The sequence below is a fragment of the Cloacibacillus sp. An23 genome, from assembly GCF_002159945.1.
GTDB lineage: Bacteria > Synergistota > Synergistia > Synergistales > Synergistaceae > Caccocola.
This window is the reverse complement of sequence record NZ_NFJQ01000007.1, coordinates 115,343-171,015: the sequence shown is the minus strand read 5'-3', so window position 1 is coordinate 171,015 and position 55,673 is coordinate 115,343. Positions and strand designations below refer to the sequence as shown.

The window sequence follows — 55,673 nt, the reverse complement described above, 5'->3', positions numbered from 1 at the left end:
GGGTCGAAACTTTTATTCTTTCACTTATTACGATAGGGTTGGTCGTCGCAATATCCGTGGAAGTGTTTTGCAGATACTTTCTTTTTATCTCAGCCGCGTGGGCTGAGGAACTTACACGTTATCTCTTTATATGGCTCACATATATAGGTTCGGCGTACGCAATATGGGAGGGCAGCCATACTGAAATAGACGTGCTGAAACAAGTGGTAGGCAACACAAAAGAGCCTTTCCGCAGCAAAGGGCTGAGAACGCTTGAGCTTTTTGCGATCATTTCAACATTCATTTTTCTCGTCGTGTTCGGCAAAATGTTTTTCGACTATATGATGCGGATCTGGAACACGACCCAGACTTCTCCCACGATGCACATACCTATGGGCCTTGTGTACCTGCCTGTGTTTATTGGCATAGTATTATGTGCTTTCCATGAAATATACCTGCTTGCCGAATGGATGGAAAGACACCGCAAGCATAATACCGACGCAGCCGTAGAACAATAAAGAGGTGAAATGATATGGCGTTAATTGCGTTGCTTGTGTTTTTAGTATCTTTTGCTGCCGTAACGGTGCTTTTCCGTATGCCCGTATCTTTCGGGCTGGGTACGGCTTCTCTGCTGGTTCTAGGTTACGCCGGATTCAACACGGTGACTGTGCCGCAGTTCGCTTTCTCAGGCCTAGACAGTTTCGCTCTGCTTGCGATACCGTTCTATATCTTCGCCGGAGTAATTATGGAATACAGCGGGATTTCCAAAATGCTGATCGACTGGGTAAAAGCTTTCGTCGGCAGAGTGCGCGGCGCGACGGGCATCATTACGATATGCGCATGTATGGCTTTCGGCGTTCTTACCGGGTCGGCGATGGCGACTATCAGCGCAATCGGTAAGATGATGGTGCCCGAATTAAAGAAGGATGGATACCCCAACGGATATTCCTCCGCGCTGCTCGCCGCCACCTGCTTTCTGGGGATACTGATACCGCCAAGCGTACCTGGAATAATGTACGCCTTAGCCTCGGGGGCTAAAATCACCCCTGTTTGGATGTCTACGATAGGTCCTGCCTTCGTGTTCGCGATTGGATATTTTATAATCAACTATTGGCGTATAGGACGGCATATGCCGAAACCCGCCAAGGTAGTACGCCACCCTGTCGAGAGGATAAAGGACATCAGCAAATCTACAGTATATGCCACACCGGCGCTTTTGATGCCGATAATCATTTACGGCAGTATCTACGGCGGGCTGTGCACCGTAACGGAAGCCGGCGCCATCAGCTGCGTGTATGGGATACTTTATTTCGCCGCGCTGAAAATAATAGATAAAAACAGAATAAAGATGACGTTCTGGAAATGCTGCGCCATCGCGGGAGCGTCTACAGCAGTCATCGGTCTTCTCAACGCATTCTCGGCTGTGGCGGGAAAGGTCATGACTCTGGCCGGGATCTCCAATTTCCTGTCTGGCGTCATTACCGAGAATATTACTACGACGGCGGGTTTCCTGATTATGATCAACATCATATTCCTTTTCATGGGGACGTTCATGGATATCAACGCCACGATTTTGATAATGACGCCGCTGCTCCTTCCCGTGGCGCTTACGTACGGTATAGATCCGATACATTTCGGCGCGATTATGCTCGTAAATATGTGTGTCGGCTTCCTCACGCCGCCGTTCGCCGTCGGGATTTTCGTCAGCACTAAAATAGCCGATTCTACGTTCGGGGATACGGTGCGAGAAGCCGTGCCATTCATCGGAGTTGGTCTTATAGCTATCGTCATCACTACAGTATGTCCGAAATACATATTCTTCTTCGTTAATCTCTTCGGCGGATAACATCTTAGAAATAGAGGGATAGAAATGCTTGGAAAAGAAATTCGTTTAAAAAGGCTCATTCCGGGAGAGGACGGGAAATATTTCGGCCTGACCGTGGATCATGCCATCGCGCGCGGAGTAATGCCGGGGCTGGACAACATCGATGATACGCTGGAGAAAATGATAGCCGGAGGCCCTAACGCCATAACTATGCACAAAGGAATAGCCGAAAAGTGTTTCGCGCCGTACGCGGGCAAAGTCGCTCTCGTGCTGAAGCTGACGACGTTCGGCGTATATCATTTCGACGAGGACGTTCAGGTCGCCGATGTTGAGGAAGCCATACTCCTCGGAGCGGACGCCGTATCGGTCGGATGTATAGTCGGCGGAGACAATCAGAAGGAGCAGATATCCATGCTCGGGCGAATCAGCAAAGATGCGCAGCGGTACGGCATGCCGCTGGTCTCCCATATTTATCCACGCGGCAACCATATCGCCGGCACAGACCAGTACAAAGTCGAAAACGTCATCTACGCCGCGAGGGCGGCGGCGGAGCTCGGCGTAGACCTGATCAAGACGAATTACACAGGAAGCGCGGAAAGTTTTGCAAAGGTGGTCGCCGCCGTTCCGGCCCGCGTCGCCATAGCCGGCGGCTTCCACTGTAAATCCGCAGAGGAATATATCTCTATGACCAGAGACGTTATGGACGCGGGGGCGGCCGGCGTAACATACGGGCGTTTCGTTTTCAGCTACCGTGATATAACCGCTCTTGTAAAGACGTTGTCCCGCGTCATCCACGAGGGCATTTCAGTCAAAGAGGCATTGGAATATCTCGAGTATTTGGAGCACTCGCGCGGAGACGGCAGATGATACTATCATTAGATGGCGCCAAGCCGAACGACGTCGTAGCGATGGGCAGATCCACCGTAGATCTTTATGCCAACGAGATAGGCCCGCTGGAAGAGGCGTCTACATTCAGCAAATATGTCGGCGGCTCCCCAGCCAACACGGCGGTCGCTATGGCGAAGCTCGGAATGAAGGTCGGTTATATCGGCAAGGTCGCTGACGATCCTTTCGGCAGATATATCGTCAATTATCTTAACGGAGCCAAAGTTGACACCTCCCATATAAAGACGGCGCAGCCTGGGATACGCTGCGGCGTTACGATAGGAGAAATCCTGCCCGATAAATGCAACTATTTCGTATATCGGAAGGACTGCGCCGATCTTCATATCGAATGCTCGGAGCTTGACGAGGAATATATCGCTTCGCACAAAATAATCTTGATTTCCGGCACCTCCCTGTCACATTCACCGGCGAGAGAAGCCGTTTTCAAGGCTATCGCCCTGGCTAAACGTAATAACGTAAAGGTCGCGTTTGATTTGGATTATCGCGACTATACGTGGGACGACGCCGAAAAAGCAGGAACCTATTTAACGCTGGCAGCGGAGCAGGCAGATGTCGTCTTAGGCACACGGGACGAATTTGATATTATGGAGAGTTTGTATTACGGCGAAGTGCATGACGACAGCCTTACGGCCCAAAGGCTTATCGACCGAGGTGTAACCGTAGTAAGCATAAAAAAAGGAAAACAAGGGTCGCACGTTTATACAAAAAACAGTATGACGACCGGAGGCATATATCAGGCAAAGGTGTTGAAAACCTTCGGTGCCGGCGATTCATATTCGGGGGCCTTTATGTACGGTTTGGTGCACGATATGCAGCCGGAGGAAAGCCTTCGTTACGCGGCCGCCGCCTCGGCGATCACGATTTCCGGGCATAGCTGCTCGGGTTCCATGCCCACGCTTGGGCAGGTAGAGGAATATATGGCGCGGCACGAATATATTATGCCGTAACAAATAAAATCTTCTAAAACAGCAAGTTATATGACGATACGACCGTCCTGCCGGAACATACAAAGATACAGATCTATCCGGCGGGAGGGCCGTATTATTTTATTTTATGACCGAAAAGCGAAAGAACCGTTCCTGCCGCTTTTCTAGTATTTCCCGGTCTTCTGCAGATATTTTTCCAGCCTTTCGCGGCGCGCGGCGTTTTCGTGTTCCAGGCGGCGGTTTACGAGGAGTATCAGCTTTTCCATGTTTACGAGGAAGCCGACGTGCGAGTCAAGGTAGCCCGCGCCGCCGCTGCGGCTTAGGATGACCTTCGCGGCTCCGCGCGCGGCCGGGGCGGCGAAGCTGTCGGTCATGGCTATGACGGGGCATCCGGCGTCGCGCGCTATCTGAGCCGCGACGGCGGCGTCGCTTGAGTAGCGTGCGAAGGAGATTATGATGAGCGCGTCTTCGGACGATATGTCCACCAGTTCGTCTACGAACGGGCGGCCTTCGCCGGTCGTTATGACGCGCGGCCGCGCGCAGGCAAGCTGCACCGCCGCGGCTGCGGCGAAGCCAGCGCAGGCACGGAAGCCTGCGACGTATAGATTGCGCGCATTCGCGGCGAGTCCGGCGGCCTCGGCTATTTTCCTGTCGTTTTCGGGCGTGTTCTGCGCCGCTATGTTGGCGGCGACATTGCGCGAGTAGAGCGCAAGAGCCGCTCCGTCGTCCGGCTCGCCGCGGATCGGGAGGCCCGCGCGCGCGCCGCCGTCCTCCGCGCCGGTCAGCTCTCTCTGCAGCGCGCGGCGGAAGGCCGCAAAGCTCCCGTAGCCGAGTTTTTTCGAGAGGCGGACGACGGTGGAGGGGCTCGTGCCGATGCGGGCCGCTATTTCGTTGGAGGACATGAAGCAGGCGCTTTTTTTGTCCCCGATTATGAAGTCCAGAACTTTTCTGTCCTTTTCCGTCAACCCGGCAGCCGCCGCGCGTTCCTCGAGAATCATGTCCATCGTCCGACTCACTCCTTTTCGCTGTAATTATATATGATTGGCGCGAATCATACAAAATCACAAATGCTTGACAAGCGTCATCGCGCGGGATAATATGACGCTTGAAAAGCACAGAAGATTTTTTATGACGCGGAAAAATCACCGAAGGAGGGCTGACGTATGCGGGATATGAGCAGGGGAAGCGTCGCCGGCAATATTCTGGCGTTCGCTTTTCCTCTGATGCTCGCGAATATATTTCAGCAGCTTTACGGCGTCGCGAACTCCGTCGTCGTGGGACGGCAGATGGGCGCGGCGGCTCTGGCGGCTACCGGGACGGCCATCCCCATCGTCAACGTCATGGTTTTTCTGCTGCTCGGCGTGACGATGGGAAGTTCCGTGCTTATGGCGGAGTTTTTCGGCGCGGGGGACGAGCGTTCGCTGAAGGACGAGCTTTCTACCTCGGCTGCTGCGGGGGCCGTCTTCACTCTCGCGCTGTCGGCCGCCGGCGTCCTGTTCACGGAGCCGCTGCTGGCGGTGATACGCACGCCCTCGGAGCTCGCGCCTATGGCCTCGGCCTATCTGCGGATTATTTTTCTCGGCCTTATTTTCACTTTTTTCTATAATCTGCTTTCGTTCGCGATGCGCGCCGTCGGCGAGTCGGCGGCCCCTCTCGTCTTTCTGATAATATCCTCGCTGCTGAACGTCGCGCTGTCGGTGCTTTTCGTGCGCGATTTCGGTCTCGGCGTCGAGGGCGCGGCGGCGGCCTCGGTGCTTTCGCAGGCGGTCTCGGCGCTGCTTTCGTTTTTCTATATAAAGCTGCGTCTTCCTGTGCTTGTGCCCGAGTCGTGGACGAAGATCAGCGCGCCGCTGCTGCGGCGGACGCTGTGGTTCAGCTCCGTCTCGGGCGTGCAGCAGACGGTGCTGTATTTCGGCATACTCGTGCTGCAGGGGGCGGTGAACCCGCTCGGCATCACCAGCATCGCGGCCTTCAACGCCGTCTCGCGCATCGACGGCTTCGTCATGTCGCTGAGCGACAGCTTCGCCAGCTCCCTTATGATGTTCGCCTCGCAGAACAGGGGCGCGGGCGAGAGGGCCCGCGTTTTTCTCGGCCTTCGGCGCACGCTCGGCCTCTGCGCGGCCGTGACTTCGCTCTGCGCGGTTCTGCTGCTGCTTTTCCCGCGCGCGCTCGCCTCGGCATTCCTCGGCCCGGGCGAAGATGAGGCGCTCGCGCGCGCCGTCTCGTTCCTGCGGACGATGGCGCTCTTTTACCTGCTTTCCGTGCCGTGCAACACTTTTCAGGGATTTTTCCGCGGCGTCGGGCGCATGAAGGTCGTTCTATACGCGACCTACATCCAGATACCGGTGCGCGTCGCAGTCTCCTACGCGCTCGCGCGGAGCGCCGGCATAAACGCGGTGGCGGCCGGGATAAGCGCGGGATGGGTCTGCATGGCTTCGTACCAGTTGTTCGAATACCGAAGATTTGTAAAATATGAACGGGGCGGAAAGCCAACGGAAGGAATGAGACTAGAAAATGAAAACGGAAGAACTTGTGCCGGATAAAAAAGCGTGCTGCGGATGCGGCGCGTGCGAGGCGGCCTGCCCGACGGACGCGATTTCGATGCGCGCCGACGAAGAGGGATTTTTATATCCGTCCATAGACGCGGTCGCCTGCGTCGGATGCGGGCGCTGCGCCGCGGTCTGCCCGATGAGAGACGGCGCGCGCTGGAAGGCGGATAAAGAGCCGCGCTTCTTCGCCGCAAAGCACCGCTCTGAGGATGTGCTGAGACATTCCACCTCCGGCGGAGCTTTCACCGCGATTTCGGACGCCGTGCTCGCGCGCGGCGGCGCGGATTTCGACGAAAAGCTGCGCGTCGTCCACAAAATGACCGATACGGCGGAGGGGCGCGACCGCATGAGATTTTCAAAATACGTGCAGAGCGACATGCGCGCCATGTTCCGCGCGGTGGAGGACGAATGCGCGCGCCGGCCCGTGTTATTCACCGGGACGCCATGCCAGTGCGCGGCTCTGCTCTCATACCTCGGCGGAAGGCCGGAAAACCTCTTCGTCTGCGACCTGATATGCCACAGCATACCGAGCCCGCTCGTCTGGGAGAAATACAAGAGTCTGCTTGAAGAAGAACACGGCGCGAAGATAGCCGAAGCGCGCTTCCGCTCGAAAGAGCACCCGTGGGGGCGCGCGAACAGCAACAGAGGCTTCGCCTGCCGCTTCGAGGGCGGGGACGAATTCATCGAGGACGACAGATTTTACAGGCTCTTCATATACGAGCGGACCATCGCGCGCCCCTCGTGCTCGGCCTGCCCCTTCACGGACGTGCGCCGCGTCTCCGACATAACCATAGCCGACTGCTTCGGCATAGAAAAATACGCGCCGAATCTATACGACCCGCTCGGCGTGTCGCTGATGATGGTAAACACGGAAAAAGGCGGAGAAATGCTCGCTGCGATATCCGGCGCGATGGAGCTGCACGAGCGCCCGAAAGAGGAAAGCACCGCCGAACAGCGGCGTCTCTCGCGCCCCGGCAGAATGCCGGAAAGCCGCGCGGCCTTCTGGGAGGCCTTCCGCAAAGGCGGCCTCAAAGCCGCGATCGACTCACTTAAAAAATAAAAGCAAGCAAAGCGACACCCAAAAACTCCGCGGCGGGGGACGCACAGCCCGCCGGGGACGCGGAGGCGGCACGCACCGCCGCTTCCGCCGCGCCCGCATACCGCCGTCACCGCACACGCGAAAACGCCCGAGGCCGCCGTCAAAGAAATTTTTATAAAGGTCAGAAATTCGTCAGAAAAAGTATTGACAAATTTTGACCAAAGACTATAATACAACATGAAAAGAGAGAGGGGCGTTAGAGACGGAAGAAATGCAAAAAGCCTCGGACGCCTAAGATTTTAAGGAGACGATAAACCATGCTACCGAAAATTTTTAGAGAAAACGCAATCGACAACTTCTTTGACGACTTCGCCTTCGGCGCGCCGTTCGGACTCAGCCACAGGACGAACGGCAAGAACGAATGGAGCGGCCTGATGAAGATGGACATCAAGGACAAAGACGGGCAGTACACCGCCGACATCGAGCTGCCGGGCTGCAAGAAAGAGGACATCTCGATAGAGCTCAACAACGGCTACCTCACCGTGACCGCGAACAGGAACTACAACAACGACGAGAAGGGCGAAGACGGCAAGTTCATCCGCCGCGAACGCTTCTCCGGCCAGTGCTCGCGCAGCCTCTACATCGGCGAGCACGTGAAGCAGGAAGACGTGAAAGCCAAATTTGAAAACGGCGTGCTCTCGCTGAGCTTCCCAAAAGAGGGCGAAGAGACGAAAAAGAGCAGCACAATCGCCATCGAAGGATAACGCAAAACCAAATTCCGAAGAAACACAAAAGGGGGACGGCCTTAGGGCCGCCCCTTTTTTATATGCTATGCGCGGCTGAACGCCCGCGTTCCGGCTATCAGCGGAAGCCCGTCTCAAGCGTCATCCCGCCGTTCCTTCTCCGCCGCCGCGCCGGACGGCGCTGTTTTTCATCATAAACTCCATGAAAGCCTCCGCGGCCTGTGGCAGTTTGCGCGACTTTTTGCGGGCCACGTAGATTCCGCGCACGGTGCGCGCGTCGTCTATGCGGTAGAAGCAGAGGCCGCCGCCGTCGTACCTTATCAGCTCGGCGCGCACGAAGGCCGCGCCTATGCCCGCCGCCGCCATATGGTACGATGTCATGAGCTGGTCGAGCGTCATTATCACCTTCGGCGTCACGCGCGCCTGCTGAAAAATTTTCAGCGCGCGGTCGTGCATGTCGTTGCCTTTTTTCAGCAGCAGGAACGGAACGTCCGCGAACTCCGCCGCCGAGACGCGCGGCGCGCCGTCCCTCACGCGCAGGCCATCGAGGTCGCCGGCGGTCACGCTGAGCTCCGCGAGATGTCTGTTTACGGGAAAATCGCGCGGCACGGCCAACACTATCTCCTCTTCACCTATCTCCGCGCTTTTGTAGGCGTTCGGCGGCAGTTCCTCGACCGCGATGCATACGTCTATCGTCTCGGCCTGCAGGCAGTTGACGAGGTCGTCCACTCCGGCCTCAATTATGTTCACGCGGGCGCCGAGGTGTTCCGCGCTGAATTTTTTGACGAGCGCGGGAAGCACGTAGGTGCAGAAGAAGGCCGGGGCTCCGATGTTGAGCGTCATGCGCCGCTCCGCGAGGAAGCCGTCGAAGTATTCCTCGAGGGCCTTTTGCTCGCGCAGCATGTTCTCCACAGCCGCGACGTATCGCCGTCCCGCCTCCGTGAGCTCCACCGGCGCGCGGCCCCTGTCGAAGAAGGCACATCCCCACCGCGATTCCTCGCGCTGTATCGCCGCGCTGAGAGCGGGCTGAGACACATAGAGCTTCTGCGCCGCCTTGGAAAAGCTCTTCTCCTTATAGACTTCGTAGATGTATAACGCGCCGTTCTTGAGCATCGCGCCGCCTCCGCAAATTTACGCTCCGTCGTGAAATTTGCGCGCTAGCCGCGAAACGCAGCCGCGCGCATGGATCCGTGAAAAGTATATACGCGGCGGCGAACGGGCGGCAAGTACGGAAAACTGTGGTGCGCGGAGACTTTTTTCACATATCGTGCAAAGCGCCGCGAATTTACGCCGGCTCGGCGAACGTGCGGAAACGACTAAAATTTATGGATTTTGCCGTGTTCTGCGAGACGGGCGGACACGTGTGAAAATGCCGCCCGTTTTCGCTTCGGGCGGCATTTTCGCTTTGTTTCGCAAATTTGGGATTTTTACCCGGCCATGCAGACGAGCTGTATTTCGACGGGCGCTTCTCCGGGGAGGCCGGCTATCCCTATCGCGGCGCGCGCGGCGGTGCCCGGTTCGCCGAGCTCTTCGCAGAGGTATTCGCTCGCGAAGTCGGCGATTTTCGAGTGGGCCGAGAAGCCGTCAGCGGCGTTGACGTAGACGGTCATCGAGAGGACGCGCGCTATTTTTTCGCCCTCTTCGAGCCTGTTGCGCGCCGCGGTAAGAGCGTTGGCCGCGGCAAGACGCGCCGCTTCGCGGTATTTTTCAAGCGGCTCGCCGGGCTGCACCTTGCCGGAGAACTGGAGCACGCCGTCTTTGCGCGGCGTCATGCCGGCCGTGAATATCATGTTCCCGCAGCGCGTAGCAGGGACATATTTTCCCTGCGGGACGGGGTCTTTTTTCTTTCCGCTCATTTTCTGTAAAGCTCCATGAGCTTGAAGAGACGCTCCATCGCGGCGACGGCTTTGTCGTGGTCCTGCGAGAAGTTGATGCGGAAGCTGTGCAGGAACTGCGGGCCGAACTCGGTGCCGGGCGTTACGGTGACGCCGGCGTGCTCGCGCGCGATGCGGATGAACTGGTGGAGCGACACGTCGAGCTCCGGTATGCTGATGAAGAGGTAGCTTCCGCCGTCGGTCGGGCGCGCCGTCACGCCGGGGACTTTCTTTATCACCGCCATGATGTCGTCGCGTATGCGCCGGTGCTCCGCGACGCGCGCGGCGAGCCAGCCTTCCGGCTCGCTGAACCAGCAGCGGAATACGGCCTGGTTGTAGCCGCCGCAGCGCAGCGACATGATGGCCTGTAGCTTTTCCATGCGCTCGATTATCTCAGCCGTGCCGAAGGCCGCGCCGAGACGGTAGCCGCTGAGCGACTCGGTCTTTGACGGGCCGATTATCGTTACGAGGTTTTCCGGGATCTCCTTCTGCGCGCAAAGGTGCGTGTACTCGACGCCCGGATATACCTGGCGCGAGTAGAGCTCGTCGACGATGAGCGTCGCGCCGTATTTTTTCGCGAGTTCTGCGATTTTGAGTATTTCTTCGCGAGAGTAGACGCAGCCGGCGGGATTGTTGGGGTTCGAGAAGAGGAAGAGCTTCACACCGCCCTTGAAGGCCTCTTCGAGCGCGGCAAGGTCTATGCCCGAGCCTTTTTCTTTGTCCTCGTAGTGCATGAGTACCGGCACGAGTTCGCCGCCGAAGAACTCGGTCATCTTGCGGTTGCCGAAGTAGTCCGGCTCGACGATGGCGACTTTGTCTCCGGGCATGATGTTCGCGCCCATCGCGAGGAAGAGCGCGCCCTGCGTGCCGGGCGTGAGGATGAGGTTTTTCGCGGGGTCTATCGCGGCGCCCGAGAAGGCGGAGAGTTTCGCCGCCACGTCCTCGAGTATCTCTTTTCTGCCGCGGTAGGGCGTGTAGGCCTGCGACGCGCCCTCTTCGACGCCTTTGGCGAAGAATTCGAAGCTGCCGGGCGTCGGCTTGTGCGCGTCTACGTCGCCGTGGCTGAAGTCCACGGGCGCGCCTTCGAGCTTAGGCCCGCGAAGGTCGAGCGCTTCGTTTTTCTGCAAGCTTTCCTGTCCCGGCGCGTTGTCTACGCCGAGCGTGCTGAATTTTTCGACTATGTTCAATGAAAACGCCTCCTAAAGAGATGTCTGTAATTTGCTTTGCGTTTTTTATATCAAACGCGCGCGGGCGCGTCCAATATTAAAAAATTATAATGTTATAACACGGGCCCGGCGCGGCCCCGGAGCATTCGGCTGGCTGAATTTTTCGTTTTTATCCGGGTTTCCCTTAAATCGTAAGGCACGTGCCGCGGAGCGGATTCTCACATAAATCGCACACGACGGGCTTAAAATCTCCACATTTTCGTTGTATGCTTATGCCGGTGGAAAACTTGAAAAATACTCTTTTGCGGAGGTATAGCTATGGAGCACAGAAGATTGCTTTCGGGCGGAGTTCTCGCGGCGTGCGCCGTTTTCGCGGCGCTCGCGCTTTTCGCCGCGCCGGTGCTCGGCGGGAAGGGCGGCTTTTACGTCCGTTCCTTCTCGCCGCAGGGCGAGACCGGCGGCGCGGTCGAGATAACGGCGCGCTTCAGCGAGGCCGCAGTCGCGGACGACGCCGTCGGAAAGAAACTCGCGCCGTCCGAGTCGCCTTTCGTCTTTTCGCCGGAGATAGCGGGCGCGGGCGAGTGGCGCGACGGCTCGACCTTCGTCTTTACGCCGTCGGGCGGACGGCTCGCGCCCGCGACGCGCTACACGGCTACCGCTCGCGATTCGCTGGCGTCGGCGGGCGGCGAAGCGCTCTCCGGCGCGCGGAGCTTCACCTTCTCCACTCCGGCGCTCGCCTTCACCGGCGCGAAGCAGACGGATTTCGACCAGCAAAGCGGGCGCACGGAGTTCGAGCTCGAGTTCTCGCTGCCGGTCTCGCCTTCACGGCTGCGCGGCTACGCCGAGGTGAAGGACGAGAAGGGCGGGACGTACGACTACGCGCTGACGCAGACGGTCTCGAAAAAGATACGCCTCTCCGTCGGCGCGGCGCGCGCGGAAAGGCTTTTCCTTTCGATAGCGGCGGGGCTTCCCTCCGAGGCCGGGCCGCTCGGACTTGAGAAGGCCGTGAGCGTCGAGCTGAAGCGCTCGCTCGTGATGGAGCTGCGCGGCGCGCGCGCGGAGTCCGGCATGGACGGCGGGCGGATAATAATAGAGACGACCGCGCCCGTCGATCTCGCGAAGGCGGCCTCTTTCATAGAGATTTCGCCGAAGAAGGATTTCACGGTCGAGCCCTACGGCGGCGGCTTCGCGCTTGCGTCTAAGGGCTTCGGGCCGCAGGACAGGGTGAAGGTGACGATAAAGAAGGGATTCCCCGCGCTTTCGGGGCGCGCCCTCGCGGCTGAGTGGAGCCGCGCCTTCATATTCCCCGACGTCGAGCCGTCGGTGCGCTTCCCCGAGCCGGGCAGCGTCATATCTCCCGAGGATTCGATGCGCGTGCCGGTCGAGAGCGTAAATTTCGACAGGCTGCGCGTGATAATCTGGAAGCTCTACGACAACAACATCCCGCTCGCGGCGCGCGGCGGCTACGGCGAGTACAACTACCCGACGGACCTTTCGCGCTACGTCGTCGCGAAGGAATTTTCGGTTAAAGGCCGCCCGAACGAGACGGCGCGGCGCGCGCTCGACCTGCGCCCGCTGCTCGGCGGCGAGCGCGGCGTCTTCCTCGTCATAGCGCAGGGGCAGGGCCGAGCGTGGAGCGAGGCGCGGCGCATGATAAACGTCACGGACCTCGGGCTGACCGTATCGGTAGGCGAGAGCGGCGCGGTCGCGCGCGTGCTCTCCGTATCGACCGCGAAGCCCGTAGCGGGCGCGAAGGTCACGCTCTGGTCGCATTCCAACCAGCCGGTCGGAACGGGCGTCACTGGGGCCGACGGCACGGCGCGCATAGCGCTCACGCCGGACGACGAGCGCGGCAGGCCATACACGGCGGTCGCGGAGAAGGACGGCGACGCGTCGTACATCAACCTCTTCAGCGGGCTTTTCGGCGGCAACGACGAATTCGACACGGGCGGCCTGCCGTGGGTCGAGCGCGGATATTCCGCCTACTGCTGGACGCCGAGGGACATTTTCCGCCCAGGCGAGAAAATCCCGGTTTTCGCGATAGTCCGCGGCGCGGACGGCAAAGCGCCCGAGCCCTTCCCGATGAAGATGAAAGTCTGGTCGCCCGGCAAGCTCTGGACGACGCTCGACGCGAAGCTGACGGCGGAGGGAGTTTTCGCCTCGGAGCTCGAACTTCCCGCCGAAGCCCAGACCGGCTCGTGGGGCTTCGAACTGTCCGTCCCAGGCTCGGAGCGCGCGCTCTGCTACAAGAGCGTCTACGTCGAAGATTTCGCCTCGCCGCGCATGTTCGTAGAAGCGTCGGCGAAACCGGCCTCCGTCACCGGAAACGGCAAAACGGAGATAAACATATCCGCGCGTCACGCATTCGGAAGCCCGGCGTCCGGCATGGCGTGGGAGGCGGAGCTGCGGCTTATAGACAAAAATTTTGAACACGAGAAATGGAAGGGCTTCTCCTTCCGCGACGAAGAAAAGAAGTTCTCGCCCGAAAGCCGCCTCTTCGCCTCCGGCGAGCTCGACGCGGATGGCAAGGCTGTCGCCGCGCTCGAGTGCGGCGGATGGAGCGTCCCGTCGATGCTCGGCCTCTCCGTGCGCGCTGGCGTAATGGACGACGGCGGACGCTGGACCTACGAGACGGTCATCGTGCCGTGGTATCCGTCGGAGGTGATGGCGGGCATAGATATGCCGGACAACGCCGCCCCCGGACGCGCCGTGAATTTCCGCGCCGCGGCGGTAAAGACGGACGGCTCGCCCGCGCCTGTGAAGGAGATGAAATATTCCTTCTTCCTCGCGGTGCGCCGCGCGGTCGTCTTTGAGAGCGAAGGGCGCATGAGCCGCAGGGTCGAAGAAGAGCTGATTCCGCGCGGCGAAGGCGTGATAAAGCTGACGGACGGCGTGGGCAAAGGCGCGGTGACGCCGAAGGAACCGGGGCAGTACCTCCTTCGCGTGGAAACGGCGGACGGCTCGTCGCGCGCATCGTCGCGCCTCTACGTCTACGGCGCTGGCGGCGAGGGCGGCACGGAGCTGCCGGACGCCGTGACCGTGACGACCGACAAAAAGAGCTACAAGGTCGGGGAAACCGCGAAAATCAAGATAAAATCCCCGTTCGTGGGCTCGGTGCTGCTCTCCGTCGCGACCTCGTCGCCGCGCTGGGAGGAGTGCCGCGCGATAAGCGGAAAGACGGCGGAGTTCTCCGTTAAAGTAACGGAAGAGATGAAGCCGAACGCGTGGATCACGGCGCACGTCGTGCGCCCCGCCTCGAAGGACGGCAGGCCGCCGCGCGCTTTCGGAGCCGCGCCGCTGCTCGTGGACAACTCCGACAGCCGCCTGACCGTCGAGATTGCGCCCGTGCCCGAGATGAAGCCCGGCGAAAATAAAATATCGCTCTCCGTGAAGGACGCGGCGGGCAGGGGCGCGGCGGCGGACGTGACGCTGATGGTGACCGACGAGACGGTACTCGGCCTCACGGGCTACGAGACGCCCGCGCCGTGGGAGTTCTTCACGGGACGCAGGCAGCTCGGCGTCGAGACCTACGACCTCTACGGCTCGATGCTCACGCCCGAGAAGCCCGGCACGCCGCTGCTCACGGCGGGCGGCGGCATGGGGGCCGAGATGGACGCCGCTATGGCGTCGCGCATGATGAAGATGCAGAACAACCTCAGCCCGGTGCAGGCGCAGAGGTTCCGCACGCTCTGCCTGACGGCGCGCGCGAGGACGGACGAAAACGGAAAATGCTCCGTTACGCTCGACGTGCCGGAATTTTCGGGGACGGCGCGCGTCATGGCGATAGCCGCGACGCCCTCCGCCGAGGGCGCGGGCGAGACGGAGACGCGCATCGCGCGCGACGTCGTGACGGAGCCGTCGCTTCCGCGCTTCGCGGCGCCGGGCGACGTTTTTGAAGCGCCGTGCAGGCTCTTCAACATGACCGGTAAACCCATAGAAGTTATCTTAAAGGCGGAGAGCCTCGACGAATCAAAGCTCGCAAGCATGGATTTCTCATGCCGCGATTATAAGAAGCTTACGATAGAGCCGAACGGCTCCGTCACAGTTCCGCTGCGCTTCCAGGCGAAGGGCGCGGGCGTCGCGAAGGTGCGCTTCACGACCGAATGGCCCGGCGGCTCCGCGGTCTCCGAGACGGAGCTGCCGGTGCGCCCCGCCGCGCCGCGCGTGACGGAGAGCGGATTCAAGACGCTCGAGCCTGGCGGGAAATGGAGCTTTGCGCTCCCCGGCGCCGGCAGGGACGGCGCGGAAAACTTCGCGCAGGTGACGGCGGCGCTATCCGCTATGCCGCAGCTTTCGATTTCGTCCGTCGCGCGCATGCTCGCCTCGTACCCCTACGGATGTTTCGAGCAGACCGTCTCGGCGGCGTGGACGCGGATATTCGCGCCGGAGCTCGTAAAGGGGCTTGACCCCGCGCTCGCGGACGGCGGCGCCGCGGCCTCGGCGATACGCGCGATTGAGGCGCGCCAGAACTACGACGGCGGCTTCCCGCGACGCTCCGGCGAATCGTGGTCGCGTCCGTGGGAGAGCCTCTACGGGGCGCACTTCCTGCTCGAGGCGCGCCGCATGGGATACGAGGTCTCCGGCGACGTTCTGCGCTCCGCCGTCGAATACGCGCGCGCGCTGCTGCCCGCCGCGCCTAGCGACGAAAGCGACGAAGCGTGGCGCGACACTCTGACGAGGCGCGCATACGCCTCGTTCGTGCTCGCGCTCGCGGGCGAAGCGCCGCTCGGGTGGATGGAAAGCCTCAACGAGAACGCCGGGCAGATGGCCCCGTCGGGCCGTCTGCTGCTCGCCTCGGCCTACGCGGCGGCGGGCGACAAAAAGTCAGCCATGTCGCTGATAGGCAAGCCGTCAGCTGCACCGAAGAGCGCCGGAGGCGGCGACAACTTCGACTCAGCTCTGCGCGACGAGGCGCTCCGCCTGCTCGCTCGCACATACGCTGAGCCGGCGGGAGCGGAAACCGCGGCGGCGGCATCGGCGCTGATCGAGAAGATAAACTCCGGCGCGCGTCTCACGACGCAGGAAGGCGGCTTCGCGGTCGCCTCGCTCGGACGCTGGTTCGCCGCGAACCCGAGCCGCGGAACGCCGTCAGGCGCGCTCTCCTGCGCAGGCTTCGACGGAAAAGTGAACGCCAAAACCCCGTCCGTGACCTCCGACAAAGCCGGAGAATACACGGCGAGGAACACCGGTAAAGCGCGCCTTTACGCGGCGTGGTCGGTCTCCTACATCCCGACCGGCGGGATAAAACAGCGCGACGACGGCATAGAGCTGCGCCAGCGCATAGCGGAGCGCTCCGGCAAGGCCGTAGAAGGCTCGGTCGAACGCGGCGCGGCTCTCACCGCGACGGTCACGGTGACGCCGAAATCCGGCGCGCTGAAAGACGTGGCTGTGGTCCTTCCGCTCCCGGCCGGATTTGAGATAGAAGAGGCGCGCCTCGCCGCGGACGGCGAACAGACGCCTGCGGGCGTGACCGCCGACGAGCGCGACGACAGGCTCGTCCTCTACATAGACCGCCTCGAAAAGCCGCTCACGTGGCGCTACGCGATGCGCGCCGTGACCGAAGGCTACTTCGCAGTCCCGCAGATCTACGCCGAGTGCATGTACGACGCGGGAATATCGAGCGTCAGCGGCGGCGGCACGATAAAGGTAAATGCCGCGAAATAAAGAAACATCGGGGAGAGTTCCGGGCGTGCCCGGCGCTCTCCTTTCGCGTTTCAAAATGTCGGGGGCGGAGAAAAAAGCCGCCCTCGTCATACTTATATTCTTGTGCATATACGGCGCGGCGGCTCGCGCCCTTCCGATGGAGCGCGTACTGCGCCGCCCATCGTCGCTCGTCGTCACTGACATGCGCGGCGCGCCGCTGCGCGGCAGGCTTTCGTCCGAGGGTGAATGGCTGCTCCCCGTCCCGCTCTCCGAGATGGGGCGCTGGATGCCAGCCGCGGCGGTCGCGATAGAGGACAGGCGTTTTTACGCGCACCGCGGCGTGGACTGGCTCGCGCTCGCGCGCGCGGCGTACCAGAACGCGACCGTGGGGCGCGTCGTCTCCGGCGCTTCGACGATAACGAGCCAGGTCGTCCGCCTCGCGGTGCCGCGCGAGCGCACTCTGCCGAACAAGCTGCTCGAATTCACGCAGGCGGCGGCTCTCGAATTCATCCTCACAAAAGACGAAATACTCGAAATCTACCTGAACAGCGTCCCATTCGGCGGCAACACGCGCGGCGTGGAAGCCGCGGCGCGCGCGTGGTTCGGCAAATCCGCGAAGGAGCTGACCCTCGCCGAGGCCGCGCTGCTCACGGGAATACTGCGCGGCCCGGCCTACTACCGCCCAGACCGCCACCCGGAGCGGGCGCTCGAACTGCGCGACAGGCTCATAGACACGCTCGCCGAGCGCGGCGCCGCTGCCGCCGAGGAGGCGCGCCGCGCGAAGCGCGAGCCTCTGCCGAAGGCGCGGCGCGACATAGCCTCCGCTCGCATACAGGCGGCGGACATGGCCGCGAAAATGGGCGGCGCGCGCGAACATCTCGACAAATACGGGCGCTTCCGCTCGACGCTCGACTCCGGCAAACAGAACCTGCTGCTCGCAGAGCTGCGCGCCGCGCTCATAAACATGGACGAAGGCGTCACGGCCGCCGCCGTGCTAGTGGAGAACGAAACCGCGAAAGTGCGCGGCTACATCGGCAACGCGCGCGAAGGCACCGGCGCGCCCGCCGCGTGGGTGGACTGCGCAGCCTCGCCGCGTTCGCCCGGCTCCGCGCTGAAACCTTTCATATACGCGCTCGCCTTCGAACGCGGAGCCGCCGCCCCCGCGACTATGATAGCGGACGTTCCCGACGGCGACGGAGCGGCGGGCGTGCGCAACTTCGACCGGCTCTACCGCGGCCCCGTCTCCGCGCGCGCCGCGCTCGTAGACTCGCTCAACGTCCCGGCCGTGAAAATGTTCCGCGCCGCGGGCCCCGAGAACGTCCTCGGCCTGCTGCGCCGTCTCGGATTCACCTCGCTCAGCCACGACGCGGCGTGGTATGGAGAGAGCCTCGCGCTAGGCGGATGCGAGACCTCGCCACTCGAACTCGCGCGGGCCTACCGCGCGCTCGCAGCCGGAGGCCGGTATGCGCCGCTCGTCTGGTACGAAAACGCGCCCGCCCCAGAAGAGACGCCCGTGCTCTCCGAAGCCTCCGCCGCGCTCGTCCTCGACGCGCTCAAAGGCGCGCGCCGCAATCTCCCCGCCTACGCGGGGGCGGAAACCGACGGGAAAATCATAGCCTTCAAGACAGGCACGTCGTACGGCATGCGCGACGCGTGGGCCGCCGCAGTCACTCCCGAGTGGACGCTCGTAGTCTGGCTCGGCGATCCGGGCGGCAGGCCGCGCCCCAACCTCGCGGGCCTCACCGCCGCCGCCCCCGCCGCCGTGCGCGTCATGCTGCGCCTGACGCAGAAAAACGACCCGTGGTTCGCGCTCCCCACAGGCGTCGAAAAAACAGAACTCTGCGCGCTCTCGGGCGCGCCGCGCAATCCGTACTGCCCTCAGAAAACGACCGACTTGGTCATAAAAAACGTAACAAGCACGGAGCCCTGCCGCATCCACGTAATGCGCGGCGGCGAGCTGAAAACAGTCTGGCCCGACGAACTCGCGCGCTTCTTCGCCTCGCGCGGAAACGCCGGGACGGCGGCGCGCCTCAAAATAACCTCGCCGCGCGACGGCGCGGCCTACACGCTCGCCGAAAACGGAGGGCGGCTGATACTCACGGCGGCGGGCGGCGATGGCGCGCTCTACTGGTTCGCCGACGGAGAATACATAGGCTCGACGGAGGGCGGGCGTACAGTCGCGTGGCCCATGACGCCCGGCGGACATCTCATAACGGCGGCCGACTCAGGCGGCGCGGCGGCGAAAGCAAAAATCACCGTAAAAGACCCGAGCGCAGAGCTGCCGTACCTGCCTGAGCTTGAAGCGATAGAATGACCGCGGCGCCCCCGGACGACGGACGAACCGCCCCACAAACGCCTTCCAATCCATTAGCCGGAAACGGAGGCGGCGCACGGTTCTCGTATGGCTTACGCCGCGCAAACGACGCGCGTTGCTGCGCTTCCGCGCTTTCAGCAAAGGGGTGTCCGCGCAGGCGCACGTCACGAATTTCATCACCGCTTCGCCGCAGCCGAACTCGCGAAGCCGCTGAAACCCGCCGCGTAAAATTGCCCGGCGAGGCGCGGCGATAGTATAATTCAGACGTGGGGAAAATCAAAAAACTCTATCAGGAGGGAGAAACATGGGCATAAAATTCGTACTCATAATACAGTGCGACGTCGCGCGGCAGAGATGCAGCGGCTTCGCCTGCACCGACAGCTTCTACGAGCGCGCCGGATTCTTCAAAGACTGCGGCTACGCTCACGGCGTCCGCTACATCGCGCTCACCTGCGGCGGCTGCTGCGGAGCGAGCCTCGCCTCGAAACTCGAACACTTCTCGAAAAAACTCGCCCAAGCGACGGGAATCAAGAAAGACGAGGTCGCCGTCCACCTCTCGTCCTGCATGGTCACGGACAACTACCACCACGACCGCTGCCCGCACCTCGGCTACATCAAAGCGCTCGTCCTCAAAAAAGGCTTCAAGAACATCGTAGACGGCACGTTCAAAAGCGAAAACGCCACGAAAAAACGCGAAGCGGGAATATACAAAAGCTACGAAATGCAGAAACTCGACTGCGCGGAATAACAGCTCCGCGCCCGCCTTCCGTTTCCGGCGGCACGCCGGGACGGAGCGCATACGCGCAGCGAAGCGCGGCGTCGGAATCCCTTCCTGCGCCGCGCTTCACCGCCGCTTGTACGGCTGCTTATATGAGTCTTCTCACCCTGTCGAGAAACTCTTTTCTCTCCTTTTCGCCGCTTTTGCCGATCTCGTCGAAATTTTCCCAGCGCGCTCCGTTCAAGCCGACGGCCTTGAAAACCGCGCTTATCATAACGCCGCGCACGGGGTCGCCGAATTTGCTTACAAGGTCGCCCGTAGAGGCGGAAGAGGTCGTCACTATCAGCGTTTCTGCTATATCGCGCGCCGGCTTCAGCCCTTCGGCGGACGGCTGCGCGCGGCAGGGAAGGCAGGCGGAGAAATCACCGGCACGCTGCGCGTATCGATGCCGGAAACGATTCTGACATACAAAAGCCAGCCGTTTATACGGGCTTTCCGCGAGGCGGCCCCGCGCGTGAAACTTCTCGTGCAGACGCAGAACTGCTACGCGGCGCGCTGCAGGCTGCTGAACGGGGAAATCGACGTTGCAGTGCATTACAACGTGGGCGGCGCGTCCGGCTCCGTCGTGACCCACGAGCTCGCGGATTTCCGTCAGGCGCTCGTCGCGTCGCCTTCGCTCGCCGCCGAAGAAGGGGATTTCGTCTCATGCGGGCAGCACAAGAGCGTCACTCTGATCAGCAACGACAAGCACTGTATCTCCCAGGAAATATTCGACGGCTACCTGCGCGAACGCGACATATTTATCGAAAACGTGATAGAGCTGTGGAGCGTCGAGGCTATCAAACGCAGCGTAATGAGCGACCTCGGCGTCGCCTTCCTTCCGTATTTCGCCGTCAGCGGCGAACTTGAAAGCGGGCAGCTCGTAGAACTGGAAACCGAGCTCAAGGAAAACCGCATCACGGCTTTCTGCTCGTACCATAAAAATAAATGGAAAAGCCCCGCGATAGAGCTTTTCATAAATCTCGCGAAGGAATATTTTTCAGGCGGCAGCGTCTGAGAGAGGCGGCGCGTCCGGAAAACCATGACAGAGCCCCGCGTTTTCCACAAAAGTTTATCCGCAGTACAAGAAGAGGCCCCCGCACGGGGGCCTCGAATCATTTCTCTAAAGTTCGCAGACACTGGGACTGCGCCGGCAAGTCTCTACTCCCACGCATACTTTCCGTTCGCCGCGTCGTAGCGCCAGAAGTCGGCGTAGCTTAGCTCCGACAGGCGTTTGCCGGGGACGGCGGGGTTTATGCCGCGCTTTATTATTTCCTGCCAGAAGCCGGTGTTGCCGATGTCGCCCTGGATGGTGATGTGGACGAGTTTTCCGTCGCGAATGACGGCTTTCGCGTATCCGCCGCGGCTTTCGGCGGTCAGCACTTCGTCGCCTTCGTTCGCGTTGTTGGGGCCGAGCGAGAGGGTCGTGAGGCCGAAGAAGTTCATGGTGTTTTTCATCGCGTAGCGGTCGGTGTATTCGGCTTCGACTCCGCACATGTTTTTCGCGGCTATTTCGCCCTGGAGCGCGGCGTTGGGCCATATCCCGGAGAGGCCCGCCGCGTCGCCGGCGGCGTAAACGTCGGGGACGTTGGTGCGCATGCGCCCGTCGGTGACGATCCGGCGGTCGAGCTCTATTCCGCTGCCTTCGAGGAACTCTATGTTCGGGCGCACGCCGGCGCTGACTACGAGGAAGTCCGCGGGAAGGCGCGTGCCGTCGTCGAGCATGACGGCGGCGACGTTGCCGTCCGCGTCGAGCTCCGCGGCGCTGGCTTTTTTCGAAAGGTAGAATTCGCATCCCGCTTTCTCGAACAGCGCCTTGTAGGGCGCGGCTGCCGTTTCGTCGAGCTGCAAGGGGCAGAGCCTGTCTTCCATCTCGACTATGCGGCATTTCACGCCGCGTTCGGCGAGGGCGTAGGCGGCGTCGAGGCCGACGAGGCCGGAGCCGACTATGACGCATTCTTTCGCGTTTTTCGCCGCTTCGCTGATTTTGCGCGCGTCGTCCAAGTCGCGGAGGCCGTAGACGTTTTTACCGTCGCGGAAGCCCGGCACGGGCGGGATGAAGTATCTCGCGCCGGTGGTGATCAGCAGGCGGTCGTAGTGTATCTGGCCGCTTTTAGCGCCGAGGACGGCCTTTTCTTCGGGCAGCACTTTCGTGATTTCTTCGCCGGCGATGAATTCCACGCGGTTTTTGTCGAAGAAGTCCGCTCCGGCGAAGTTTATCTCTTCGGCGCTTTTGCGTCCGCCGATGAAGTGGTGGAGCATGCAGCGCGAGTGCGGCGCGGCGTCCTTCGCAACGACGGTTATTTCGTCGTCGGGGCGCAGGGCGCGTATTTTGCGCGCGGCGGCTATTCCTGCGGCGGAGCATCCGATTATGAGATGTTTCATGTCAGCGCACCTCCTCTACGTATATGGCCTCTTTCGGGCACGCTTTGACGCAGGCGGGGCCTTCTTCGCGCCCTTCGCAGAAGTCGCATTTTATGACTTTCTGGCGCGTGAGCGTGTCAGGCTTGGGCAGGCCGAAGGGGCAGTTCATAACGCACATGAAGCACGCTCCGCATTTGTTTTCGTCGTATGTGACGAGGCCGGTCTCCGGGTCTTTGCTCATAGCGCCGCTCATGCAGCTCGTGACGCACATCGGTTCGTCGCAGTGGCGGCAGAATATGGGCTTGTAGCTTTTTCCCGCGCCGAGGCGGATGAAGCAGCGGCTTTCGCTTTCAGCGCCGCCGAGGTCGAGCGTGTAGATGTCCTCTTCGCCGTCGTTACGGTGCGCGTTCATACAGGCGAGGGTGCAGTTCATGCAGCCGTCGCATTTGTCGGCGTCTATAAAAATACGCTTCATCGCAGCCGCCCTCCTTTCTTAGATGTTCAGGGCCGCGCGGCGGTCGAGGATTATCCGCTCCAGCGTATCGGCGGCGGTCGCCGCGTTCGGATCTATTATCACCTGTCCGCCCGTGAGGCTCTTCATCTGCTCCGTGAGCACGTCCACGACGACTTTGCTTCCCGTGATGAAGGGCGGCTCGCCGAGATGGAGCGGCAGTCCGAGCGCAAGGCCGAATGCTCCGTCGGCGAGCGCCTGCTCTTCGAGCCACTGAGGGGCGGAGAGTACGAGCGGCATCTGCGGCAGGTCTACGCCCAGCGCCGCGGCGAGCTCCGTAGCGACTATCTCAAGACGGCCTATCGCGAGGCACGGGCCGAAGTTGAGCACGGGCGGGATGCCGAGCTTTTCGCAGACGGCGCGGAGTTTCGGCCCTGCGAGCTCCGCCGCTTTCGGCTCCATGAGACCGCAGTTCTCAAGCCCGCCGGACGAGCATCCCGCGGAGAGGACTATAATGTCGCGTTTGATCAGCTCTTTCGTCAGTTCGACCGTGAGCACGTCGTGCCCGCCGAAGGTGAGGTTCGAGCAGCCGACCACGCCCGCGACGCCCTTTATTTCGCCCGCGGCGATGAGGTCGATTAGCGGCTTCCAGTTGCCTCCGAGGAACTTTTTAAGCGAAACTTCGGAAACTCCGGTGATGGTGTCCTTGTTGCCGTGTTCCGGCATGAGGCGAAGCTCGACCTTGCCGCGGCGGTTCTTGTATGATTCGAGCACCTTGTCGATGATTCTGTCGGCGTCGGCTTCGCGCGTCTCGAAGACGAAGGGCATGTACTCGGCGTTGGATTTCTTCGCCACGTCGTCGAGGCATATCTGCTTTATGCCGAGCGCGTCGCAGATCGGCTCGATGCCGGGCAGGGTGCAGTTGAACTCGGAGAGCACCGCGTCTATCGCGCCGGTCGAAAGCACCGCTTCAGAGGTGAAATTGTTGCCGGCGTGTCCGACGAACACCTCGGTGTAGTGCGCGCCGCGGAGCTGCAAGTCCTGCCCGACGCAGGTGCAGCCGACGAGGCGGAAGCCCTTCGCGCCCGCCGCCTTGGCCTTCGCCTCGACGTCGGGCTGCACGAGCCTGTCCTGAAGGTACGAGAAGCATGAGTGCTGATGGCCCGTTATCATTATATTTATGTAGTCAGGGTCGATTACGCCGAGGCCGACGGGGGCGGGGCGTATCTCCGGCTCGCCGAGCATCACGTCGTTCAGCAGGTTCGTCAGCGTGAGGCCGTAGAGCCCCGTCGATATGCCGAGCTTGAGGCATGTCAGCAGCATGTCCACCGGGTCGGAGTTGAGGTTCGTCGAGCACTTTACGACGCCGTTGACTATCTCCGCGTTTGCACCGCCCGGAAGGATGCCGAGCTTTTCCCAGTTCGCGTAGCGCGGCGGGTAAGCCATCTTTTTGACCAGCTCCATCTTTTCGTAGGCGGGCTTGTAGATGTCGGCGAGCACCATATCGGCGACGGCGAGCGCCTTCTCGTACTTGTCGCCCCCGGTCACGCCGAAGAGCTCGCAGAGGTGCTCGAGAGCCTTCTCGCCCTTGATCTCGCCCTTCGCGAGCGCCGTGTTCTTCAGATTAAGCGCCGTGTTCTCGACGATGTGGATGTAGCAGCCGGAGCCCGCCGCGACCGCGCGCAGGAAATTGCGCGCCACGATGACGTCCGCGGTCGCGCCGCATATTCCCTTCGGCGCCTTCGGCGTCACGCGGCACGGACCGTTGGAACAGAGACGGCAGCAGACCCCCTGAAGCCCGAAGCCGCACTTCACCGACTGGCCCGCGACCCTATGATGCGAAGTCTCGTTGGGCAGCGTGCGTATGAAATCCTCGAGCGGTTTGTCCGCGCTCTTACATGTGTTGCACCCGAAACACTGATTCATAACTTTTCCTCCCACACATTAAATTTTTTTTGATATATCTACTCCACTTTTGGTGTAAAAAAATTCCTTATTTGAACATGGACGCTATGCTGCGGGACTTCAGCTCTTCCTCAAATTTCTGCTGAAGCTCCGACAAGTTGCTGTGAAAACGGCACTCTCCGCATAGCGCGTCGCGGCGCGGGCACTTGTAATCCGGCGCCATGCACGCGTTGACGAAAATGTTCTCGTTGATGCACACAAGAAGGTCGTACAGGGAAACCTTGTCGAGATCGACGGCGAGACGGCAGCCGCCGCCGACGCCCCTGAACACTTCGACATAGCCGCCCCTATGCAGCTTTTTAAGAATTTTATAGGCGAACTGGATAGGCACGAGCTCAACGTCGCAAATCTGGCCGACGTTAAGCTTTTCGCCGCCGGAGAGGGCCCTTAATATTCTTACCGCATAGTCGCTTTCTCTCGTCATTATCATATCGTATATTCCCTTCGTTATTATAATAACATAGTCGAGACTCTTCATCAACTATGGCGCGCGCTTTTATTCTACATTATTGGCCGGCATTGACAGGCAAGCCACTTATAGCCGATTCGCGGCTCTGGTAGTATAGTAACGAACTAGGCGGAAGCGCCTGAAAGGAGCTGCGTGGCGGAAGATGAAAGAACTTCTTGATCTATATCTGTCCTTCTTCAAAATGGGGAGCGTCACCTTCGGCGGCGGCTACACGATGCTGCCGATACTGAAAAGGGAATGCGTGGAAAAAAAGAGATGGGTCAGCGACGAGCAGGTGATGGACTTCTACGCCGTCAGCCAGGGGCTGCCCGGCATCATCGCGGTAAACGTCGCCGTATTCATCGGCTATCACGTCAGGCGCACGGCCGGCGGCATAGCCGCGGCGCTCGGCTGCGTCTCGCCGTGCATAATAATCATCAGCATAATAGCAGCCTTCCTCTCTAACTTTCAGGACAACATATACGTCAAAGAGGCCATGACCGGCGTTTCGATATGCGTCGTCGCGCTGATACTCGACGCTGTGCTCGGGCTCTGGAAAAAAGGCGTCAAGGATAAGCTCGGCGTCGCGGTATGCGCGGGCGTCTTCGTTCTGATGGAATTCACCTCAGTCTCGCCGATACCGATCATCGTCGGCGCGGCGCTGCTCGGCGTAAGTTATAAAACGCTCGCGGCGAAGAAAGAGGCGGCGAAGTAAATGATACTGCTTCAGCTTTTCATAGAATTTTTCAAAATAGGGCTCTTCGCCGTCGGCGGCGGAATGGCGACGATCCCGTTCCTTCAGGAGCTGAGCCAGCGCACGGGATGGTTCAGCGAGCGCTTCATCACAGACATGATAGCCATCTCGGAATCGACGCCCGGCCCGATAGGCATCAACATGGCGACCTACGTCGGCTTCAACCTAGCGGGCGTGACGGGCGGCATAATAGCGACGCTCGGCGTGATAGTCCCGGCGATAGTCATCGTTACGCTCGTCTCGAAATCGCTTGAAAAATTCAGCGGCAACAAGTACGTAGACTATATGTTCTACGGCCTGCGCCCCGCCGTAACGGGACTAATAGCCGCCGCGGGCTTCGACGTCTTCCGCATAGCGGTAGTCCACATAGGCGGCGCCGCGCCGCAGCTCTCCGCCCTTCCGTGGGGAAGGATAGCCTACTTCGCGATAATCCTTTTCCTCATCAGAAAATACAAAAAACACCCGATAGTCTACATAGCTTGCTCCGCGGCGGTAGGAATAATCGCCGCGCCGGTGTTTATGTAGCCGCCGCGATTTTGCATGATAATTTGAAAAATACAATAAGGTACGAAAAAAACCGCCCGGCGTTATACCGAGCGGCTTTCTTTTCATTATGGCGGGCCCGACCGGAATTGAACCGATGGCCTACTGCTTAGGAGGCAGTCGCTCTATCCATCTGAGCTACGGGTCCGTATCCGCGTCTGTTAGTCTACCATGAGAGCGGCTTTCGGCGCAAGGCTTTTTCGCAATTTCGCCTAGAGCTGGAGTCTCACGCTTCTCTCCTTTCCGTTCTCGGAGACGGTTATTTTCACTGCGGCTCCGACGGAGGCGCGGCGGTCTATGAAGGCGCAGAGCTGTTCCACGCTGACCTGCGCGGTGCTGTTGCCGTCGATCGCCGTGAGCGCAGCGCCCTTCTTCACTCCGGCGTATGCCGCGGCTGTCGCCGGGACGACGCTCTGGATCACCAGATAGCCCTGCGGCGTGCGCGCGTCTTCTGACAGCGTGAAGCCGAGGCGCTTGAAGGCGCTTCCGAGCTCAGCGCCGCCGGAGGCCGGAGACTTAACCGGGAGCGCATGCGGCGGAGCCGTCGCGGGCAGCGCGGCGGGTTCGTTCCAGCGGTAGCGCTCGCTGACGCTTTCAGAGACGTTGTAGGCTGGGGCCGTGACCGTCACGGTCGCCTTTTCCAGCGTGCGGTCTATCCAGTAGACTATCGTCAGGTTTTCCTGGAAGCCCGATACCTTGAGCGAACGCATCGGGTCGCTCGTATCGAGGGCCGTCGTCTGTCCCTGCGCCTGCCAGTATTCGTTGAGCTCGTAGAGCGCCGGCTGCGGGCCTATCCTCTCTATTATCTCGATCAGGTGCCTGCCCTGCTGCTCCGCGGTCTCGCGCGCGGCCTTTCGCACTTCCTCGGCGCGGCGCGCGTAGTCGCGTTCGCCGGAGCTGTAGCCGCCGCCGGAGTTCGAGAGCGCGCCTATTATGAGCCCTATGCCGAGTCCGCTTATGAACCAGTCGTCGTGCCAGTGGTGATACCTATGGTAGTAGCGCGGCGGCGGGGGCGGAGGCGGCGGCATGTGGCCCGGACGCACCGGAGGTCTCGGCGGAAGCGGACGCGGCCCGGGGTGTCCGGGGCGCGGCGGCATCGGACGGGACGGCGGCCCGCCCGGTCTTATGCCCGGTCTCGGAGGCATAGGGCGCGGAGGCCGGTTTATGCCGGGGTGCGGAGGCCCCGGCGGCCTGTGTATGCCTGGCGGCGGGCCGGGCTTCACGCCCGGCCTTGGAGGCATCGGACGCGGCGGCCTGTGCGCGCCTGGCGGCCCGCCGGGGCGCATGTGCGGCGGCGTGTGTCCCGGGCGCGGGCCGGGCCTCGGGGGCATCGGACGCGGCGCGGGGCCTCTCGCAGGGCCGCCGCGCGGCGGTCTCGGCGGCGGGCCCGGGTTTGCGAAGGCCGCGCCGGAAAACATCAGCAGTACCAGTATGGCCGATATTATTTTTTTCATTTTTCCGCTCCTTTCTCGTTTTTCGTCTTGCGGCAGTTTTATCGCCTGTTTTTATATTTCATCTGTTTCACTTATCAGCACGGCGCAGTCTATGGCGGCGGAACCGCGAAGGCGGCTCCGGACGGCGATGCCGCGTTTTAGGTCGCCGTTCCGCCGCGCGCCGTGAGGTGAAGGCGGCGCAGCGCGTCGTTTTTCGCGGTCGGGCTTTCGTTGTATGTCGCGGCGAGGCGCTGGAATAGCGCTAGGTTCGCATCCGCGTCTCCGCGCGCTATGCCGACGAGCATCGTGACGCGCTGGCTGTGGAAGAGCGCGGTCTGGTATATGAGCGCGCGCGCCTCGTCCTTCGTCCGCGCCGTTATCACGACGGCGGGGACGCCGCCTATCGTTTCTTCCGTCTGCGATATTATTTCAAGCTCGGCTCCGCGTTCTACGTTTTTTATCTCGCGCAGGGCGAATTCAGCGCGTTTCTCCGGCGCTATAAATTCGCGCGCCGCCGAGGATACGACGAATAGGGCATGGTCGGAGGCCTGCGTCGGTATTTTGCCGTCCTTCGTGTATATCAGCGCGTCCTGGCGGAAGCCGGCCAGACGAAAGGGCGTGCCTTCCGGATCGACGCCGCCGTAGAGCGGCCAGCCGGAGCTTTCCTCCGCGCCGTTCTCCCACCACGCGCTGCGTATCATGTCGAGCACGAACTGCGCCGAGGTCATGTCCTTCGCGTTGTAGGAGCCGCTTACCATCCAGCATTTGTCCGCGCCTCTGTCCACGATGAGCACCCATTTGCCGATGGTCGCGCCGTGGCCCTCCGCGAATATTTTCATCAGCTCGGCGCGGCTCCCGTTCCATATGAAGGAGTAGCGCGACTTGACCTCCATGTTGCCTTTTTTGAGCGCGTCGTTGGAGATTTCGTCGAGCAGGCGCGAGTAGGACATGTGCAGCAGCGAGCCCTCGAGCGAGACTTTTTTCTTTTTGTCTACTACGCCGTTTTCGATTTTCTCAAAGTTATAGCCCATTTTGGGCACGATGGCGACGGGGATGTCGAAGAAATTTTTATGCAGCACCGTCTTTTTGTTGTCGATGACCTCGGGCTCTCCGGCGAAGCAGGCGGGCGCGGCGGCAAGCGCCGCGGCGAGCATCAGCGCGGCGAGCGCGGAACGCAGAAGCCGCTTCACCGCGCGTCCCCCGATTCCGCCGGTTTGTCGCCGAAGCCGAGCTCCGGCAGGACTTTGTCCACAATGCCGTCGAATATGCTCTTGACGGAGCCGAGCTGGACTTCCTTCTTCAGCTCGCGGGCGTATCCCGCGGCCTCGCCGGTGCCGAGCTTTTCGAGCGCGGCGACCTCGCTGCGCGCGGCTTCGAAATTCTTCTCCTTTATATATATCATGGCGAGCTTATATCTGGCCTTCGCGTGGGCGCCGTCGGCCTTGACCGCGAGGGAATAGCATTCTTTCGCCGCCGCTCCGTCGCCCAGCCCCTCGCGCGCCTCGCCGAGCGCCGTCAGCACGGCCGCGTCCGCGCGCAGCGAAAATTTCTCCGCGCGCTCAAGATACGCCGCGGCCTGCGCGTAGTCGCCGGCCGCAAGCGCCTCCGTCCCCTTTTCGAGGCCGCGCCGTTTCACGGCCCCGGCCCCGAGCCACGCCGCCGAGGCGAGCAGGGCTATGGATATCACGGCGACGAGCGCCACCGCCGCGCCGCCGGTTCTTTTCTTCATATTTTTACCTCTTTTCGTTTCGCCGCTACAGCCGTTCGGCCTCCGGCGTCCAGTTGTATCTCACGAGGCGCATTCTTCCGCAGGATGGCTCTACGACGCTGATGCCGCAGTAGTCGAGCGCGAAGAAGAACATGTCGTTGAGGTCGAGGCCGAAGAGGCGCGCCGTTATGCTCCATATCGCGCCGCCGTGGGCGACTATCAGGATGTTGCCGCTTTCGTGAGCCGCGAGTATCTTCTCAAAGGCGGGCACAGCCCGGCGCTGGAGCTCCTCGAAGGTCTCGCCGCCCGGCGGGGCGGTGCTGGCGAATTTCATTCCGCGTTTTTCGTATATTTCGCGGAACTGGTCGCGCACCTCGTCGTAGGAGCGTCCGTCCCATTCTCCTAGGTCGATCTCGCGCAGCTCCGGAACGGCCGTCCCTTCCATTTCCGGGACGACGAGCGAGGCCGTCTCGACGGCGCGCTTCATGCCGCTCGTGTATAGCGCGTCGAACTTTATCCTGCCGCGCAGGAACGCCCCGACCCTAGAGGCGGCTTCGCGCCCCTCTTCCGAGAGCGGATAGTCCGTCCTTCCGTAGTAGACGCGCCCGCCGAAGGGCAGCTCGGGCTTCGCGTGGCGCATCAGATATATACGTTTGTTTTCAGCCATTTTTACCGGCTCCTTTTATCCCGCCGTTTCTTTTTTATGACGGCGTTATTGTATCATCTCGTTATGTGATTTTTGTGAGAGAGGCGCGGCTTCGCGCGAATCGGGGAAAGCCTCGGCGGCGGCGCGCAGCAGGCCGCGCAGCGAGGCCGTGAGGCGTCCGCTCCGCTTCCATACGAGCAGCGTCGAGACCGGCGGAAGGCCGCGCACTGGCAGGCAGCGTATTTTCTCCGACGGCGGCAGCACGCCCTCGTATAGGAACGCCGCGGCTGTGCCTTCCTCTATCATGCGCCGTATCGCCTCGAGCTGGTTCGTGCGCATGATCACGCGCGGCTCCGTCCCCGAGGCGGCGCAGCGCTCCTCGACGAAGCGCGAGAGGAATGTGTCCGATGCGAGCATGATGAGCGGCAGCTCCGCGCCTTCGGCGAGGCTCGCGGACTCGCGCCGCGCGAGCGGATGGCGCGACGGGAGATAGAGGGCCAGTCTCGTACGGCAAAGCTCAAGCACGCCGCAGCCTTCTGGCGGGGCCCCGTCCGCCGACGATGCGACGGCGGCCTCGAGCAGTCCGCGCCGCACCATCTCGAGGTTCGTGACGGTGCCGTTCTCCACCGCCTCTATCGAGCACGACGGGTACAGCCGGCGGTAGGACGCGAGCAGCGACGGAAAGACGAGCGTCTCAAGCATCGGAGGAACGCCGAGCCTGGGCGTCCGCGCCGTCCCCGCGAGGGCGAGCATCCTGCGCTCGAACGCCTCGGCCTCTTCGACGAGCCTCTCCGCCTCGCGCCGGAAGGCCTCGCCGTCCGCCGTCGGGACGACGCCGCGGCTGTTACGCTCAAGCAGCTCCATGCCGAACTCGTCCTCGAGGCTCCTGACCGCCTCGGAGACGCTGGGCTGCGATACGCGCAGCTCACGCGCGGCCTGCGTGAAACCGCCGCAGGCGCAGACGCGGATGAAATACCTAAGCTGAAGCAGTGTCACGGCGGTCACTCCATTCATAGGCTCGTCCGATGGCGCATAGGAAAAACTGTATTGGAATCTTGCGCGGCGGACGGCTACAATCATAAGGAAAAAGCGGCAAACGCCGCCGCTCCGATTATAGATGAGCGCGCGGCGCGCGGCAACACGAATCAACGGAAGGGGAGCCGTCCCTATGGAAGAAGAAAAAAACGAAAGCCCCGGGCGCGGAGAGGAAGCCCGAGGCGCGCACAAGCTGTGGACGCTTTTTAAGACCTGCTTCATAATCAGCGCCTGCACCTTCGGCGGCGGCATGGTCATAATCTCGATGCTCCAGCAGAAATTCGTCGAGGAGCTCCGCTGGATAGAGCAGGACGAGGTGATGGACATGGTCGCGATAGCGCAGTCCTGCCCCGGCGTGATGGCGGTCAACGCCTCAATAATAATAGGCTACCGCGTCGCGGGGACGGCGGGCGCGCTGCTGACGGTGATCGGCACGATACTGCCTCCGATGCTGATACTCACCGTCATCTCGATGTTCTACGCGCAGTTCCGAAGCAGCACGGTGGTCGCGCTCCTGCTGAAGGGGATGCAGGCCGGCGTCGCGGCGGTGATGATAAACGTCGGCGCGACGATGGCGGGCGGCGTGCTGAAGGACAGAAAGCCGCTGTCCGTCGCGATGCTCGCGGGAGCCTCCGCGGCGGCGGTGATTTTCCATATCGACATAATAGCGATACTGCTCGTCTGCGGCGTCATAGGCGGCGCTGCGGCCTTCCTCGGCGCGAGAAAGGGGAGCGCGGCGTGATATACTGGCAGCTCTTCAAAACCTTCCTGCTTCTTGGCGCGTTCAGCTTCGGCGGCGGCTACGCCTCGATGGAGCTGATACGCAGCCGCGTCGTCACGCTGCGCGGCTGGCTGACCAACGCGGAGTTCACCGACATAATCTCGATAGCCGAGATGACGCCGGGGCCGCTCGGCATAAACATAGCCTCCTTCGTCGGCACGAGGACGGCGGGCATACCGGGCACGATCCTCGCCACGACGGCCTACGTCCTCCCAGCCCTCGCCGTCGTGCTGATAATGGCGCGCCTCTACTACAAATGCCGCGGAACGGGCGGCGTCCAGGGCGTGCTCAAGGGGCTGCGCCCCGCGGTCGCCGCGATGGTGATAGCCGCGGCCGTGTCGCTCACCGGCATAGCGTGGTGGGGCGGCGTATCGCGCATATCCTTGCGCAGCACGAACGGCATCGCCGTGGCTCTCTCGCTGGCGGCGCTCTTCCTGCTGAGAAAGAAAAAAATAGGCCCCGTCACGGCGATCCTCGGCTGCGGCGCCGCCGGCGCGCTCGTCTACGCGCTGCTGGGCGTGCCGGTAAACTGAGGGCGCGGCGCGTGCTCTCACGCGCGAAGAGATTTTTCCCGGCCTAAATTTTTCTAATGATTTTCTAATATTTCTCGGCTATACTTATAGCATAAAGATTTCGGATAAGAAATCGCAAATATACGAGGAGGAACTGGAATGAAGAAATTCGTAGGATTGGTAGCGGCTATAGCGGTTGTTTTCGGAATCACGGCGATGTCGGCCTACGCGGCGCAGATTACCGAAGCGCAGGCTAAGGATATAGCGCTCAAGCACGCGGGCGTCGCGGCCGATCAGGCGCAGTTCACAAAAATGAAGATAGACAGAGACTTCGGGCGCGTGGAGTACGAGCTTGAGTTCTACGTAGGCAGCACGGAGTACGACTACGACATAGACGCGGCGACGGGACAGATACGTCAGTTCTCGCGCGAGGAGCACATGGTAGCCCCGCTCCAGAACAACGGCGGCGCGGCGGCCCCGCAGGGAGGACAGGGCATAAGCGAGCAGAAGGCCAAAGAGATAGCGCTCGCGAGAGTCCCCGGCGCGACGATGAACCACATCCGCAAGTTCAAGATCGACTACGACGACGGCATGAGGCTCTACGAGGGCGAGATATTCTACAACTTCAGGGAATACGAGTTCGAGATCAACGCGGACACGGGCGAGATAGTCTCGTGGGAGATAGACTAGAACGGAATAAAGAGACCATAGGGCCGGCGCTTCGCCGGCCTCTTTATTTCGCGGCGCGGTCCTTAATGTTTTTCTAATCCCCAATCCCTATACTTAAAAGCAGAACGGCTGCAGAGATTCAGTCCGTCCGTATCAATCAAGGGGGGCAAGCGGCGATGAAAAAACATTTGGGGATTCTGACCGCGGCTGCGTTAATCACGGCGGCCGCCGGCGCGGAGGCGGCGCAGATCACGGAGCAGCAGGCAATCGACATAGCGCTCAAACACGCGGGGCTCGAAGCGGGGCAGACGCAGTTCAAGAAGCTGAAATTCGATAAAGAAAGAAACGGGCGCTCGGAATACAAGCTTCATTTCTACGCGGGAGACAATGAATTCAAGTACGAGATAGACGCCGTGAACGGCATAGTGACAGGATTCTCGCAGGAGATAGGGCGCGAACCCGTCTACGGAGACGAGAAGGGGTTCATCGGCGAAGACAAGGCTGTGGCCGCGGCTCTAGCGAAGGTACCGGGCGCGCAGCCGAGCGACGTTAAAAAGCTCAGGCTCGACCGCGGCGAAAAAAGCCGGACCGCGAAGTATAAAGGCGTCATATTCCACGGCCTGAAAGAGTACAAGTTCGACATAGACGCCCGCAGCGGCGAATTTTTATCTTGGGAGATAGACTACTAACCGCGGCCCCGGCGGCGTTACATAGTGAAAGCGGGGGCGGCTGCGCGGCATCCCCCGCTTTCGTTTACAGAAGGTGCATAACAAATGCGGATACTTGTCGCTGAAGACGAAAAGGATTTGAACAGGCTCATCGCAGAGGCGCTCGAAGACGCGGGATACGCCGTAGACCGCTGCTTCAACGGCTCGGACGCGATGGACTACATAGACAGCACAGAGTACGACGCGGCTGTGCTGGACATACTCATGCCGGGCAAAAGCGGGCGCGAGGTGGTGCGCGAGATGCGCGCGCGCGGCATATCGACGCCAGTGCTCTTCCTGACGGCGCTCGACGGCGTGGACGACAGAGTCGCGGGGCTCGACGACGGCGCGGACGACTACCTCGTGAAGCCGTTCGCCTTCCGCGAGCTGCTCGCGCGCGTGCGGGCGATAACGCGCAAATACTCGACTACTAAAAACCCCGTGCTCACGGTGGGCGACCTGACGCTCGACACGGCCGCCCACAAGGTGACGCGCGGCGGAAAGGAGATAAATCTCTCCGCGCGCGAGTTCGCCGTGCTCGAGCTGCTGATGCGCAACAAAGGGACGGTGCTGTCGCGCGAAAAGATAGAGAACCACGTCTGGAGCTACGGCTACGAGGGCGGCTCCAACGTCGTGGACGTCTACATCAGCTACCTGCGGCGCAAGATAGACGACGGCTTCGACACGAAGCTACTCCACACGGCGCGCGGCGCCGGCTGGTCGGTAAAGGAACCGCAATAACGCCATGCGGCGCCTCTCCGTCAAAGCGAGTATAACGCTCTGGTTCTCGGCGCTGACGCTGCTCGTCACGGCGGCGGCGCTCGGCTTCATAATAGAGATGGGCGGCTCCATGCTTTCCAGCACGGCGCAGGAACGTCTCGCGCGCGCGGTGAACAGGAACTCCGAATACGTCGAATATAAGGAGAGCGAGAGATACGTCGCCTTCGAGCTCGACGAGGAGTTCGAGCCTTTCTCTATGGGGAGCTACACGCTGGTCTACACGCGCGCGGGGAAGCTGCTGTCAGGCGCGGAGCCTGACGGCTTTATCCCGACGCCGCTCACGGAGGGACCGCCGCGGTTGGTCGAAGGCGTGTCGAGCGATTTCTACGTCTACGACCGGTACGCCGACGGCGGACGCATCTGGGTGCGCGGCATCATGCCGGCCTCCGAACAGGACGATTTCCATGAAATGATGGTCCAGCTCGCATTTTTCCTGCTTCCGGCGCTCGTCGCCGCCGCGTCCCTGGGCTGCTATCTGATAGTGCGGCGCGCCTTCCGCCCGATGGACAGGATGATAGCTGCGGCTGACGCCATAGGCGAGGGCAGAGACCTCTCTCTGCGCATCGGCCTTCCGAAGCGCGACGACGAAATACATAAGATCGCGGCCGCGTTCGACGGTATGCTGGCGCGCCTCGAAGGCTCGTTCGAGGCCGAAAAGCAGTTCGCCTCCGACGCATCGCACGAGCTGCGCACGCCGACCGCCGTCATACTCGCACAGTGCGCCGCGCTCGACAAGGCCGGGCTTTCGGAAAGGGATTACAAAAACGGCGTCGCCGCGATAGAGCGCCAGGCGCAGAAGATGTCGCGGCTGATAAACCTGCTCCTGAACATCACGCGCTTCGAGCAGGGGACGGCGAAGCCCTCGTTCGAGCGGGCCGACCTAAGCGAACTCGCGGAAGTCGTCTGCCGCGAAATGTCCTCCGTGCGGGACGACGTAGAGCTCTCGCGCGAAATCGAGCCGGACATATACGCCGAAATAGACGTGCCGCTCATGTCGCGCCTCATAGAGAACTTAATAGAAAACGCCTTCAAATACGGCGGGGGCAAGGTCCACGTCAAACTCGCGCGCGACGGCGAAGACATAACGCTTTCCGTCGGAGACAACGGCCCCGGCATCCCGCCGGAGGAGCTGCCTAAGATATGGCAGCGCTTCTACCGCGCCGACAAATCGCGCTCGAGCGGCGGCCTCGGCCTAGGACTGTCGCTCGTCAAGCAGATAGCCTCGCTGCACGGCGCCCGGATAGAGGCCGAAAGCTTCATCGGCAGAGGCAGCGTGTTCACACTGACGATGCCGGCGAAGTAACCGGCGCAAAAAATATAAAGACGCGGACGCGGGCCGGAAGCTCCGTCCGCGTTTTTATAGTGAATTAACTAAAACAGCAAACATTTACGCCATTCAGGCAATCTTCTGGCCGGAATCTCCATCACTAGCCATCCCCAGCACCGAGGCTGAATGAAGCACGGAGGCTATATCGGGCATGGGACAGAAGTCCCGCATGGCCCGCCCCGTTTCACCTGGCGCAGGAGACTTGCTGGGCGACATACATTTTTTAGAAAAAGATTTCCGCCGCTCCGTGATTTTGCAGGAGCGGCGGAAATCTTTTTTATGCGTAACCGCGCGCGATGGGACGGCGCGCTACGGGAGCATGTTGCGCCCTATGCAGTAGTATTCAAAGCCGAGGGCTTTCATTTTTTCCGGGTCGCAGAGGTTGCGTCCGTCGAATACGATTTTGCGGCGCATCGCGGCTCCCGCGGCTTCCCAGTCGATTTCGCCGAACTCCGGCCATTCGGTGACGACGACGGCGCAGTCCGCGCCCTCCAGCAGCTCGCGCAGATTCCCCGCGAAGCGGACCGAGGCGGGGAGCAGACGGCGCGCCGCGCCCTCCGCGACCGGGTCGTAGGCGCGCACCTTCGCGCCGTCGTTTACCAGGCCGCGTATAAGCGTCAGCGACGGCGCTTCGCGCATGTCGTCGGTGCCCGGCTTGAAGGCGAGCCCCATGACGGCGGCGCACACGCCCTCCATGTCGGAGCCGAATCGCGCGCGCATCATCATGTGAAGCCTTTCTTTCTGCTTGCGGTTGACCTTGGCGACCGCGGAGGCGAGCGTCATATCCAGCCCCTGGCTTTCGCCTATGCAGCAGAGCGCTTCAACGTCCTTCGGGAAGCACGAGCCGCCGTAGCCGCAGCCGGCGTTGAGGAAATATTTCCCGATGCGGCGGTCGGAGGCTATGCCCTCTTTGACCGAGAGCACGTCGGCCCCGACTTTGTCGCAGAGCTGCGCTATCTCGTTCATAAAGCTGATACGCGCAGCGAGCATCGCGTTCGCCGCGTATTTCGTTATCTCCGCCGAGGCCGGGTCCATCATCAGTATCTTTTCCTCCGGCACGAAAGAGGAATAGAGCTCGCGCATCAGCGAACGCGCGGCGTCGGACGAGGCGCCTACGACGACGCGCTCCGGGTGCAGGCAGTCGCGCACCGCCATGCCTTCCTTAAGGAACTCAGGGTTGGAGATTATCTCAAGGTCAATGTTTTTCAAACCTCTTTCACTCAAATGACGGCGTATCCGGCGGCAGAGCAGCGTGCCTGTGCCGACCGGGACGGTGGATTTCACGACTATGCGGCATTCGGGGCCTATGTGCTCCGCTATTTCGTCCGCCGCGGCGAGCACCTGCGCGAGGTCGGCCTTCCCGTCGCCGGCGGGAGGCGTGCCGACCGCGATGAAGCACAGGCGCGCGCCTTCGATGGCCTCCTTCATAGACGACGAGAAGCCGAGGCGGCCCGCTTCCAGATTCGCGCGCAGAAGTTCGCCGAGCCCAGGCTCATATATAGGGCTTTCGCCCCGTTTGAGCTTAGCGACGCGCTCTTCGTCTATGTCCATGCAGCGCACTTCGTGCCCCTTTTCAGCAAAGCACACCCCGGTGACCAGGCCGACGTAGCCCGTTCCGACAACGCATATTTTCATTTTTTCCACCTAGCCTTTCGCCAGTACCGTTATGCCGGCGAGGATGAGCAGCGTACCGCATACCCTCGCGGCCGTTATTTTTTCGTGAAATATGAGAAAGCCGGCGGCGAGCAGCACGAGATAGACGACCGCCGACATTAGGGGATAGGCGAAGGTCAGCTCCGAGCGTGAGAGCGCCGCCGCCATGAAGAAGAACGAGACGCCGAAGAGCGCTATTCCGGCGAGCGTCAGAGGGTTCGACGCTATCCGCAGCACGGCGTTTACGATCCCGCCCGAGAGCATCGCGCCGTCGCCGCCGTAGGCGTGCCTCATTACGCTGCTTGCCGCCGCGTTGGTCATCGCGGCGGCGAGTATCAGAGCTATCGAGATTTTGTCAGTCATACGTCCGCCCTCACATTTCAACGGCGAGAGTCCCCGCGCGCCCGGGGAGGCTGCCTTCGATTATCTTCCGCTCCGGCTTCGGCGCGGCCTCGGCGTATTCCGCGAGCGTCATGAACTCCGTTCCTATCGCCTCCGCGACGTCGAGGAAGCGTTCGAATACTCCCAGCTTCGAGATCCCTTCCATCTCGGCGTGTATCGTCAGCACGTTCCATTCCTTGTCCATCATCTCTATCCAGCGCTTCGGCAGCGTCTCGTCGTCGATTCCCGGCAGGCCGAGTATCTCGTCCATCGTCGGCAGCGTCGTCGGAATCTGCGGGACGGCGTAGCTCCTGCCGTCGCAGACAGGCGTGAAGGGCGAGTGTCCGCGCGTGTCGCTGGCGTAGGAAAGCCCGAGTTCTTCTTCGGCTTCGAGCGACGCCGCCGAGACCTGCCAGCCCGGCGCGGCTATGGAAGCAGGCTCGCGCCCGCAGAGTTTCACGAAGAGTTCGCGCGCGCGGCCGAAGAGCTCCAGGAATTCCGCCTTCGATATTTCCGGCAGTTTGTCCTGCACGTAGACGTGGTCCCACGCGTGTACGCCGACGTCGTGGCCTTCGTCCGCCGCGCGCGCCGCTATCTCAGGCGCGGAGGGGACTATGAGCGGCGCGGGCAGCAGCGTGCCGTAAAGGAGCGTGCGCAGGCCGTATGTCGAAGGGGCTTTAGTCCTTATCATCTTGGATATGAAGCCGGGGCGGAATATGCGCCTTATCGCCTTGCCGGAATTGTCCGGGCCGAAGGAGAAGAATATGCTCGCGCGCAGGCCGCGCTTTTTGAGAAGACCGAGAAGCGGCGGGACGCCCTCTTTGTAGCCGCGCAGCGTGTCCACGTCTATCTTTATCGCGAGCCGCGTCATTTGACGCTTTCCTCGTTCGCGGCGTGCCACGCTATCGTGCGGCGCAGCATCTCGCGCATTCCGGTCTTCGGCCTCCAGCCGAGACGGCGCTCGATCTTCTGCACGGAGGGGACGCGGTTTTCCATGTCGTCGTAGTTCGCGCCGTAGTAGTCCGTCGCGGGGATGACTTCGAGTTCCGCCGCTTCCGCGGCCTCGCGGAAGACGGGGAAGTTTTTCGCCTCTTCTATGAGCATCCCGGCGAGCTGTTTCATCGAATAGTTGTTGTCGGGGTTGCCGATGTTGAATATTTCGCCCTCGGCGCGGCCTTTTTCGTTGCGTATGACCGCCATGAGCCCCTCGACGCCGTCGCCGACCCACGTGAAGCTGCGGCGCTGTGCCCCGCCGTTGACGAGGGTTATTTTGCGGCGGCGCGCCATGTCGTAGAGCATCTGGGTGACGGAGCGCGCTGTGCGTTCCTCCGCGTCGCGGAAGGTGTCGAGCCGCGGCCCTATCCAGTTGAAGGGGCGGAATATCGAGAAGCTGAGGCCGGCCTCCTGCCCGTAGGCGAATATCATGCGGTCCATCATCTGCTTGGAGCAGCTGTATATCCAGCGCGTCTTGGATATGGGGCCGACGACGAGGCGGCTTTCGTCTTCGCGCAGCTCGCCTTCGCTCATGCCGTAGACTTCGGAGGTCGAGGGGAATATGACGCGCTTCCCGTGCTTTGCGCAGAGGCGCACGATTTTCAGGTTCTGCTCGAAGTCCAGTTCGAAGGTCCATACGGGGCGCTTTATGTAATAGGCGGGCTTCGCTATGCCGGCGAGCGGCAACACCGCGTCCGCCTTGATTATCTCGGCTTCGAGGATTTCGTCGTCTTTGAATATGTCGCCGGCGCGGAACGAAAAACGCGAGTTTCCTTCGTAAGGCGCGAGGTTCGACGACGACAGGTCGAGGCCGCTTATCTCCCAGTCCGTCGAGGCGAGCGCCGCCTCGAGCAGGTGCGTCCCTATGAATCCGTTTATTCCAGTCACAAATAGCCTCATTCGAAAAAATCTCCTTCCGGAAGAGCGCCCGGCTCTATTTCGTCTATGCGCAACAGCCCGCTTCCCGCGCCTACGAGCAGCGGCGCGCGGCTGACGATTTTCCCGGGCTGCGCCGATCCCTCTTCGGGCGCGGCCTTCCATATAAAATATTTTTTTCCGTCCGCGAAGGCGAAGGCCCCCGGGAAGGGGCGCGTCACCGCGCGCACGAGGTTGTAGATTTCCACGGCGCTTTTGTTCCAGTCTATGCGCCCGCCCTCGGGCCGCCTGCGCCCGAAGTAGGTCGCGCGGGCTTCGTCCTGCGGGCGGCGTTCCGCCGTTCCCGCCTCGAGCGCCGGAAGAGCGCGCGAGAGCACGCGGCGCGCCGCCTCCGCGACTTTCAGCGACACGTCGAGCGCCGTGTCAGTGATTTCTATCGGGACGGCCTCGCTGCCGATTATGTCGCCCGCGTCGGGCTTGTCCGTCATCACGTGGAGCGTCGCGCCCGTCTCGCGCTCGCCGTTCAGCACCGCCCAGTTTATACAGGCGCGCCCGCGGTAGCGCGGCAGCAGAGCGCCGTGCATGTTGTAAGCGCCGAGGCGCGGAGAATCTATCACGGCCTGCGGAATGAGCTTCCTGTAATAGAAGGAAAAAAGCAGCTCCGTGCCGAGCGCCGCAAATTCCGCGATTTCCGCCTCGCCGAATTTTTCCGGCGCGGCGGCTGGGATGCCCGCGCGCTCCGCTATTTCGCGCACGGAGCGGAACCATATCGTTTCGTTCGGGTCGTCCTCGTGAGTGTAGACTTTGACGACGTTCGCGCCGTCTTTGATAAGTTCCTCGAGGCAGGCCGCGCCCACCTCGCTGTAGGCGAAAACTACGGTTCTCGGGCGCATCATTCGTTTTTCCCCCTCCCGTAGATTTCGCGCACGGAGTAGCGCGGGCGGCGGCTGACCTCGCGGTATATGCGCCCGATGTATTCGCCGATTATCCCGAGCGAGAAGAGCGTGAGGCTCGCGAGCATGAACTCGAAGGCCTCGAAGGCCTGCCCTATGAACGTCTGCCAGTCCTCTATGCCGAGGAACATGCGGCGCACGAACATATAGGCCAGCAGAAGCACGGAAGCCAGAGAGAAGAACATCCCGGCCATCGTCACGAGCTGGAGCGGCACGAGCGAAAAGCTCGTCATCAGGTCGAAGTTGAGGCGCACGAGCTGGAACAGCCCGTATTTCGATTCGCCGCGCGCGCGCTCGCGGTGCGCGACGGGTATCTCGACGGGGTTGTGCGCAAACTTCTGCGCAAGCGCGGGAATGAAGGTGGTGCTTTCACGGCTCGCGTTGATTATGTCCACTATCCTGCGGTCGTAGCCGCGGAGCATACAGCCGTAGTCGCTTATGTGCAGCTTCGCGATTTTGTTCGTTATCTTGTTGACGCAGCGCGAGGCGACTTTGCGGAAAATCGGGTCGCGCCGCCCGACGCGGTACGTGCCTACGACGTCGTGGCCCTCGTCCATCGCTGCGACGAGCTTCGGTATCTCTGCGGGCGGGTTCTGCAAGTCGGCGTCGAGCGTGATTATCTTGCCGCCGTGCGCGTAGTCGAAGCCGGCCATTATCGCCATGTGCTGCCCGAAGTTCGCGCCGAGGTCTATCACAGCGGCCTCTTCGTGCGAGGCGCAGAAATCTTTCAGCAGCTCGAGCGAGCGGTCGCGGCTGCCGTCGTTGACGAAGATTATCTCGAAGCTGCGGCCCAGCCCGCTCATCACAGGGTACAGCTCGCCGAAGAGATAGGGCAGGGACTCCTCCTCGTTGTAGACCGGTATGACGACGGAGATTTCCGGAGAACTCACCGCGAACAGACCTCGCGCACGGCCTTGATCACGTCGCTCACGTCCGCGTCGGTCATCGCGGGGAAGAGCGGCAGCGAAACGATGCGCTCGGAGACGTATTCGGCCTCCGGCAGCGAGCCGCGCTTCGCGCCCGTCAGCCTTTCATAGCAGGGGAACAGGTGCAGCGCCTGATAGTGCAGCGCCGTGCCGATGTTGAGCCGCTTCATGCGCGCCATGAACTCCGCGCGCGAGAAGCCGAGCTCTGCGACGTCTATCAGCGGCGTGAAGATGTGCCACGAATGGACGTACTCCCACGGCGCGCGGCGCGGCAGTATGAGGCCGCGCACGTCCGCGAGCTCCGTCATGTAGCGGCGGACGATCCCGGCGCGGCGCGCGTTGAACTCCGCGAGGCGCTTCATCTGCGAATTGCCTATCGCGGCCTGTATGTCGGTCATCGTATATTTCAGTCCAGGCATGAGTATGTCGTAGCCTGCGTCTCCCTTTTCGCCGTAGCGGTTCCACGCGCCCTTCGACATGCCGTTCTGGCGCAGAGCCGAAATTTTCTCCGCCATCTCTTCGTCGCCGGTGCATATCATGCCGCCCTCGCCCGTCGTGATGTTTTTCGTCGGGTGGAAGCTGAAGACCGCCGCGCGCCGTTTTCCGCGCGGGGCGCCGATTTTGCGTCCTTTGTACGAAGCGCCTAGAGCGTGCGCCGCGTCCTCCACTATCGCGAGGCCGTGCCGCTCCGCGATTTCCTCAATCGCGTCCATGTCGCAGGGCAGCCCAGCGAAATGCACCGGGACTATCGCCTTCGTCCGCTTCGTCACGGCGTTCTCTATGCTTTCCGGCGTTATGTCCCGAGTGTTGCGGTCTATGTCCGCGAATACGGGCTTCGCGCCCGTGAAGATTATCGTGTTCGCCGTCGACGCGAAGGTCATCGGCGTCGTTATGACTTCGTCGCCCGGCCCCACGCCGAGCGCCATAAGCGCGCAGTGCAGCCCGGCCGTCGCCGAGTTGACCGCGAGCGCGTAGGGCGCGCCAGTGTATTCCGCGAAGGTTTGTTCGAACTTCAGCGTCTTCGGCCCCATCGCGAGCCAGCCGCTGCGAACGGAATCGGCTATGTCGGCTATCGCATCCTCGTCCACGCTGGGCCGCGCGAACGGCAGGAAAGTATCTCTCATCTATTCCACGTCCTTCCTCTTAACCAAAACCAAATAATCTCCGGCTTCGACCATAGACGAAGCCCCCGTCCTCCCGTCCGGGAAGAGCGAATCGAAACGCCCGCCCTTCTCGACGACGAGGATGAAATTCTTCTCTCCCGAATTCCACATTTCAAGGAACCCTTCCTTCGTCGGGAACCATCCTTCGGCCTCCGGCTTCGACGCGCCGAACTCGAGTTCGCCGCGCTCCGCGACGCACATGACGCGCCGCCCGGTGTAGAACGAAAGCCCCTGCAGTATCTCGTCGTAGGCCGCTACAGTGTCGCCGGCGCGGTACATCACGTTCACGGCCTGCGCCGCGTCCTTCAGCGTGCGCGTCGGAGCGACGACGCCGTACAGCCCCTGAAGCCCCCATATAAAGACGAGCGCGCATACCGCGAGCGCGCGGACCGCCGCGCCGCCGTCCTTACGCCCGAAGAACCAAACCGCGAGCGGCATCGCGAGCATCGCGGGCACGGCGCGCAGAACGATAGCGAGAGCCTGCGAAGAGTTCACGTATTCGCCCGAGAGCAAAGCCGCGGCGACGAGCCCGCCGCCGAGCAGCACGGCCTCCGCCGCGAGCCACCAAAGCGCGCCGCCGTGCCACGTCCCAGTCGAGGCCATGCGGTCCACGTCCGCGCCGGCAAGCAGCGCGAGCGGCGGAAGGCACGGCACTATATAAGGAATAAGCTTCGAGTCGGACATCGAATAAAATAGCAGGATCACGCCGCACCAGAGCAGCAAGTATATGTTTGCCCGTTTCTGCTCCGCGCTCTCGGGCGAGCGCAGCACGCTGCGCCGCGAAAGAAGCGGCGGAAGGAAAGCGGCCCACGGAACGAGCCCCGCGGGAACCATCGGAAGGAAGTACCAGAAAGGCTCGTAGCGTCCGTGCATCTTCGTCGTGTAACGCAGAAAATGCTCCTGGACGAAGAAGAAATGGAAAAAGTCCGGGTTCTCGCGGCAGACCATGACGAACCACGGCGCGCAGACCGCAAAGAAAAGGATTATCCCGGGGAGATAGAGCGGCTCGACGAAGAGCTTCCACTCGCGCGTGATCAATATATAAAGAAAAATCACAGCGCCGGGCAGCACGACGCCGACGAGTCCCTTCGCGAGCACCGCGAGCGCACAGGCGAGATAGAACAGCGCGTACAGCCGCCGCTCGCGCCGCACGTGCGCCGCGTAGAACGACGCGAAGGCGAGCGTGAGGAAGAAGGTCAGCGGCATATCCGTTATGTTCAGCGTCCCGACTACGAAGTACAGCAGCGACGTGGCGGTCACGGCGCCTGCGATAAGCCCCGCGCGCCGCCCGTACAGCGTCGCGCCGAAGGCCGCAGTCACGGCCGCGCCTCCGAGCGCGCATAGCGCGGGGAAGAGCCGCGCCGCGAACTCGTTCTCTCCGAAAATCTTGAAATTCGCCGCGTTCGCCCAGTAGAGCAGGGCGGGCTTTTCAAAATACTTCACGTAATTGAGGCGCGGCGTCACGTAATCGCCCGACTCGATCATCTCGCGCGGAATCTCCGCGTAGCGCCCCTCGTCCGGCTCCATCAGCGGATAAGAGCCGAGCGGCGCGAGATACAGCAGAACCGCGGCAAGCGCTGCGGCGATACAGAAAATCCTCCCGCGCGAAGAAAAACCAGAACCTCTCAACATCAGCCGAACCCGCCTTTGATTTATTTTTTCGGCCGGCGTCCGAAAGCCCGCCATACCTACCAGATTAGTACCGAAATATTAAAAATACGTTAGAGACGAACAGCAATGCAAAAGAGTTAGAAGAAACATATAAATATAGAATTAACTTTAAAATAATCAAATCCAATAAAACTCGCCGCCCCGCGCGCCGCGTCACACAGGAAGCAAGACGGCGCAGCCGCCGTACTCGCCGCGGCGCTTTCGTCTCTCGGAGCGAAACGAAATAATAGCGTCAGATTTTATACGCACAAACAAAATTACGGAGAGCGGCGGAGAAGCGCGCCGTTTCTCTGAAAAGTGGCGGAGCTTATGAAAATCACGGAAGAAAGCGCGCGCGGGGGATTCGTCCTGACGCCGGTGACGGAGGAAAGGCTCGGCGAATACGCCGGGCTTTTCATAGAAGTATTCACTCACGAGCCGTGAAACGACGTATACGGGCCGCGCGCCCAAGTCGAGGAATTTTTCAGAAACTACATAGCAGACAGTTATTTTCCCGGCCGGGGCATGACACGCAGGGATAGGGCCGCGGGGCTGTGCCCCGGCGCAAAAAGCCGCGGCCCGGCGGCATGGAGTACGTGACAGATCGGTTCTGCGCTGCGCGCGAATTTCAGCGGCGCGGCGCCGGCGGCCTGTTCCTCTCGATGGGCGAGGAAGAGGCGAAACGCATCGGCATGAATGCCGTAATCCTGATTGCCGGGCGCGGCTTCCCGGCGGAGAGCTTCTACATGAAAAACAACTTCCGCCTACTGGACAGCCTCGCTGCGTTCGTCAAAAAATGAAATAACGACGCCGGCCCCCTTGTATGGGAGCGGCGTCATGGAATAAAAAGAGTATAATTTATTTGACTAATATAGCCCTAAGATCACAGCGGCGGTACGGTCCGGCGAAAGGCGCAAACTTCAGGAAATTTCCCCGCGCCGCACGAAGCCGCGCGGACGCTTGGGGAATACGGACGAGCCTTTCGGCTCGTCCGCGGCGTTTGATTTTTCCGAAATTTTTGCGGCGTTCAGGCTACGCGGTCAGTTCCGCGGCGAAGCGCGCGTTGTCTATCAGCGCGTCGAGCTGTATGTCAGACGAATAGCCGCCGGACATTCTGTCAAGCGCCGCGTTGACTGTCGGATGGTAATATTTTCCGGCGCGTTCCGCCTCTTTGCCCTCCGCGACTGCGCGCGCGAGGATCTCGCGGTCTTTGAGCCGCAGCTCCGGCGCTATCGGACGGAGTATCAGAGTGCGCGGCGCGCATTTTTCGCCGTTCCATACGCCGTCGAGCGCGACCGGCTCGCCGTTAAAGACGTAGCCGGTGCATGCGGCGCTTCCGCAGCCGAGCGTGCGGACGCCTTCGTTCCGCAGCCAGCCGATAGTCGCGGGGATGTCGAGCATGTCTTTCGGCGAGGTGCAGACGAGCGTCACGGGCAGGCCGCGCAGCGCCGGAAGGTCGGGGCAGAGCTCCTCGCCCTTGACGTCGCCTATCCCGCCTATTCCCGCGGAGACGGCGCAGGGCACGCCGAAGCGCGCGCATACGGCCATCGTGCCGGAAGCGGTGAGCGCGCCGGAGAGTTTGTCCGAAAGCGCCGCGTCGAGCATATCGAAGGAGAATTTGCCGCACGGCTTCGAGGCGCGGAACGGTATGTATTCTTCCATCGTCCCGACTTTTATCTCGCCGTCCGCGACCCAGCAGAGCCGAACTTCGCCGAGGCCCGCGGCGCTCCATTTTTCCGCAAGCTCATCCTCGCCGACCGAGGCGAGGCCGAAGGTCAGCAGGCAGGTTTCGACGAGAAAGCCGGGCTTTTCCTTACATATATCCATCGAACTGGGCGGCGTTTTCCGTGTTTATGACGTCGAGCGGGCAGAAAACCGTTTCGCTCATCTCCATGCCCTGCGCGAGTTTGAGCAGCATCAGGACTGCGGCCTTCGCGTAGGCCGACGACGGATAGGTTATCGTGCCGTGCATACGTCCGTCTTTTATCGCGGCCTTGGCCTCTTCCGTGCCGTCCACGCCGTAGAGAAGCACTTTGCCCTGCGCGCCGGCGTCGGCTATCGCGCGCGAGGCGGCGAGCGCCATGACGTCGTTGCAGCAGAATATGCCTTTAAGGTCGGGGTGCGCCTGCATGATGTCGCGCGCGGCGTTGTAGGCCGCGGTGCTGTCCCAGTTCGCCGGCTGGACGCTGACGAGCTCTATCCCCTTCGTAGATTCGAATACCTTCTTCGCGCCCGCGGTGCGTCCCTCGCTCTGCGCCGCGCCCGGGATGCCCTGTATTATCGCGACTTTGCCGGAGCCGATGCGCCGCGCCATGTCCGTCGCCGCCAGCTCGCCCTGCTGCGCGAAGTCGACGGTCAGACGGCCGTCGAGATGTCCGCCCATTTCTTTCAGCTTATCGACGTTGATTCCGGGGCCGAGGTTTATGACCGGGATTCCGTTCTTGTTGCACTGGATTATGCCGGGCAGGAGGTTGAAGGGCTCGATGGGGGAGAGGACTATCGCCTTGTAGTCCTTGAGGGCCATTGCCTGGAGCGTCTCGAGCTGCGACTGCTTGTCGCCCTCCGTCGGCGCTGACATGACTTCGATGTTCGCTCCGTACTGCTCCGCCGCGGCTATATAGGCGTCCTTCATGCCGACCCAGTAGGGGTTCGTCAGAGAGATGACGAGCGCGCCGAGTTTTTCGCCGCCGCCCGTCTTCGGCATCTCGCCTATCTGCTTCATCAGCGTGTTCTCGATTTCCTTCACCCGCGCGTTCTCCTGCGCCGCCTGCGCGCTGCCGGCCGCGAGGCCGAGCGCCGTGACGAGGGCCAGCGCCGCCGCCGTGAATCTCTTCATCGCATCCATTGCAAAATTCCTCCCGTTTTTTATTTTTTCTCTCTCATCTTCGGCGCTCCCGCGGCGGCGCGCTTTTTGTGTCTCAGCTCCGTCGCTATCACCGCCGCCAGGAGCAACGCTCCGATGATAAATTCCTGATAATGGGCGTTGACGCTGAGCATCGTCAGCCCGTTGCGTATCACGGACAGCATGAGGCAGGCGACAGCCGTCCCGGCAATCGTGCCGCGGCCGCCCTTCAGCAGCGTGCCGCCCATGACGACCGCCGTTATCGCGCTCATTTCCATCCCAACGCCCGCCGTCGCCTCCGCCGTGGAGAGGCGCGCCGCGACTATCAGCGACGCGAGCCCCGCGAGGAAGCCGCTGACCGCGTAGACGGAGACCTTGTGCGCCGCGACGTTGACGCCGAGGCGGCGCAGAGCCTCGCAGTTGCTTCCGACTGCGAGCGTGTAGAGCCCCCATTTCGTGCAGTTCAGCGCGACGAGAGCGAGGACGAGCGCGGCGGCGGAGATCCAGACCGGCGTCGGGACGGACAAAAACGGCTGCGTCAGCGCGAGAAATTCCTTCGGCAGGCCGTAAATCGGCGTGCCGCCCGTTATGATTATCGCGAGGCCGCGGAAGAGCGACGCCGTGCCCAGCGTGATGATGAGCGGGTTTATCGTAAAGTTCGCGGCGAGCAGGCCGTTGAACGCGCCCATGGCCGCGGCGGACAGGAGCGCCGCCGCGACGGCGAGCGGCACGCCGGCCCCGGCCCCGAGCGCGCAGGCGAGCACGATGCCCGAGAGCGCGAGTATCGCCCCGGACGACAGATCTATGCCGCCCGACGAAATTACGAAGGTCATGCCTATCGCGAGCAGAAGCTGGTGCGACATGTGGTTGTCCAGTATGTTCAGCCAGTTGCGCCGCGTCATGAAAAAGTCCGAATAAAGGCTGAGGACCAGCACCATCACCGCGAGCGCAACGAGCAGCAGAAGCGGCTGAAAAGCCCCCTCCGCGCCGCCGCGCTTCAAAAATTTATGAAATCCGTCAATCGACATAGTCCGCTTCCATTATCATGCGTTCGACGTCTTCCCGCGAAGTCTCAGACGTGCGCGCCGTCCGCAGAATCCTGCCGTGCCGCATGACGCTGACGGAATCCGCGACGCCGAAGACCTGATGGAGATTGTGGCATATTATGATGACCGCCATGCCGCGCGAGGCGAGGCCGCCTATGAGCCGCAGCACCGCCGCCGATTCGCGCACGCCCATCGCGGCGGTAGGCTCGTCGAAAATCACTATCTTCCGCCCGTGATACACCGCGCGCGCCACCGCGACGGCCTGCCGCTGCCCGCCCGAGAAAGAGCCGACCGGCAGCGTAATATCCGGGATGCCGATGTCGAGCTCCTCTATCAGCGCGGCAGCTGTCTCGCGCATCCTGCGCTTCCGCAGGAAGACCCCGCCGTAAGTCAGCTCGTGCCCCAGAAAAATGTTCGCCGCCACGTCCCTGTAGTCGTCGAGAGAAAGATCCTGGTAAACCGTAGAAATCCCCGCCGCGAGCGACAGCTTCGGCGTGAGGCGCGAATATTCGCGTCCGCCGACCGTTATGACGCCGCCGTCCGGCGCGATGTTGCCCGAGAGGATTTTGATGAAAGTGCTCTTCCCGCTGCCGTTGTCGCCGACGATGGCCGACACCTCGCCAGCGCGCGCCGTAAAGTCCACGCCGCGCAGCGCCGAAATGCTTCCGAAATTTTTTACGATTCCCTCGGCCCTCAGAACGACGCCGCGCTCCGCGGAAGCCGAGACACCGCCGCCGAAATTTATTTTTATCCCCATCGTCAAACCCGTCCGCAAATTTTAGTGAATCTTAGTAAATTATATTTTACTATCGCGCCGCACGAAAAATCGCTGTGCAAAACGATAAAAATAATTTTTACGCAGAAGAGCGGGGTAATTGTTCAAAGAAATAAAAACAGCGCGTCACGGCGCATTCTATTGTAATTTATCACAATAACCGCGCCGAGCTTGCGCCGGCGAAGCGGCTGAGCTATAGTTCATCCGTCGGTAATTTATCGAACTACCTCGAAAAAGCGAGTCGGTGAAACAAAAATGGCGGAAATCTGGGACCTTTACGACGGGAACGGGAAAAGGACGGGCGGGACGATGACGCGCGGCGAGGCCGTGCCGCGCGGGTTTTTCACGTTGTCCGCCAGCGCGTGGATAACTGACGGCCGCGGGCGGTATATCATATCGAAGCGGCATCCCGCGAAGAAATTCCCGAATTTGTGGGAATGCACGGGCGGCGGCGCGCTCTCCGGAGAAAGCGGCCTCGAGGCCGCGGTCCGCGAAGTTCGCGAGGAGCTAGGCATAATCCTCGCGCCGCGCGAAGGCCGGCTGATTTACAGAACGCGCCGCGACGAGTACCGGGATTTCTACGAAGCGTGGCTCTTCCGCGCCGCCGTCCCGATTTCCTCGCTCGCGCTCCAGCCCGAAGAGGTGACGGAGGCGCGCTGGGCCTCGCTCGATGAGATAAAGTCCATGCGAAAGTCGGGGCTCCTGCACCCGCTGCTGGATTATCTGGACGAGCTGCCGTCGTAGCGATCTTACTCCTCGCTGCGGCGGGACAGCGGCTTTATGCGGCAGGCGGAGCGAGCCCCGCTCAGCCCTTTATACGGAACACGAAGGGGATCCTCACTCGGACAATCCCAGCGCAGTTGAATTTCCAGCCCATTACCGCCTTCAGCGCGGAGGCGTCGAGGCGTGCGTGGCCGCTTGAGCTTTCGAGCCCCGCCGAGGTCACGTAGCCGTTTTCTATGCGCGCTATCACGACCGCCGTCCCCTCTTCGCGGCGTTTGCGTGAAAAGATCGGATATTCGGGCGTTACCTTTTTGAGCACCTCCAGCTCGGACAGGTCTGCGATGCCGCCGCCGCTTCCCCCTCCCGAGCCGGAGCCCGCGCCCGGGCCTATACCGGAGCCAGTGCCTCCGCCCGTTCCGCCTCCGCCGGAGCCATATCCCTCGCCGGGCGCGCCGCCGGTCGCCCTCGGCTCGGCCGCGGGTTCTTCTGTGCGTTCGGCGGCGCTTTTCTTTATCGCGGGGGCGGGCGCCGTTTCTTTCGGCTTCGCGGCCGCGGCGGTCTTCTTTATCCTCGGCTCTGGCTTAGGGTCGGGCCGCTTCGCCGCCGCGCGTTCGGGAGCGGCGGGACGCGGGCGCGCGGCGGCCCGGCTTTCGGCGCGGCTTCCGCCGCCTCCTCCGCCGCCGGAGCTGCGCGGCCCAGGCAGAGCGACGAGGCGCACGGACATAACCGGTTTCTCGCGCGGCACGCGTTCCGGCGCGGCTTTCGGCGCTAAAAGGAGCGCGAGATGCAGGCAGAGGCTCAGCGCCGCGGCTATCCTCCATCGCGCCCGTTCATCCGCGCTCATTCGGCGCGGCCCCCGGAGATCAGCAGCCCCGCAGAGCCGACGCCGCCGGCGCGCAGCAGCGAAAGTACCGAGGCCACGTCTCCGTAGGGCACGCCCTCGTCCCCTGCTATCAGTATTTCGCGCCCTTTGCCGGCCTCGGCGGCCGCGGAGAGTTCGTCCCTGCTTATCTCGCGCCCGTCCCAGTAGAGCCTTTTATCGGCGGCGACGGTCAGCACGACGGCCCCTCGCGTGCCGGCCGAGCCGCCTTCGCCGCGCGGGAGCGCGACGTCTAGTTTGCCCTGTACGAACGAAGTGGTAAGGACGAAGAATATAATCAGCATAAAAAGAACGTCGATAAGCGGCGTTATGTCTATATCGACGCCGCGCCTTCCATTCCTTCTCATGCTCCGCGCTTCCTGTGCAGACGCATCACCCAGTCTGCGCCGCGCCGCAGCTTCTCCTCCTCGCCGTCTATTCTGGAATTGAGCAGGCCGTTGACGAAGATGACGGGAATCGCGACGGAAAGCCCCGCGACCGTCGTGTAAAGCGCCTTCCAGATGCCGCCCGTCACGGCTTCGGCGCTTATCTGCCCTCCCATGTGCAGCGAGCCGAACATCTCCACCATGCCGAGCACCGTACCGAGCAGGCCGAGCATCGGCGCGAGCTTGCCGACAATCTCAAGGACGAACAGATGACGCTCCCATCTGTATATCTCGCGCCTGACGCTCTCCTCGGTGAGCAGTTTCATGTCTTCGCGCCCGGCCTCCCACTGCGAAAGGGCGTCGGAGAAAAGGCGCGAAAGCGACGCGGGCGAGGACTGAAGTTCGCCTCTGCCGTGCCCGCCGCTGACGGCGGAGGCGAAGACGCGCTCGAGATTCTCCGCGTCTCCCGAGGCTTTGCGGAAAAACATCAGCCGCTCTATCGTTACGGCGAGCGCCGCTGCGGACAGAGCCGCGATCGCCCACATAATGCTTCCGCCTTCATTCATATAATCAAGCATGTAAATCCCCCTCTGCCCGTTCGCGGGCGAATTTTCTCAAAAAATCTACAGACAGGCCGTAGTCCTCCTCAAAGACTTCGATCGTCATAACGCGGCGGCGCCCGTCGGAGGCGAGAATATCGAGGACTCTAAACAAAAGCCCTTTGTCGAAATAAGTCATGGCGCTGTGGTCGGTCCCGTCGGGCCTCACGCCGTGTATGTGCAGCACCCGCGCCGCGCTGAGATATTTCCTCAGCCGTTCCTCGACGGGATAGCCGTACATCACGAGGTGTCCTATGTCTATACAGGCAGAAATTCCGACCTCGTTGACAATCGGCCAAATATAGTCGAAATCAAAGTCGAGAGTTTCTGTGCAGATAAGCTTTCTGTCGCGCGCGGCTCCTGCGATGCGTTCTGCGGAACGGACGGTCAGCTCGCGCCAGCGCTCCATATCGGCGCTCGGGCGCTTTCCGTACCGTTCGCCGCAGAGGTGCAGCACGTAGGCGTAAGGCTCAAGTTCGTCGAAAAGCCCCATCGTCCTCAGACATGAATCCTCACATCGCCGTCTCTCGGACACGTCAAGCGACATGCAGACGTTCTCGGGAAAATGCACGGTGCAGCTCATCCTGAGCTCGCGCCGCAGCTCGGCGAGCGCCCGCACCTCGTCCTTCGTCGGGATGTTCGAGCCGTAAGCGTTGTCGAAAAGCACAAACTGCATATCATCGACGTCACGCGAAAGGACGCGCATATTCTCGGCGAAGCCGCCGCACACCACCCACGAAACGCCGCCTAGGGAAACTCCGGGAAATCCGAGCCGCGCCATCTAATCAGCCTCCTTTATCACAAGCCGTATAAAAAACAGTGCTCCCGCCGACGAAGTAATGATGCCGGCAGGCAGCTCCGCCGGAGCCCATAGGGTCCTCGCGGCGGCGTCGCATAGCACGAGGAACAGCCCCCCCGCGAAAACGCAGAGGACGGAGAGGCTTCGGTGCCCGGCCCACCCAGTCAGACGGCGGCAGATATGCGGGCACATCAGCCCAACGAAGCCGATAGGGCCGCAGAGCGCGACGTTGACGCCGACGGCGAGCGAAACGGCGAAAAACAGAAAACGGCGCAGCGCCCGCACGGAAACGCCGCGGCTCGCCGCGAGCTCCTCGCCGCAGACGAGCAGGTCGAGCTGCGGGCCGGCGGCCCAGCCCGCTAGAGCGACGAAAATAAACGCAGGCAGCGACGCGAGCGGCGCGCCGGGCCCTATCGCGTCCAGCCCGCCCATACTCCACCGCATCATACGGAAAGAATCGGTATAGCCGCCCGTGTACTGGACTATCATATTGAGGCTGCCGCAGAGGAAATTCAGCGCGACGCCCGCGAGCAGCAGCGAGGAGGCGGAAAACCCGCCGCGCTTGAGACTCCCGGCGGCGCAGAGCACCGCAACCGCGGCGCAGGCCCCGAGGAAGGCCGCGCACGCCCCGCCGCCGATGACACCGAGGAAAGCCGAGGCGAAGCCGAGACGTATATACAAAACAGCGCCGAGCGCCGCGCCCGACGAAACGCCGAGCATATCGGGCGAAGCCAGCGAATTTCTGAAAAGCGCCTGAAAAATAAGCCCGCAGACCGAAAGCGTCGCACCCGTCAGCCACGCGAGCAGGACGCGCGGCACGCGCATCTCCCAGAAGATACGGCAGGATGGCGTCCCGGCCTCGAAAACGTCGTGAAAATCCACCGCCGCCGCGCCGAAGAACGGAGCGGCGCAAAGAGCCGCGAGCGACAGCAGAGCCGCCGCGAAAAGCCGCCCCCTCATCGCGCGGGCCCAGTCAGGAAGGCGTAAGGCGACCCGTCCGCGCCGCTGAAAAGCTCGAACTCCACGCCGAAAAGCTCGCGCAGCAGCCCGCCCCGCGTCAGCTCGCGCGGGCTGCCCTGCCACACGGAGCGCCCGTCCTTCATCGCGAGCGCCTCGTCGGCGCAGCGCAGCGCGATATTCACGTCGTGCGTCACCATAACTACCGTCTTGCCGCCGTCTCTGTTGAGGCGCTCCACCAGCGCGAGAGCCTCCGCCTGCCCGCGGTAGTCGAGAAAGCTCGTCGGCTCGTCAAGAAAAAGAATATCCGTCTCCTGAGCGAGAGCCGCGGCTATAAAAGCGCGCTGGCGCTCGCCGCCCGAGAGAGCCGCGAGCCGCCGCTTCGCGAACCGGGCCGCCCCCGCCGTCTCAAGCGCCGCATCGACCGCCGCGCGGTCCGCGGCCGACTCGCCTCCGAGGACGGGACGCAGCGCGAAGCGCGACATCGAGACGAACTGGCGCACCGTGTAACGCAGCCCCTCGCCGCCCCCCTGATGCACCCAAGCGACGCGGCGGGCGACGGCACGCGGCGTCATCGCGGCGACCGGCTCGCCGAAAATCCGCGCCTCGCCGCTCCACCCGCGCACAAGCCCGCCCGCGCACTTGAGCAGCGTGCTCTTGCCGGCCCCGTTGGGGCCGAGGACGGCGAGAAAGCGCCCCGCCTCCACAGAGCAGGAGACGTCCTTAAGAACGCTCACGCCTCCCAGCGACAGAGAAAGGCCGCGGATGTCTACCGCCTTCGCGGCGCTCACAGCTCCGCCTCCGGGTGTATCGCCGCGGCGAAAGCCTTTAGAATCTCCGGAATGCGCGGCCCCGGGCGCAGATATACCGTGCCGCACAGGACGGAGACGCGCCCGCCGCGCACCGCGCGCACCTTCGGCCCAGAGAGCCACTGCCCGCGCAGCCGCTCCTCCGCGAACAAGGCGTCCCTGTCGATATTCCCCGAAGAATGATAATATGCGCCATCCCCGGCCAAATCGATAACGACCTCCGGGTCCAGAGACACAAGCCCCTCGGCCGATATCTTCGGATACGCGGCTGAAGCGTTTTTCAGAACGTTCTCGCCTCCGGCAAGAGCAATCAGCTCGTCATAGAAAGTCTTGCCTCCCGCGGCGAAAAAAGCGGATATCCGCGGCTCGCCGGGCTCGCGGGAAACACAGAGAAGGACGCTTCGCTTCGGCAAAGACGCCGTTTTTTCGGCGATTAAGGCGATCGACGATTTGATATCTGCCGCGCGCCGCTCCGCAAGCTCGCCGGCGGAACATGCCGCGCCTACGGCGAGTATCGACCGATAAACGTCTTCGACGCTTTCCTGCTTGGCCATGACGTAAGGGACGCCCAGCCCGGATAGTTTTGAGGCGAGCTCCTCGTGTATATCCTGAAGAACGACGAGATCTGGCGTCATCGAAATCAGATTTTCCAGCGATATGCCGGTAAAGCCTCCGACTTTCGGAACCCGCCGGGCCTCGGGCGGATAGTCGCAGAAATCGGTTACTCCGACTACATTGCCCCCCTGATTCAGCATATACAAAATCTCCGTCCCGACGGGGCTCAGCGAGACGATTCTGCGCGGGGCCGCCAAAACGGGAGAAGATAATAAAAACGCGACGAACAATAATAAAAGCGCAATAATTTTTACCGGCTTGCCGGACACGGCGCTTCCTCCTAACCCTCCTAAATCTAAAAAAGAACGGACTGCTGTATTCGTAAAGGGCCGTCCGCGGCGAGCGGCCGTAAAATCGTTCGCCGCGGACGGCCTGCGCCGTACGTTTATCTATGTACCGCGCCCGTTATTTTCCGATCCGCCTTATTACGGCCGGTACGAAAGCCAACGCAAGCAAGGCGATTCCGCCAAACCCGCCGTTGCATCCGCCGCCGCCACCGCCGCCGCCCTGTGCAGGCGCGGGATCAGGAGCCGGTTCAGGATCAGAGCCCGGGCCCATATCTTCGGTGTCCGGATCGTCCGGGTCCGGCTCTGCGACCGGAGGTTTCTCGTTTATCTGTATTTTGCCGCGCAGTACGATCGCGTTTTCGGCATCATCGGCTTCGATGCCGTTGATACCGGTTACGCTTACCGTAAAATATTTCTCCCCGGCCGCTGTTGAATTTATCGTCGCGGAAAGCCCCTCGGCCGACACAACCTGTACGTCGGCATCGTCGAAGCTCCATACGCACCGCATTCCGTCGGTAGGCGAAAGCAGCGGATAAG

56 protein-coding genes and 1 tRNA gene (2 of these 57 running past the window's edge) are annotated in these 55,673 nt (G+C 61.7%); 22 read left to right on the top strand and 35 right to left on the bottom strand.

What is annotated here, in order from left to right; translation table 11 throughout:
- The 4 genes in view from B5F39_RS08510 to iolC are tightly spaced (at most 24 nt apart) and all read left to right on the top strand, a layout consistent with a single transcriptional unit that may run on beyond the window.
- Positions 1-497: the 3' portion of a TRAP transporter small permease gene (locus B5F39_RS08510; RefSeq protein ID WP_087365999.1), read on the top strand. It extends 52 nt beyond the left edge of the window; only the last 497 of its 549 coding nucleotides appear in the window; the start codon falls outside the window, past its left edge; it ends in the stop codon at positions 495-497.
- A 14-nt stretch (positions 498-511) separates the two neighbouring features.
- On the top strand, positions 512-1,825 hold the full coding sequence (locus B5F39_RS08505) for a TRAP transporter large permease (RefSeq protein ID WP_087365997.1): 1,314 nt from the start codon (positions 512-514) through the stop codon (positions 1,823-1,825).
- Positions 1,826-1,849: 24 nt separating this feature from the next.
- Positions 1,850-2,671 carry a 2-amino-3,7-dideoxy-D-threo-hept-6-ulosonate synthase gene (locus B5F39_RS08500; RefSeq protein ID WP_087365994.1) on the top strand — a complete coding sequence of 274 codons (822 nt, stop codon included), beginning with the start codon at positions 1,850-1,852 and terminating at the stop codon, positions 2,669-2,671.
- Positions 2,668-3,657 (top strand): 5-dehydro-2-deoxygluconokinase, encoded by a 990-nt coding sequence (gene iolC / locus B5F39_RS08495; RefSeq protein WP_087365991.1) that lies wholly within the window; start codon positions 2,668-2,670, stop codon positions 3,655-3,657. Before B5F39_RS08500 ends, iolC begins: the two co-directional genes overlap by 4 nt.
- A gap of 143 nt (positions 3,658-3,800) precedes the next feature.
- Here the strand turns inward: iolC and B5F39_RS08490 are convergent, their stop codons facing one another.
- The gene (locus B5F39_RS08490) at positions 3,801-4,640 is read right to left on the bottom strand and encodes a MurR/RpiR family transcriptional regulator (RefSeq protein WP_087365989.1); all 840 of its coding nucleotides are present in this window, start codon (positions 4,638-4,640) and stop codon (positions 3,801-3,803) included.
- A 168-nt stretch (positions 4,641-4,808) separates the two neighbouring features.
- Between B5F39_RS08490 and B5F39_RS08485 the strand changes: the two genes are divergently transcribed.
- The 3 genes from B5F39_RS08485 (at position 4,809) to B5F39_RS08475 (ending at position 7,988) form a co-directional block, all read left to right on the top strand.
- Positions 4,809-6,179 (top strand): MATE family efflux transporter, encoded by a 1,371-nt coding sequence (locus tag B5F39_RS08485; protein WP_158095995.1) that lies wholly within the window; start codon positions 4,809-4,811, stop codon positions 6,177-6,179.
- Positions 6,151-7,245 (top strand): Coenzyme F420 hydrogenase/dehydrogenase, beta subunit C-terminal domain, encoded by a 1,095-nt coding sequence (locus tag B5F39_RS08480; protein ID WP_087365983.1) that lies wholly within the window; start codon positions 6,151-6,153, stop codon positions 7,243-7,245. The genes B5F39_RS08485 and B5F39_RS08480 overlap by 29 nt, the downstream gene beginning before the upstream one ends.
- A 296-nt stretch (positions 7,246-7,541) precedes the next feature.
- Entirely contained in the window at positions 7,542-7,988 is a 447-nt protein-coding gene (locus B5F39_RS08475; RefSeq protein WP_087365980.1) for an Hsp20/alpha crystallin family protein, read from the top strand.
- Between the two features lie 120 nt (positions 7,989-8,108).
- Here B5F39_RS08475 and B5F39_RS08470 read toward each other — a convergent pair whose 3' ends face one another.
- The 3 genes from B5F39_RS08470 to B5F39_RS08460 all read right to left on the bottom strand — a co-directional run bounded on the left by B5F39_RS08470 (position 8,109) and on the right by B5F39_RS08460 (position 11,028).
- Positions 8,109-9,080 carry a LysR family transcriptional regulator gene (locus B5F39_RS08470; protein ID WP_087365977.1) on the bottom strand — a complete coding sequence of 324 codons (972 nt, stop codon included), beginning with the start codon at positions 9,078-9,080 and terminating at the stop codon, positions 8,109-8,111.
- Between the two features lie 314 nt (positions 9,081-9,394).
- Positions 9,395-9,823 carry a RidA family protein gene (locus B5F39_RS08465; protein WP_087365974.1) on the bottom strand — a complete coding sequence of 143 codons (429 nt, stop codon included), beginning with the start codon at positions 9,821-9,823 and terminating at the stop codon, positions 9,395-9,397.
- Complete coding sequence (locus tag B5F39_RS08460; protein WP_087365971.1) at positions 9,820-11,028, bottom strand: pyridoxal phosphate-dependent aminotransferase; 1,209 nt, start codon at positions 11,026-11,028, stop codon at positions 9,820-9,822. The genes B5F39_RS08465 and B5F39_RS08460 overlap by 4 nt, the downstream gene beginning before the upstream one ends.
- A gap of 297 nt (positions 11,029-11,325) precedes the next feature.
- Here B5F39_RS08460 and B5F39_RS08455 point away from each other — a divergent pair, with 297 nt between their 5' ends.
- The 3 genes from B5F39_RS08455 (at position 11,326) to B5F39_RS08445 (ending at position 19,712) form a co-directional block, all read left to right on the top strand.
- Positions 11,326-16,671: an Ig-like domain-containing alpha-2-macroglobulin family protein gene (locus B5F39_RS08455; protein WP_087365968.1), complete on the top strand. Its 5,346-nt coding sequence runs from the start codon at positions 11,326-11,328 to the stop codon at positions 16,669-16,671.
- A gap of 100 nt (positions 16,672-16,771) precedes the next feature.
- A complete protein-coding gene (gene pbpC / locus B5F39_RS08450) occupies positions 16,772-18,964 on the top strand; it encodes a penicillin-binding protein 1C (RefSeq protein ID WP_158095994.1) in 2,193 nt (730 codons plus the stop codon).
- Positions 18,965-19,268: 304 nt separating this feature from the next.
- Positions 19,269-19,712 carry a CGGC domain-containing protein gene (locus B5F39_RS08445; protein WP_087365962.1) on the top strand — a complete coding sequence of 148 codons (444 nt, stop codon included), beginning with the start codon at positions 19,269-19,271 and terminating at the stop codon, positions 19,710-19,712.
- A gap of 118 nt (positions 19,713-19,830) precedes the next feature.
- Here B5F39_RS08445 and B5F39_RS08440 read toward each other — a convergent pair whose 3' ends face one another.
- Positions 19,831-20,022 (bottom strand): hypothetical protein, encoded by a 192-nt coding sequence (locus B5F39_RS08440; protein WP_087365960.1) that lies wholly within the window; start codon positions 20,020-20,022, stop codon positions 19,831-19,833.
- An 18-nt stretch (positions 20,023-20,040) separates the two neighbouring features.
- Here B5F39_RS08440 and B5F39_RS08435 point away from each other — a divergent pair, with 18 nt between their 5' ends.
- Positions 20,041-20,739, top strand: a complete 699-nt coding sequence (locus tag B5F39_RS08435; RefSeq protein ID WP_255376022.1) for a substrate-binding domain-containing protein — start codon at positions 20,041-20,043, stop codon at positions 20,737-20,739.
- Between the two features lie 143 nt (positions 20,740-20,882).
- Here B5F39_RS08435 and B5F39_RS08430 read toward each other — a convergent pair whose 3' ends face one another.
- From B5F39_RS08430 to B5F39_RS08415, 4 genes are all read right to left on the bottom strand, one after another.
- Positions 20,883-22,106: an FAD-dependent oxidoreductase gene (locus B5F39_RS08430; protein ID WP_087365954.1), complete on the bottom strand. Its 1,224-nt coding sequence runs from the start codon at positions 22,104-22,106 to the stop codon at positions 20,883-20,885.
- Between the two features lies 1 nt (position 22,107).
- The gene (locus B5F39_RS08425) at positions 22,108-22,560 is read right to left on the bottom strand and encodes a 4Fe-4S dicluster domain-containing protein (protein WP_087365951.1); all 453 of its coding nucleotides are present in this window, start codon (positions 22,558-22,560) and stop codon (positions 22,108-22,110) included.
- Between the two features lie 18 nt (positions 22,561-22,578).
- Positions 22,579-24,462 carry an anaerobic carbon-monoxide dehydrogenase catalytic subunit gene (gene cooS, locus B5F39_RS08420; protein WP_087365948.1) on the bottom strand — a complete coding sequence of 628 codons (1,884 nt, stop codon included), beginning with the start codon at positions 24,460-24,462 and terminating at the stop codon, positions 22,579-22,581.
- A gap of 67 nt (positions 24,463-24,529) precedes the next feature.
- Positions 24,530-24,979 (bottom strand): Rrf2 family transcriptional regulator, encoded by a 450-nt coding sequence (locus B5F39_RS08415; RefSeq protein ID WP_239391188.1) that lies wholly within the window; start codon positions 24,977-24,979, stop codon positions 24,530-24,532.
- 133 nt (positions 24,980-25,112) lie between these two features.
- Between B5F39_RS08415 and B5F39_RS08410 the strand changes: the two genes are divergently transcribed.
- Together B5F39_RS08410 and B5F39_RS08405 are read left to right on the top strand one after the other, a co-directional pair.
- Positions 25,113-25,664 (top strand): chromate transporter, encoded by a 552-nt coding sequence (locus B5F39_RS08410; protein WP_087365945.1) that lies wholly within the window; start codon positions 25,113-25,115, stop codon positions 25,662-25,664.
- Positions 25,665-26,228, top strand: a complete 564-nt coding sequence (locus B5F39_RS08405) for a chromate transporter (RefSeq protein ID WP_087365942.1) — start codon at positions 25,665-25,667, stop codon at positions 26,226-26,228.
- 89 nt (positions 26,229-26,317) lie between these two features.
- Here the strand turns inward: B5F39_RS08405 and B5F39_RS08400 are convergent.
- The 6 genes from B5F39_RS08400 to B5F39_RS08375 form a co-directional block, all read right to left on the bottom strand.
- Positions 26,318-26,394 (bottom strand) — tRNA-Arg (locus tag B5F39_RS08400).
- A 64-nt stretch (positions 26,395-26,458) separates the two neighbouring features.
- Positions 26,459-27,391 (bottom strand): PDZ domain-containing protein, encoded by a 933-nt coding sequence (locus B5F39_RS08395; protein WP_143330698.1) that lies wholly within the window; start codon positions 27,389-27,391, stop codon positions 26,459-26,461.
- A gap of 446 nt (positions 27,392-27,837) precedes the next feature.
- Positions 27,838-28,869 carry a hypothetical protein gene (locus B5F39_RS08390; RefSeq protein WP_087365936.1) on the bottom strand — a complete coding sequence of 344 codons (1,032 nt, stop codon included), beginning with the start codon at positions 28,867-28,869 and terminating at the stop codon, positions 27,838-27,840.
- Complete coding sequence (locus tag B5F39_RS08385) at positions 28,866-29,408, bottom strand: hypothetical protein (RefSeq protein ID WP_087365933.1); 543 nt, start codon at positions 29,406-29,408, stop codon at positions 28,866-28,868. The genes B5F39_RS08390 and B5F39_RS08385 overlap by 4 nt, the downstream gene beginning before the upstream one ends.
- A gap of 25 nt (positions 29,409-29,433) precedes the next feature.
- A complete protein-coding gene (locus B5F39_RS08380) occupies positions 29,434-30,054 on the bottom strand; it encodes a histidine phosphatase family protein (RefSeq protein WP_087365929.1) in 621 nt (206 codons plus the stop codon).
- A 45-nt stretch (positions 30,055-30,099) separates the two neighbouring features.
- On the bottom strand, positions 30,100-31,038 hold the full coding sequence (locus B5F39_RS08375; protein ID WP_158095993.1) for a LysR family transcriptional regulator: 939 nt from the start codon (positions 31,036-31,038) through the stop codon (positions 30,100-30,102).
- A 163-nt stretch (positions 31,039-31,201) separates the two neighbouring features.
- On the opposite strand from B5F39_RS08375, the gene B5F39_RS08370 reads away from it, so the two are divergent.
- The 6 genes from B5F39_RS08370 to B5F39_RS08345 all read left to right on the top strand — a co-directional run bounded on the left by B5F39_RS08370 (position 31,202) and on the right by B5F39_RS08345 (position 35,820).
- Complete coding sequence (locus tag B5F39_RS08370) at positions 31,202-31,810, top strand: chromate transporter (protein ID WP_087365924.1); 609 nt, start codon at positions 31,202-31,204, stop codon at positions 31,808-31,810.
- On the top strand, positions 31,807-32,382 hold the full coding sequence (locus B5F39_RS08365; RefSeq protein ID WP_087365921.1) for a chromate transporter: 576 nt from the start codon (positions 31,807-31,809) through the stop codon (positions 32,380-32,382). Before B5F39_RS08370 ends, B5F39_RS08365 begins: the two co-directional genes overlap by 4 nt.
- Before the next feature lie 138 nt (positions 32,383-32,520).
- Positions 32,521-33,051: a PepSY domain-containing protein gene (locus tag B5F39_RS08360; RefSeq protein ID WP_087365918.1), complete on the top strand. Its 531-nt coding sequence runs from the start codon at positions 32,521-32,523 to the stop codon at positions 33,049-33,051.
- A 155-nt stretch (positions 33,052-33,206) separates the two neighbouring features.
- Positions 33,207-33,719: a PepSY domain-containing protein gene (locus B5F39_RS08355; RefSeq protein ID WP_087365915.1), complete on the top strand. Its 513-nt coding sequence runs from the start codon at positions 33,207-33,209 to the stop codon at positions 33,717-33,719.
- A gap of 84 nt (positions 33,720-33,803) precedes the next feature.
- Positions 33,804-34,478, top strand: a complete 675-nt coding sequence (locus tag B5F39_RS08350; RefSeq protein ID WP_087365912.1) for a response regulator transcription factor — start codon at positions 33,804-33,806, stop codon at positions 34,476-34,478.
- Positions 34,479-34,482: 4 nt separating this feature from the next.
- On the top strand, positions 34,483-35,820 hold the full coding sequence (locus B5F39_RS08345) for a HAMP domain-containing sensor histidine kinase (RefSeq protein WP_087365909.1): 1,338 nt from the start codon (positions 34,483-34,485) through the stop codon (positions 35,818-35,820).
- Positions 35,821-36,153: 333 nt separating this feature from the next.
- Here the strand turns inward: B5F39_RS08345 and B5F39_RS08340 are convergent, their stop codons facing one another.
- Genes B5F39_RS08340 through B5F39_RS08305 form a run of 8 tightly spaced genes read right to left on the bottom strand, consistent with a single transcriptional unit; the run spans position 36,154 to position 44,421 of the window.
- Positions 36,154-37,479 (bottom strand): UDP-glucose/GDP-mannose dehydrogenase family protein, encoded by a 1,326-nt coding sequence (locus B5F39_RS08340; RefSeq protein WP_087366106.1) that lies wholly within the window; start codon positions 37,477-37,479, stop codon positions 36,154-36,156.
- Positions 37,480-37,488: 9 nt separating this feature from the next.
- Entirely contained in the window at positions 37,489-37,860 is a 372-nt protein-coding gene (locus B5F39_RS08335; protein WP_087365906.1) for a hypothetical protein, read from the bottom strand.
- 10 nt (positions 37,861-37,870) lie between these two features.
- A complete protein-coding gene (locus tag B5F39_RS08330; RefSeq protein WP_087365903.1) occupies positions 37,871-38,749 on the bottom strand; it encodes a polysaccharide deacetylase family protein in 879 nt (292 codons plus the stop codon).
- Positions 38,746-39,771 (bottom strand): bifunctional UDP-4-keto-pentose/UDP-xylose synthase, encoded by a 1,026-nt coding sequence (locus tag B5F39_RS08325; protein WP_087365899.1) that lies wholly within the window; start codon positions 39,769-39,771, stop codon positions 38,746-38,748. Before B5F39_RS08325 ends, B5F39_RS08330 begins: the two co-directional genes overlap by 4 nt.
- Entirely contained in the window at positions 39,768-40,643 is an 876-nt protein-coding gene (locus B5F39_RS08320; RefSeq protein WP_087365897.1) for a formyltransferase, read from the bottom strand. Before B5F39_RS08320 ends, B5F39_RS08325 begins: the two co-directional genes overlap by 4 nt.
- Positions 40,640-41,590, bottom strand: a complete 951-nt coding sequence (locus tag B5F39_RS08315; protein WP_087365894.1) for a glycosyltransferase — start codon at positions 41,588-41,590, stop codon at positions 40,640-40,642. The genes B5F39_RS08320 and B5F39_RS08315 overlap by 4 nt, the downstream gene beginning before the upstream one ends.
- Entirely contained in the window at positions 41,587-42,750 is a 1,164-nt protein-coding gene (locus B5F39_RS08310; RefSeq protein WP_087365892.1) for a DegT/DnrJ/EryC1/StrS family aminotransferase, read from the bottom strand. The genes B5F39_RS08315 and B5F39_RS08310 overlap by 4 nt, the downstream gene beginning before the upstream one ends.
- The gene (locus B5F39_RS08305) at positions 42,751-44,421 is read right to left on the bottom strand and encodes a glycosyltransferase family 39 protein (RefSeq protein WP_158095992.1); all 1,671 of its coding nucleotides are present in this window, start codon (positions 44,419-44,421) and stop codon (positions 42,751-42,753) included.
- Between the two features lie 336 nt (positions 44,422-44,757).
- Here B5F39_RS08305 and B5F39_RS14660 point away from each other — a divergent pair, with 336 nt between their 5' ends.
- Together B5F39_RS14660 and B5F39_RS08300 are read left to right on the top strand one after the other, a co-directional pair.
- A complete protein-coding gene (locus B5F39_RS14660; RefSeq protein ID WP_255376021.1) occupies positions 44,758-44,883 on the top strand; it encodes a hypothetical protein in 126 nt (41 codons plus the stop codon).
- Between the two features lie 143 nt (positions 44,884-45,026).
- The gene (locus tag B5F39_RS08300) at positions 45,027-45,239 is read left to right on the top strand and encodes a GNAT family N-acetyltransferase (RefSeq protein WP_087365886.1); all 213 of its coding nucleotides are present in this window, start codon (positions 45,027-45,029) and stop codon (positions 45,237-45,239) included.
- 232 nt (positions 45,240-45,471) lie between these two features.
- Here the strand turns inward: B5F39_RS08300 and B5F39_RS08295 are convergent, their stop codons facing one another.
- Genes B5F39_RS08295 through B5F39_RS08280 form a run of 4 tightly spaced genes read right to left on the bottom strand, consistent with a single transcriptional unit; the run spans position 45,472 to position 49,084 of the window.
- Positions 45,472-46,266 (bottom strand): pseudouridine-5'-phosphate glycosidase, encoded by a 795-nt coding sequence (locus B5F39_RS08295; RefSeq protein WP_087365883.1) that lies wholly within the window; start codon positions 46,264-46,266, stop codon positions 45,472-45,474.
- Positions 46,253-47,284, bottom strand: coding sequence for a substrate-binding domain-containing protein (locus B5F39_RS08290; protein ID WP_087365879.1), 1,032 nt, complete (start codon positions 47,282-47,284; stop codon positions 46,253-46,255). Before B5F39_RS08290 ends, B5F39_RS08295 begins: the two co-directional genes overlap by 14 nt.
- Before the next feature lie 20 nt (positions 47,285-47,304).
- A complete protein-coding gene (locus tag B5F39_RS08285; RefSeq protein ID WP_087365876.1) occupies positions 47,305-48,309 on the bottom strand; it encodes an ABC transporter permease in 1,005 nt (334 codons plus the stop codon).
- The gene (locus B5F39_RS08280; RefSeq protein WP_087365873.1) at positions 48,299-49,084 is read right to left on the bottom strand and encodes an ATP-binding cassette domain-containing protein; all 786 of its coding nucleotides are present in this window, start codon (positions 49,082-49,084) and stop codon (positions 48,299-48,301) included. Before B5F39_RS08280 ends, B5F39_RS08285 begins: the two co-directional genes overlap by 11 nt.
- A gap of 273 nt (positions 49,085-49,357) precedes the next feature.
- On the opposite strand from B5F39_RS08280, the gene B5F39_RS08275 reads away from it, so the two are divergent.
- Positions 49,358-49,846: an NUDIX domain-containing protein gene (locus B5F39_RS08275; RefSeq protein ID WP_087365871.1), complete on the top strand. Its 489-nt coding sequence runs from the start codon at positions 49,358-49,360 to the stop codon at positions 49,844-49,846.
- A 61-nt stretch (positions 49,847-49,907) separates the two neighbouring features.
- On the opposite strand, the gene B5F39_RS08270 is transcribed toward B5F39_RS08275, so the two are convergent.
- From B5F39_RS08270 to B5F39_RS08235, 8 genes are all read right to left on the bottom strand, one after another.
- Positions 49,908-50,669, bottom strand: coding sequence for an energy transducer TonB (locus B5F39_RS08270; protein WP_087365868.1), 762 nt, complete (start codon positions 50,667-50,669; stop codon positions 49,908-49,910).
- Positions 50,666-51,052 (bottom strand): biopolymer transporter ExbD, encoded by a 387-nt coding sequence (locus tag B5F39_RS08265; protein WP_087365864.1) that lies wholly within the window; start codon positions 51,050-51,052, stop codon positions 50,666-50,668. Before B5F39_RS08265 ends, B5F39_RS08270 begins: the two co-directional genes overlap by 4 nt.
- Positions 51,049-51,648 (bottom strand): MotA/TolQ/ExbB proton channel family protein, encoded by a 600-nt coding sequence (locus B5F39_RS08260; RefSeq protein ID WP_087365861.1) that lies wholly within the window; start codon positions 51,646-51,648, stop codon positions 51,049-51,051. The genes B5F39_RS08265 and B5F39_RS08260 overlap by 4 nt, the downstream gene beginning before the upstream one ends.
- A complete protein-coding gene (cbiR, locus tag B5F39_RS08255; protein ID WP_087365858.1) occupies positions 51,641-52,450 on the bottom strand; it encodes a cobamide remodeling phosphodiesterase CbiR in 810 nt (269 codons plus the stop codon). The genes B5F39_RS08260 and cbiR overlap by 8 nt, the downstream gene beginning before the upstream one ends.
- A complete protein-coding gene (locus B5F39_RS08250) occupies positions 52,451-53,428 on the bottom strand; it encodes an iron ABC transporter permease (protein WP_087365855.1) in 978 nt (325 codons plus the stop codon).
- Positions 53,425-54,216, bottom strand: a complete 792-nt coding sequence (locus tag B5F39_RS08245; protein WP_158095991.1) for an ABC transporter ATP-binding protein — start codon at positions 54,214-54,216, stop codon at positions 53,425-53,427. The genes B5F39_RS08250 and B5F39_RS08245 overlap by 4 nt, the downstream gene beginning before the upstream one ends.
- Positions 54,213-55,118, bottom strand: coding sequence for a helical backbone metal receptor (locus B5F39_RS08240; RefSeq protein ID WP_255376020.1), 906 nt, complete (start codon positions 55,116-55,118; stop codon positions 54,213-54,215). The genes B5F39_RS08245 and B5F39_RS08240 overlap by 4 nt, the downstream gene beginning before the upstream one ends.
- 136 nt (positions 55,119-55,254) lie before the next feature.
- Positions 55,255-55,673, bottom strand: partial view of a hypothetical protein gene (locus B5F39_RS08235; RefSeq protein ID WP_087365850.1) — the end only. It continues 2,092 nt past the right edge of the window; only the last 419 of its 2,511 coding nucleotides appear in the window; its start codon lies beyond the right edge, outside the window — the gene reads right to left on this strand; the stop codon is at positions 55,255-55,257.

Coding starts and splice junctions, on each gene's coding strand:
- B5F39_RS08480 (WP_087365983.1), top strand. CDS start 6,151: ATGAAAACGGAAGAACTTGTGCCGGATAAAAAAGCGTGCTGCGGATGC.
- B5F39_RS08370 (WP_087365924.1), top strand. CDS start 31,202: ATGGAAGAAGAAAAAAACGAAAGCCCCGGGCGCGGAGAGGAAGCCCGA.
- B5F39_RS08335 (WP_087365906.1), bottom strand. CDS start 37,860: ATGACTGACAAAATCTCGATAGCTCTGATACTCGCCGCCGCGATGACC.
- cooS (WP_087365948.1), bottom strand. CDS start 24,462: ATGAATCAGTGTTTCGGGTGCAACACATGTAAGAGCGCGGACAAACCG.
- B5F39_RS08260 (WP_087365861.1), bottom strand. CDS start 51,648: ATGCTTGATTATATGAATGAAGGCGGAAGCATTATGTGGGCGATCGCG.
- B5F39_RS08425 (WP_087365951.1), bottom strand. CDS start 22,560: ATGAAGCGTATTTTTATAGACGCCGACAAATGCGACGGCTGCATGAAC.
- B5F39_RS08465 (WP_087365974.1), bottom strand. CDS start 9,823: ATGAGCGGAAAGAAAAAAGACCCCGTCCCGCAGGGAAAATATGTCCCT.
- B5F39_RS08395 (WP_143330698.1), bottom strand. CDS start 27,391: ATGCCTCCGAGACCGGGCATAAGACCGGGCGGGCCGCCGTCCCGTCCG.
- B5F39_RS08405 (WP_087365942.1), top strand. CDS start 25,665: ATGATACTGCTTCAGCTTTTCATAGAATTTTTCAAAATAGGGCTCTTC.
- B5F39_RS08305 (WP_158095992.1), bottom strand. CDS start 44,421: ATGTTGAGAGGTTCTGGTTTTTCTTCGCGCGGGAGGATTTTCTGTATC.
- B5F39_RS08445 (WP_087365962.1), top strand. CDS start 19,269: ATGGGCATAAAATTCGTACTCATAATACAGTGCGACGTCGCGCGGCAG.
- B5F39_RS08485 (WP_158095995.1), top strand. CDS start 4,809: ATGAGCAGGGGAAGCGTCGCCGGCAATATTCTGGCGTTCGCTTTTCCT.
- B5F39_RS08350 (WP_087365912.1), top strand. CDS start 33,804: ATGCGGATACTTGTCGCTGAAGACGAAAAGGATTTGAACAGGCTCATC.
- B5F39_RS08355 (WP_087365915.1), top strand. CDS start 33,207: ATGAAAAAACATTTGGGGATTCTGACCGCGGCTGCGTTAATCACGGCG.
- B5F39_RS08285 (WP_087365876.1), bottom strand. CDS start 48,309: ATGTCGATTGACGGATTTCATAAATTTTTGAAGCGCGGCGGCGCGGAG.
- B5F39_RS08430 (WP_087365954.1), bottom strand. CDS start 22,106: ATGAAACATCTCATAATCGGATGCTCCGCCGCAGGAATAGCCGCCGCG.
- B5F39_RS08455 (WP_087365968.1), top strand. CDS start 11,326: ATGGAGCACAGAAGATTGCTTTCGGGCGGAGTTCTCGCGGCGTGCGCC.
- B5F39_RS08360 (WP_087365918.1), top strand. CDS start 32,521: ATGAAGAAATTCGTAGGATTGGTAGCGGCTATAGCGGTTGTTTTCGGA.
- B5F39_RS08300 (WP_087365886.1), top strand. CDS start 45,027: ATGGAGTACGTGACAGATCGGTTCTGCGCTGCGCGCGAATTTCAGCGG.
- B5F39_RS08345 (WP_087365909.1), top strand. CDS start 34,483: ATGCGGCGCCTCTCCGTCAAAGCGAGTATAACGCTCTGGTTCTCGGCG.
- B5F39_RS08380 (WP_087365929.1), bottom strand. CDS start 30,054: ATGGCTGAAAACAAACGTATATATCTGATGCGCCACGCGAAGCCCGAG.
- B5F39_RS08415 (WP_239391188.1), bottom strand. CDS start 24,979: ATGAAGAGTCTCGACTATGTTATTATAATAACGAAGGGAATATACGAT.
- B5F39_RS08275 (WP_087365871.1), top strand. CDS start 49,358: ATGGCGGAAATCTGGGACCTTTACGACGGGAACGGGAAAAGGACGGGC.
- B5F39_RS08310 (WP_087365892.1), bottom strand. CDS start 42,750: ATGAGAGATACTTTCCTGCCGTTCGCGCGGCCCAGCGTGGACGAGGAT.
- B5F39_RS08280 (WP_087365873.1), bottom strand. CDS start 49,084: ATGGGGATAAAAATAAATTTCGGCGGCGGTGTCTCGGCTTCCGCGGAG.
- B5F39_RS08290 (WP_087365879.1), bottom strand. CDS start 47,284: ATGGATGCGATGAAGAGATTCACGGCGGCGGCGCTGGCCCTCGTCACG.
- B5F39_RS08250 (WP_087365855.1), bottom strand. CDS start 53,428: ATGAGGGGGCGGCTTTTCGCGGCGGCTCTGCTGTCGCTCGCGGCTCTT.
- B5F39_RS08475 (WP_087365980.1), top strand. CDS start 7,542: ATGCTACCGAAAATTTTTAGAGAAAACGCAATCGACAACTTCTTTGAC.
- B5F39_RS08330 (WP_087365903.1), bottom strand. CDS start 38,749: ATGACGCGGCTCGCGATAAAGATAGACGTGGACACGCTGCGCGGCTAC.
- B5F39_RS08385 (WP_087365933.1), bottom strand. CDS start 29,408: ATGAAGAAAAGAACCGGCGGCGCGGCGGTGGCGCTCGTCGCCGTGATA.
- B5F39_RS08470 (WP_087365977.1), bottom strand. CDS start 9,080: ATGCTCAAGAACGGCGCGTTATACATCTACGAAGTCTATAAGGAGAAG.
- B5F39_RS08500 (WP_087365994.1), top strand. CDS start 1,850: ATGCTTGGAAAAGAAATTCGTTTAAAAAGGCTCATTCCGGGAGAGGAC.
- B5F39_RS08490 (WP_087365989.1), bottom strand. CDS start 4,640: ATGGACATGATTCTCGAGGAACGCGCGGCGGCTGCCGGGTTGACGGAA.
- B5F39_RS08340 (WP_087366106.1), bottom strand. CDS start 37,479: ATGAAAATATGCGTTGTCGGAACGGGCTACGTCGGCCTGGTCACCGGG.
- B5F39_RS08320 (WP_087365897.1), bottom strand. CDS start 40,643: ATGATGCGCCCGAGAACCGTAGTTTTCGCCTACAGCGAGGTGGGCGCG.
- iolC (WP_087365991.1), top strand. CDS start 2,668: ATGATACTATCATTAGATGGCGCCAAGCCGAACGACGTCGTAGCGATG.
- B5F39_RS08505 (WP_087365997.1), top strand. CDS start 512: ATGGCGTTAATTGCGTTGCTTGTGTTTTTAGTATCTTTTGCTGCCGTA.
- B5F39_RS08325 (WP_087365899.1), bottom strand. CDS start 39,771: ATGAGGCTATTTGTGACTGGAATAAACGGATTCATAGGGACGCACCTG.
- B5F39_RS08270 (WP_087365868.1), bottom strand. CDS start 50,669: ATGAGCGCGGATGAACGGGCGCGATGGAGGATAGCCGCGGCGCTGAGC.
- cbiR (WP_087365858.1), bottom strand. CDS start 52,450: ATGGCGCGGCTCGGATTTCCCGGAGTTTCCCTAGGCGGCGTTTCGTGG.
- B5F39_RS08265 (WP_087365864.1), bottom strand. CDS start 51,052: ATGAGAAGGAATGGAAGGCGCGGCGTCGATATAGACATAACGCCGCTT.
- B5F39_RS08295 (WP_087365883.1), bottom strand. CDS start 46,266: ATGGATATATGTAAGGAAAAGCCCGGCTTTCTCGTCGAAACCTGCCTG.
- B5F39_RS08410 (WP_087365945.1), top strand. CDS start 25,113: ATGAAAGAACTTCTTGATCTATATCTGTCCTTCTTCAAAATGGGGAGC.